Origin of the sequence: Streptomyces sp. NPDC050535, from assembly GCF_044457665.1 — a bacterium.
Classification (GTDB): Bacteria; Actinomycetota; Actinomycetes; order Streptomycetales; family Streptomycetaceae; genus Streptomyces.
In genome coordinates, this window is record NZ_JBITHE010000001.1 from 979,752 (window position 1) to 1,035,316 (window position 55,565).

50 protein-coding genes and 3 pseudogenes are annotated in these 55,565 nt (G+C 70.6%); 27 read left to right on the forward strand and 26 right to left on the reverse strand.

The genetic code is table 11. The features are described from left to right. The first annotated feature begins 228 nt into the window (after positions 1-228). On the forward strand, positions 229-489 hold the full coding sequence (locus ACIBLC_RS04245) for a WhiB family transcriptional regulator (RefSeq protein ID WP_399209091.1): 261 nt from the start codon (positions 229-231) through the stop codon (positions 487-489). 933 nt (positions 490-1,422) lie between these two features. Here ACIBLC_RS04245 and ACIBLC_RS04250 read toward each other — a convergent pair. The 3 genes from ACIBLC_RS04250 to ACIBLC_RS04260 form a co-directional block, all read right to left on the reverse strand. Then, a complete protein-coding gene (locus ACIBLC_RS04250; protein ID WP_399209092.1) occupies positions 1,423-2,400 on the reverse strand; it encodes an acyl-ACP desaturase in 978 nt (325 codons plus the stop codon). A gap of 242 nt (positions 2,401-2,642) precedes the next feature. Continuing rightward, complete coding sequence (gene ddaH / locus ACIBLC_RS04255; protein ID WP_399209093.1) at positions 2,643-3,419, reverse strand: dimethylargininase; 777 nt, start codon at positions 3,417-3,419, stop codon at positions 2,643-2,645. A 152-nt stretch (positions 3,420-3,571) separates the two neighbouring features. After that, complete coding sequence (locus ACIBLC_RS04260; RefSeq protein WP_399209094.1) at positions 3,572-5,206, reverse strand: ABC-F family ATP-binding cassette domain-containing protein; 1,635 nt, start codon at positions 5,204-5,206, stop codon at positions 3,572-3,574. A 374-nt stretch (positions 5,207-5,580) separates the two neighbouring features. Between ACIBLC_RS04260 and ACIBLC_RS04265 the strand changes: the two genes are divergently transcribed. Beyond that, positions 5,581-6,261 carry a GPP34 family phosphoprotein gene (locus ACIBLC_RS04265; protein ID WP_399209095.1) on the forward strand — a complete coding sequence of 227 codons (681 nt, stop codon included), beginning with the start codon at positions 5,581-5,583 and terminating at the stop codon, positions 6,259-6,261. A 95-nt stretch (positions 6,262-6,356) separates the two neighbouring features. Continuing rightward, entirely contained in the window at positions 6,357-7,202 is an 846-nt protein-coding gene (locus ACIBLC_RS04270; RefSeq protein ID WP_399209096.1) for an isocitrate lyase/phosphoenolpyruvate mutase family protein, read from the forward strand. A gap of 18 nt (positions 7,203-7,220) precedes the next feature. Here ACIBLC_RS04270 and ACIBLC_RS04275 read toward each other — a convergent pair whose 3' ends face one another. Beyond that, the gene (locus tag ACIBLC_RS04275) at positions 7,221-7,637 is read right to left on the reverse strand and encodes an SsgA family sporulation/cell division regulator (protein ID WP_399209098.1); all 417 of its coding nucleotides are present in this window, start codon (positions 7,635-7,637) and stop codon (positions 7,221-7,223) included. A 316-nt stretch (positions 7,638-7,953) separates the two neighbouring features. On the opposite strand from ACIBLC_RS04275, the gene ACIBLC_RS04280 reads away from it, so the two are divergent. The 3 genes from ACIBLC_RS04280 (at position 7,954) to ACIBLC_RS04290 (ending at position 10,200) form a co-directional block, all read left to right on the forward strand. Then, positions 7,954-9,015 (forward strand): WD40/YVTN/BNR-like repeat-containing protein, encoded by a 1,062-nt coding sequence (locus ACIBLC_RS04280; RefSeq protein WP_399209099.1) that lies wholly within the window; start codon positions 7,954-7,956, stop codon positions 9,013-9,015. Between the two features lie 90 nt (positions 9,016-9,105). Further along, positions 9,106-9,435 (forward strand): plasmid stabilization protein, encoded by a 330-nt coding sequence (locus ACIBLC_RS04285; RefSeq protein ID WP_399209100.1) that lies wholly within the window; start codon positions 9,106-9,108, stop codon positions 9,433-9,435. 75 nt (positions 9,436-9,510) lie between these two features. Further along, positions 9,511-10,200: an endonuclease V gene (locus ACIBLC_RS04290; protein WP_399209101.1), complete on the forward strand. Its 690-nt coding sequence runs from the start codon at positions 9,511-9,513 to the stop codon at positions 10,198-10,200. Positions 10,201-10,378: 178 nt separating this feature from the next. Here ACIBLC_RS04290 and ACIBLC_RS04295 read toward each other — a convergent pair whose 3' ends face one another. After that, positions 10,379-10,738 (reverse strand): darcynin family protein, encoded by a 360-nt coding sequence (locus ACIBLC_RS04295; protein ID WP_399209102.1) that lies wholly within the window; start codon positions 10,736-10,738, stop codon positions 10,379-10,381. 240 nt (positions 10,739-10,978) lie between these two features. Between ACIBLC_RS04295 and ACIBLC_RS04300 the strand changes: the two genes are divergently transcribed. Next, a complete protein-coding gene (locus ACIBLC_RS04300; protein ID WP_399209103.1) occupies positions 10,979-11,551 on the forward strand; it encodes a TetR/AcrR family transcriptional regulator in 573 nt (190 codons plus the stop codon). A gap of 333 nt (positions 11,552-11,884) precedes the next feature. On the opposite strand, the gene ACIBLC_RS04305 is transcribed toward ACIBLC_RS04300, so the two are convergent. The 7 genes and pseudogenes from ACIBLC_RS04305 to ACIBLC_RS04335 form a co-directional block, all read right to left on the reverse strand. Continuing rightward, entirely contained in the window at positions 11,885-12,574 is a 690-nt protein-coding gene (locus ACIBLC_RS04305; RefSeq protein WP_399209104.1) for a siderophore-interacting protein, read from the reverse strand. Positions 12,575-13,160: 586 nt separating this feature from the next. After that, positions 13,161-13,628, reverse strand: coding sequence for a transposase (locus ACIBLC_RS04310; protein WP_399209105.1), 468 nt, complete (start codon positions 13,626-13,628; stop codon positions 13,161-13,163). Continuing rightward, positions 13,618-13,797, reverse strand: a pseudogene (locus tag ACIBLC_RS04315) (transposase); the annotation flags it as partial. The pseudogene ACIBLC_RS04315 and the gene ACIBLC_RS04310, both read right to left, overlap by 11 nt. Before the next feature lie 18 nt (positions 13,798-13,815). Further along, positions 13,816-13,959, reverse strand: coding sequence for a hypothetical protein (locus ACIBLC_RS04320; RefSeq protein ID WP_399209106.1), 144 nt, complete (start codon positions 13,957-13,959; stop codon positions 13,816-13,818). Between the two features lie 51 nt (positions 13,960-14,010). Next, positions 14,011-14,364 carry an amphi-Trp domain-containing protein gene (locus ACIBLC_RS04325; protein ID WP_399209107.1) on the reverse strand — a complete coding sequence of 118 codons (354 nt, stop codon included), beginning with the start codon at positions 14,362-14,364 and terminating at the stop codon, positions 14,011-14,013. 642 nt (positions 14,365-15,006) lie between these two features. Next, on the reverse strand, positions 15,007-15,906 hold the full coding sequence (locus ACIBLC_RS04330; RefSeq protein WP_399209108.1) for a hypothetical protein: 900 nt from the start codon (positions 15,904-15,906) through the stop codon (positions 15,007-15,009). Next, the gene (locus ACIBLC_RS04335) at positions 15,900-16,265 is read right to left on the reverse strand and encodes a peptidase inhibitor family I36 protein (RefSeq protein WP_399209109.1); all 366 of its coding nucleotides are present in this window, start codon (positions 16,263-16,265) and stop codon (positions 15,900-15,902) included. The genes ACIBLC_RS04330 and ACIBLC_RS04335 overlap by 7 nt, the downstream gene beginning before the upstream one ends. Positions 16,266-16,693: 428 nt before the next feature. On the opposite strand from ACIBLC_RS04335, the gene ACIBLC_RS04340 reads away from it, so the two are divergent. Both ACIBLC_RS04340 and ACIBLC_RS04345 read left to right on the forward strand, forming a co-directional pair. Then, entirely contained in the window at positions 16,694-16,834 is a 141-nt protein-coding gene (locus ACIBLC_RS04340; protein WP_399209110.1) for a hypothetical protein, read from the forward strand. 1,277 nt (positions 16,835-18,111) lie between these two features. Continuing rightward, entirely contained in the window at positions 18,112-18,318 is a 207-nt protein-coding gene (locus ACIBLC_RS04345) for a hypothetical protein (protein ID WP_399209280.1), read from the forward strand. 369 nt (positions 18,319-18,687) lie between these two features. On the opposite strand, the gene ACIBLC_RS04350 is transcribed toward ACIBLC_RS04345, so the two are convergent. From ACIBLC_RS04350 to ACIBLC_RS04360, 3 genes are all read right to left on the reverse strand, one after another. Then, positions 18,688-19,566, reverse strand: a complete 879-nt coding sequence (locus ACIBLC_RS04350) for a S8 family peptidase (RefSeq protein ID WP_399209111.1) — start codon at positions 19,564-19,566, stop codon at positions 18,688-18,690. A 161-nt stretch (positions 19,567-19,727) separates the two neighbouring features. Then, positions 19,728-20,135: a hypothetical protein gene (locus ACIBLC_RS04355; protein ID WP_399209281.1), complete on the reverse strand. Its 408-nt coding sequence runs from the start codon at positions 20,133-20,135 to the stop codon at positions 19,728-19,730. After that, entirely contained in the window at positions 20,036-20,689 is a 654-nt protein-coding gene (locus ACIBLC_RS04360) for a hypothetical protein (protein ID WP_399209112.1), read from the reverse strand. Before ACIBLC_RS04360 ends, ACIBLC_RS04355 begins: the two co-directional genes overlap by 100 nt. Positions 20,690-21,296: 607 nt before the next feature. Between ACIBLC_RS04360 and ACIBLC_RS04365 the strand changes: the two genes are divergently transcribed. Beyond that, positions 21,297-22,349, forward strand: a complete 1,053-nt coding sequence (locus ACIBLC_RS04365; RefSeq protein WP_399209113.1) for an IS110 family transposase — start codon at positions 21,297-21,299, stop codon at positions 22,347-22,349. A 92-nt stretch (positions 22,350-22,441) separates the two neighbouring features. Beyond that, positions 22,442-22,588, forward strand: a complete 147-nt coding sequence (gene mmpA, locus ACIBLC_RS04370) for a morphogenic membrane protein MmpA (protein ID WP_399209114.1) — start codon at positions 22,442-22,444, stop codon at positions 22,586-22,588. 67 nt (positions 22,589-22,655) lie between these two features. Here mmpA and ACIBLC_RS04375 read toward each other — a convergent pair whose 3' ends face one another. Then, the gene (locus ACIBLC_RS04375) at positions 22,656-23,867 is read right to left on the reverse strand and encodes a saccharopine dehydrogenase family protein (protein WP_399209115.1); all 1,212 of its coding nucleotides are present in this window, start codon (positions 23,865-23,867) and stop codon (positions 22,656-22,658) included. Positions 23,868-24,133: 266 nt separating this feature from the next. On the opposite strand from ACIBLC_RS04375, the gene ACIBLC_RS04380 reads away from it, so the two are divergent. The 6 genes from ACIBLC_RS04380 (at position 24,134) to ACIBLC_RS04405 (ending at position 32,412) form a co-directional block, all read left to right on the forward strand. Continuing rightward, the gene (locus ACIBLC_RS04380) at positions 24,134-25,273 is read left to right on the forward strand and encodes a CaiB/BaiF CoA transferase family protein (protein ID WP_399209116.1); all 1,140 of its coding nucleotides are present in this window, start codon (positions 24,134-24,136) and stop codon (positions 25,271-25,273) included. Continuing rightward, a complete protein-coding gene (locus tag ACIBLC_RS04385) occupies positions 25,270-26,412 on the forward strand; it encodes an acyl-CoA dehydrogenase family protein (protein WP_399209117.1) in 1,143 nt (380 codons plus the stop codon). Before ACIBLC_RS04380 ends, ACIBLC_RS04385 begins: the two co-directional genes overlap by 4 nt. 20 nt (positions 26,413-26,432) lie before the next feature. Next, entirely contained in the window at positions 26,433-27,647 is a 1,215-nt protein-coding gene (locus ACIBLC_RS04390) for an acetyl-CoA C-acetyltransferase (RefSeq protein WP_399209118.1), read from the forward strand. Between the two features lie 34 nt (positions 27,648-27,681). Further along, positions 27,682-29,868 (forward strand): 3-hydroxyacyl-CoA dehydrogenase NAD-binding domain-containing protein, encoded by a 2,187-nt coding sequence (locus ACIBLC_RS04395; protein WP_399209119.1) that lies wholly within the window; start codon positions 27,682-27,684, stop codon positions 29,866-29,868. 113 nt (positions 29,869-29,981) lie between these two features. Further along, positions 29,982-31,607 carry a thiamine pyrophosphate-binding protein gene (locus ACIBLC_RS04400; protein ID WP_399209120.1) on the forward strand — a complete coding sequence of 542 codons (1,626 nt, stop codon included), beginning with the start codon at positions 29,982-29,984 and terminating at the stop codon, positions 31,605-31,607. Positions 31,608-31,671: 64 nt separating this feature from the next. Next, positions 31,672-32,412 (forward strand): IclR family transcriptional regulator, encoded by a 741-nt coding sequence (locus ACIBLC_RS04405; protein WP_399209121.1) that lies wholly within the window; start codon positions 31,672-31,674, stop codon positions 32,410-32,412. Positions 32,413-32,518: 106 nt separating this feature from the next. On the opposite strand, the gene ACIBLC_RS04410 is transcribed toward ACIBLC_RS04405, so the two are convergent. The 3 genes from ACIBLC_RS04410 to ACIBLC_RS04420 all read right to left on the reverse strand — a co-directional run bounded on the left by ACIBLC_RS04410 (position 32,519) and on the right by ACIBLC_RS04420 (position 36,190). Beyond that, a complete protein-coding gene (locus tag ACIBLC_RS04410; RefSeq protein ID WP_399209122.1) occupies positions 32,519-34,003 on the reverse strand; it encodes a sugar ABC transporter ATP-binding protein in 1,485 nt (494 codons plus the stop codon). A gap of 1 nt (position 34,004) precedes the next feature. After that, positions 34,005-35,075 carry a sugar ABC transporter substrate-binding protein gene (locus ACIBLC_RS04415; RefSeq protein ID WP_399209123.1) on the reverse strand — a complete coding sequence of 357 codons (1,071 nt, stop codon included), beginning with the start codon at positions 35,073-35,075 and terminating at the stop codon, positions 34,005-34,007. Between the two features lie 71 nt (positions 35,076-35,146). Next, on the reverse strand, positions 35,147-36,190 hold the full coding sequence (locus ACIBLC_RS04420; RefSeq protein ID WP_399209124.1) for an ABC transporter permease: 1,044 nt from the start codon (positions 36,188-36,190) through the stop codon (positions 35,147-35,149). A 141-nt stretch (positions 36,191-36,331) separates the two neighbouring features. On the opposite strand from ACIBLC_RS04420, the gene ACIBLC_RS04425 reads away from it, so the two are divergent. Next, positions 36,332-37,057 carry an SDR family NAD(P)-dependent oxidoreductase gene (locus tag ACIBLC_RS04425; RefSeq protein WP_399209125.1) on the forward strand — a complete coding sequence of 242 codons (726 nt, stop codon included), beginning with the start codon at positions 36,332-36,334 and terminating at the stop codon, positions 37,055-37,057. Between the two features lie 54 nt (positions 37,058-37,111). On the opposite strand, the gene ACIBLC_RS04430 is transcribed toward ACIBLC_RS04425, so the two are convergent. Then, the gene (locus ACIBLC_RS04430; protein ID WP_399209127.1) at positions 37,112-37,810 is read right to left on the reverse strand and encodes a MerR family transcriptional regulator; all 699 of its coding nucleotides are present in this window, start codon (positions 37,808-37,810) and stop codon (positions 37,112-37,114) included. 146 nt (positions 37,811-37,956) lie between these two features. Here ACIBLC_RS04430 and ACIBLC_RS04435 point away from each other — a divergent pair, with 146 nt between their 5' ends. Further along, positions 37,957-38,451 (forward strand): macro domain-containing protein, encoded by a 495-nt coding sequence (locus ACIBLC_RS04435; RefSeq protein WP_399209128.1) that lies wholly within the window; start codon positions 37,957-37,959, stop codon positions 38,449-38,451. 38 nt (positions 38,452-38,489) lie between these two features. Further along, entirely contained in the window at positions 38,490-39,410 is a 921-nt protein-coding gene (locus tag ACIBLC_RS04440; RefSeq protein WP_399209129.1) for an adenosine kinase, read from the forward strand. Between the two features lie 49 nt (positions 39,411-39,459). On the opposite strand, the gene ACIBLC_RS04445 is transcribed toward ACIBLC_RS04440, so the two are convergent. After that, positions 39,460-40,965, reverse strand: a complete 1,506-nt coding sequence (locus tag ACIBLC_RS04445; protein WP_399209130.1) for a M1 family metallopeptidase — start codon at positions 40,963-40,965, stop codon at positions 39,460-39,462. Between the two features lie 182 nt (positions 40,966-41,147). On the opposite strand from ACIBLC_RS04445, the gene ACIBLC_RS04450 reads away from it, so the two are divergent. From ACIBLC_RS04450 to ACIBLC_RS04460, 3 genes are all read left to right on the forward strand, one after another. Then, complete coding sequence (locus ACIBLC_RS04450) at positions 41,148-43,109, forward strand: Xaa-Pro dipeptidyl-peptidase (RefSeq protein WP_399209131.1); 1,962 nt, start codon at positions 41,148-41,150, stop codon at positions 43,107-43,109. Between the two features lie 20 nt (positions 43,110-43,129). Beyond that, entirely contained in the window at positions 43,130-44,389 is a 1,260-nt protein-coding gene (locus tag ACIBLC_RS04455) for a M14 family metallocarboxypeptidase (RefSeq protein WP_399209282.1), read from the forward strand. A 90-nt stretch (positions 44,390-44,479) separates the two neighbouring features. Further along, positions 44,480-46,156, forward strand: a complete 1,677-nt coding sequence (locus tag ACIBLC_RS04460) for a BCCT family transporter (RefSeq protein WP_399209132.1) — start codon at positions 44,480-44,482, stop codon at positions 46,154-46,156. A 75-nt stretch (positions 46,157-46,231) separates the two neighbouring features. Here the strand turns inward: ACIBLC_RS04460 and ACIBLC_RS04465 are convergent, their stop codons facing one another. After that, a complete protein-coding gene (locus tag ACIBLC_RS04465) occupies positions 46,232-47,185 on the reverse strand; it encodes an FAD-dependent oxidoreductase (RefSeq protein WP_399209133.1) in 954 nt (317 codons plus the stop codon). Positions 47,186-47,251: 66 nt separating this feature from the next. Here ACIBLC_RS04465 and ACIBLC_RS04470 point away from each other — a divergent pair, with 66 nt between their 5' ends. Both ACIBLC_RS04470 and ACIBLC_RS04475 read left to right on the forward strand, forming a co-directional pair. Then, complete coding sequence (locus ACIBLC_RS04470; protein WP_399209134.1) at positions 47,252-48,271, forward strand: oxidoreductase; 1,020 nt, start codon at positions 47,252-47,254, stop codon at positions 48,269-48,271. A gap of 60 nt (positions 48,272-48,331) precedes the next feature. After that, positions 48,332-49,972, forward strand: a complete 1,641-nt coding sequence (locus ACIBLC_RS04475; RefSeq protein WP_399209135.1) for an ABC-F family ATP-binding cassette domain-containing protein — start codon at positions 48,332-48,334, stop codon at positions 49,970-49,972. A gap of 163 nt (positions 49,973-50,135) precedes the next feature. Here the strand turns inward: ACIBLC_RS04475 and ACIBLC_RS04480 are convergent, their stop codons facing one another. The 3 genes from ACIBLC_RS04480 to ACIBLC_RS04490 form a co-directional block, all read right to left on the reverse strand. Next, positions 50,136-52,520: a Tex family protein gene (locus ACIBLC_RS04480; RefSeq protein ID WP_399209136.1), complete on the reverse strand. Its 2,385-nt coding sequence runs from the start codon at positions 52,518-52,520 to the stop codon at positions 50,136-50,138. A gap of 124 nt (positions 52,521-52,644) precedes the next feature. Beyond that, positions 52,645-52,776 carry an LPFR motif small protein gene (locus ACIBLC_RS04485; protein WP_399209137.1) on the reverse strand — a complete coding sequence of 44 codons (132 nt, stop codon included), beginning with the start codon at positions 52,774-52,776 and terminating at the stop codon, positions 52,645-52,647. A gap of 52 nt (positions 52,777-52,828) precedes the next feature. Next, complete coding sequence (locus ACIBLC_RS04490) at positions 52,829-53,695, reverse strand: hypothetical protein (protein WP_399209138.1); 867 nt, start codon at positions 53,693-53,695, stop codon at positions 52,829-52,831. A 113-nt stretch (positions 53,696-53,808) separates the two neighbouring features. On the opposite strand from ACIBLC_RS04490, the pseudogene ACIBLC_RS04495 reads away from it, so the two are divergent. Next, positions 53,809-54,526 (forward strand): annotated as a pseudogene (locus ACIBLC_RS04495) (GlxA family transcriptional regulator); the annotation flags it as partial. After that, positions 54,514-54,654, forward strand: a pseudogene (locus ACIBLC_RS04500) (DJ-1/PfpI family protein); the annotation flags it as partial. The pseudogenes ACIBLC_RS04495 and ACIBLC_RS04500, both read left to right, overlap by 13 nt. Here ACIBLC_RS04500 and ACIBLC_RS04505 read toward each other — a convergent pair. Next, a complete protein-coding gene (locus ACIBLC_RS04505) occupies positions 54,632-55,381 on the reverse strand; it encodes an enoyl-CoA hydratase/isomerase family protein (protein ID WP_399209139.1) in 750 nt (249 codons plus the stop codon). The pseudogene ACIBLC_RS04500 and the gene ACIBLC_RS04505 sit on opposite strands and share 23 nt — an antisense overlap. Between the last annotated feature and the right edge of the window lie 184 nt (positions 55,382-55,565).

A 55,565-nucleotide genomic window follows, 5' to 3' on the forward strand; every position in this document is an offset into this window, starting at 1 on the left:
GGGGGGTGCGCGGGGGGGGGCGGGGGGGGGGGGGGGGGGGGGGGGGGGGGGGGGGGGCGGGGCCCGGGGCGGCCGGCCCCCCCCCCCCCCCCCCCCCCGCGCCGCCGTGCGGGGCCGGTGCCGCACGGGCCATCATCACGGAGGTCGCAAGGCCGAACGGCACCGCTGTGACCTGGCGTTGATGAGCCGTTGATCGAACGTTTTTCATCGAACGGCACGATCCTCGCCATGCAGACCGACACAGATACCGAAACCGACGCCTCGCCCGACATCGACTGGCAGGACCAGGCGTTGTGCGCGCAGACCGGGGCCGAGTTCTTCTTTCCCGAGCCGGGCAGCTCGGTCCGGGAGGCGAAGCGCATCTGCGGAATGTGCGCGATGCGCCCCGCCTGCCTCGACTACGCCCTCGACAACGACGAGCGGTTCGGCGTCTGGGGCGGCCTCTCCGAGAAGGAACGGCTCAGCCTCCGGCGCGCGGAACGCAACTGACCGACCACCGCATCAGGGCGTACCCCCGGCCCGATGCCCACCCTCGGATCGGAAATCGGCCCGCGCCGCGCGGCCCCGACAGGCACGATCCCCGGCACGACCCGCAGCCCGCAACAGCACGCCGAGAGTTGGCTGAACGCGCTCGAGCCCCTCGCCCATCCGCGGCGCATGCGCCGAGTGCTTCCTTGGGCAAGAAACTTTGATGTGAACTCGCCGTGTGGGTACGGGAGACGGATCAGCCGCGGCCGGTGCCGGAAACACTCGAGACCCGCGGCCCCTACGCACGCGGGATCGCCGTCGTCGCCGCGTCCGTCGGCCGGACACCGAGTGGATCGCGGACCGAATGGCCGACCCGGACGCGTTCGTACGCGGACACGCGCCGCGCGTCGCCGAGAGCCTTCACGTGCCCGACTCCGCCTTCGAGTCGGCGCTTCACGACGCCCCGGAGGCGTTTACGCCGAGAACTGCCGCGCGCCATCGTCGCGGGGCGGCGAACCACGCTCGCCGACCATCCGGTGGACACCCTGCGCCAGAACTGGGGCGACGCGGAAGCCGCACGGCTGCTGCCCGACTGCACGCCGGGACAGTCGCACGCTCGCTGCCCGAACTCTTCCACGCCGTCACCCGCTGGAAAACACTCGGCAGACGCCATCCGGCCCTTTTCTCCACGCCGCCGAGCGGGAGTTGAGCGCGCTGCCCCAGGCGCTGCTCGATGCGCTGCGCGACACCTGGTGGGACCGGTACACCGAAGCCGCGGTCGCGGCCGAGCCGCCCCCTTGCGCTCGGTGTCCCCAGCGCCCGGTCTGGCGGTGGGAGCCGGGTGGCAGCACCGCGCCGCCACCCGGTGGCCGGCGTGCGGGACGCGGCGTTGGACCGGATGACGGCGACGAGTGAGGTGATCTCGGTGGGTTGCCCCGAAGGGCGGCGCGGGGGTCAGCCGGCGGCGCGGGCCGCCATGCGGGCCTTGCGGGCCGCGAGCTTCGCGTCGAACTTCGAGGCCTCCGAGTCGAGACCGCCCATGTAGAGGCCGAGCTCCTCCTGCGCCTGGAGGCCCAGCGGGTTGAGGCCGTCGATCTCCAGGACCTTGAGGTGGCGCAGCACCGGCTGGAGCACGTCGTCGTGGTGGATGCGCATGTTGTAGACCTCGCCGATGGCCATCTGCGCGGCGGCCCGCTCGAAGCCGGGCATGCCGTGGCCGGGCATCCGGAAGTTGACGACGACGTCACGCACGGCCTGCATCGTCAGGTCGGGGGCGAGCTCGAACGCGGCCTTCAGGAGGTTGCGGTAGAAGACCATGTGCAGGTTCTCGTCGGTCGCGATGCGCGCCAGCATGCGGTCGCAGACCGGGTCGCCCGACTGGTGGCCGGTGTTGCGGTGCGAGACACGGGTCGCCAGCTCCTGGAAGGCGACGTACGCGACGGAGTGCAGCATCGAGTGGCGGTTGTCCGACTCGAAGCCCTCACTCATGTGCATCATCCGGAACGCCTCGAGCTGGTCGGGGTCCACGGCGCGCGAGGCGAGCAGGTAGTCGCGCATCACGATTCCGTGCCGGCCCTCCTCCGCGGTCCAGCGGTGCACCCAGGTACCCCAGGCGCCGTCACGGCCGAAGAGCGAGGCGATCTCGTGGTGGTAGCTGGGCAGGTTGTCCTCGGTGAGGAGGTTGACGACCAGCGCGATACGGCCGAGCTCGGTGACCTTGGACTGCTCCTTGCCCCAGGCCTCGCCGTCCTCGAAGAAGCCGGGGAAGTTGCGGGCGTCGCCCCACGGCACGTACTCGTGCGGCATCCAGTCCTTCGCCACCTTCAGGTGGCGGTTGAGCTCGGTCTCGACCACTTCCTCCAGCGCGTACAACAGCCGAGCGTCTGTCCAGTCGGAGGACGGGCTGGACAGGTGGGGAGAAGTGATCGTCACTGGTGCTCCAGGGGGACGGGGCGGAAACGCGAAGAATACTGAGCGGGGTTTCGCAACCTACGGCATCGTAGGCTACGTATCCGTAGGTTACGAAACCGTAGGTTAAGTAGGGTGTAAAGAGTCCCTGATCAGCAGGGGTGTGCGAGCAAGGTTCAGCCCTTTTCGGTGCCCGCCCGACCTCGTTCGGACTCGCTCAGGAGGCCCAGGTCGCGGGGCTGTACGGGTGTCCCGTTCGCGCTCATTCAGTCGTAGAGCTCCCGAAGCCGGACGGAGAGGCATGTCACACAGCCTTCGAGCTTCTCGAACTCGCTGATGTCCACGAGAACGGGTTCATGGCCGAGGTCCGCGAGCAGTTCCGCGGTCTTCGGAGCGCTGGACGCCATCAGCAGCCTTCCGCCGCCGAGGTGTACGACGTGTGCGCCGGACTCCTCCGGCACCGGCAGGAAGCGCGGGAACAGCGACGGCGTGTCCACCTCGGGGAGGTGGCCGATCACCGTCCCGTCCGGCAGTGCCGTGACCGCGGACTTCAGATGCAGCACCTTGCTCACGGGAACGGCGACGACCCGGGCCCCGAGCGGTTCGAGCACCGCCCGCAACTGCTGGATCCCGGCGGCGTTGGTGCGTCCGCCCCGGCCCGCGTACACGGTGTCGCCGACCTTCAGGATGTCGCCGCCGTCCAGGGTGCCCGGCTCCCAGATCCAGTTCACCGAGCAGCCCAGACGGGCCACGGCCTCCTCGACCCCGGCGGTCTCACCGCGCCGGGACTCGGCGCCGGGGCGGGCGATCAGCGCGACATTGCGGAAGACGACCACCGCGTCCTCGACGAACACGGAGTCCGGGCAGTCGTCCGCCGGATCCACCTCGACGGTCTCCCAGCCGTGCGTACGCAGGGCCTCCGCGTACGCCTCCCACTGCTCGACCGCGAGGTCGGCATCCACCTTCTCGCGGTCGAGGTGCGTCACCAGCCCCTCGGCTAGGCGGGGGCTGGGCCGGCGTATGAGGGCCTTCTGGCTGGGCACGTGCGGGTCTCCGAATCGGCAGGGGGCGTCGGCGCACATCATGCAGCGCCGGTCCGCGCCGGCAACAGCCCCCAAGGCCCGCGCGAGACGATCCCGGGTGCCGCGCGGGGCGGCCCCTGTGACCGAAGCTATGCGGTTCCCCGCACCGGGCGCTATGAGGGATACCCGACAGCTTCCCGCCCGATTTCTTTCAGTTCTCCTCCTTCCATGAGCAGCCAGCGCGTGATTCCCACGGATTCCAGGAACGGCAGGTCGTGGCTGGCGATGATCAGCGCTCCCTCGTACGACTCCAGGGCGGAGGTGAGCTGCCGGACGCTCGCCATGTCGAGGTTGTTCGTCGGCTCGTCGAGCATCAGGAGCTGCGGCGCGGGCTCGGCCAGCATCAGCGCGGCGAGCGCCGCGCGGAAACGTTCACCGCCGGAGAGCGTCGCCGCGAGCTGGTCGGCCTTCGCCCCCTTGAACAGGAAGCGGGCCAGCCGCGCCCGGACCCGGTTGTTGGTGGCGCCGGGAGCGAAGCGGGCCACGTTGCCCGCGACGCTCAGCCCGTCGTCGAGAACGTCCAGCCGCTGCGGGAGGAAGCGCAGCGGTACATGGGCCCGCGCCTCGCCGGACACGGCCTCCAGCTCCCCGGCGATCGTGCGCAGCAGCGTCGTCTTGCCCGCGCCGTTGCGCCCGATCAACGCGATCCGCTCGGGCCCACGCAGGTCGAAAACGCCCTCCACGCGCGCGCCGTACCGCAACTCCAGGCCCTGGAGGGTGAGTACGTCACGGCCCGGCGGCACCGCCGTGTACGGCAGGTCGACGCGGATCTCGTCGTCGTCCCGTACGGCGTCCACCGCCTCGTCGAGCCGGTCCCTGGCGTCGGCGAGCCGCTCCTCGTGCATGATCCGGTGCTTGCCCGCGGACTCCTGGGCGGCGCGTCTGCGGGCGCCCATGACGATCTTCGGCTCGCGCTTCTGCTCGAACATCTTCTGGCCGTACTTCTTGCGGCGGGCCAACTTGACCTGCGCGTCGACCAGTTCGCGCTTCTGCTTCTTCAGGTCGGCCTCGGCGACGCGCACCATGCGTTCGGCCGCGTCCTGTTCGCCGGCGAGCACCTCCTCGTACGCGGAGAAGTTGCCCCCGTACCAGGTGACCTCCCCAGAGCGCAGATCGGCGATCTGGTCGACCAGGTCGAGGAGGTCGCGGTCGTGGCTGACCACGACCATGACGCCGGACCAGGCCTCGACGGCCGCGTACAGCCGTCGGCGCGCGTACAGGTCGAGGTTGTTGGTCGGTTCGTCCAGCAGGAGTACGTCGGGACGGCGCAGCAGGAGAGCGGCCAGGCGCAGCAGCACCGACTCGCCGCCCGAGACCTCGCCGATGGTGCGGTCCAGGCCGATGCGGCCGAGCCCGAGTTCGCCGAGTGTCGCGAGCGCCCGCTCCTCGACGTCCCAGTCGTCGCCCACGACGTCGAAGTGTTCCGCGGCCGCGTCGCCCGCCTCGATGGCGTGCAACGCGACGCGCGTGGCGGCGATGCCGAGCGCTTCGTCGACCCGCAGACCGGTGTCGAGCGTGACGCTCTGCGGCAGGTAGCCGACCTCGCCGGCCACGCGGACGGTGCCGTCGGCCGGGGTGAGTTCGTGGGCGATCAGTTTCAGCAGGGTTGATTTTCCGGATCCGTTGACGCCGACGAGCCCGGTCCTGCCGGGTCCGAAGGCGACCTGGAGGTCGTCGAAGACGGCGGTGCCGTCCGGCCAGGCGAAGGAGACGGCGGTGCAGGTGACAGCGGTGGGGGTGGTTGACAAGGAGGCCTCGCGGTTTGCCGGGTGCGGTCAGGGGCACGTGTGGGAGGCACCGCGAGGTGACGACGACGAAGGTACGAGGCGGATCAAGGCCCGAGGACGGACGCGGTTCCGAGGACGGATGCAGGTCCGAGGACGGGTCCGGTTCCGAGGGCGGCGAAAAGGCCCTGTACCGGAGGACGGCTCGTACGCCGAGGTCGCACGCTGCGCACACGGGAGCCAGGAAGAACTGGCTGTGTGTGACGCGGTGACTCAGACCTCAGACGAGCAACGTCCTTCTCCAATCGGCGGCAACAGGACCACCTCACACGGTAGGAGCGGTCCTGACCTCTGTCAAAGGAATTAGCGTGGCCCTCAGACGACACGAAGGAGACCCCGTGCCCGACGGCTCGCTCTCGTTGCCCGCCAGGCTCTATCTGCTCTCCTGGGACACGGCGAAGCTCAAGGTCACCGGCGCGACCCATCTCCACCACCTGGTGCGCGCCGGAGCCCTCACGGAGCTCGCGCAGCGCGGACTGCTCTCCGACGTCGAGGGCATCGCCACCCCTGTCGACCCGGACGCACACACCGGCGACCTCGTCCTCGACGGCCTTCTGGAACTCATCGAGGAGTCCCGGCCGCGGAAGTGGAAGGCCTGGGTGACCCTGCGGGCCCGCGTCACCCTGGACGCCGTACGCGCGCAGCTCGCGGCCGAGGGATATCTGCGGGCGGAGAAGAAGCGGGTGCTGGGGCTGTTCCCGTCCGTGGAGTACGAGCTGGACCGGGTGTCCGCCGTGGACGCACTGCGCGAGGACGCGCGCCGGGTGCTGGCGGGCCCCGAGCCCGTCGCCGACGTCTCCGAGCGTGCCGCCGCCGTCGTCGCCCTCGCGGCCGCGGCCGAGCTCCGCACCCTCATGTCCGGCAAGGACCGCAAACTCCACAAGGACCGCATCGAACGGCTGACCGAACGCAGCGGTGCGGCGGCCCCGGCCCTGAAGAAGGTCATCCAGGAGGTACGCACGGCGATGATCGTGGTGGTGACCACGGGGGCGGCGACGGGGGCGGCGCCGAGCGGCTGACGGACCGGCCGCGGGAGGCCCGGCCCCTCGGCCGACAGCACGTACATGTCGGATTTCCGCCAGCCCCTGCCCTCACCCGGTGGTTGGCTCGGCCCATGACGAACCCGCAGCTCCACACCCTCCGCGAAACCGCCCAGGCTTTCAGGGCCCTGCATGTACCGGGCAGTCCGCTCGTTCTTCCGAACGTCTGGGACACGGCGAGTGCCCGGATCGTCGAGGAGGCGGGGGCGGCCGCGGTGGCGACGACCAGCGCGGGAGTGGCCTGGGAGCTGGGGACGGCGGACGGGGACCGGCTGGACCGGGGGCAGGCCGTCGGCGCGGTGGAGCGGATCGCCGCGGCGGTCCGGGTCCCGGTCAGCGCTGATGTCGAGAGCGGTTACGGGGAGGACGCCGAGGGCGTCGCGGACACGATCCGGGCGGTGCTGGCGGCGGGCGCGGTGGGTGTGAACATCGAGGACGCGCGGTACGGCGACGGGGGCGGCGAGCCGTTGCGTCCGATCGCCGAGCAGGCCGAGCGCATCGCCGCGGCTCGCGCGGCGGCCGACGAGGCCGGGGTGCCGTTGTTCGTGAACGCCCGCGTCGACACCTATCTGCGGGGCGCGGGGAAGACCGAGGAGACCTTGGAGCGGGCCGGCGCCTTCCTGGCGGCCGGAGCCGACGGCGTCTTCGTACCCGGGGTCGTCGATCCGGTGACCGTCAGGGCTCTCGCCGAGGGCATCGAGGGCCCGCTGAACGTGATGGTGGGACCCGGGGCGCCGTCCGTCGCCGAACTGGCCGCGCTCGGAGTGGCCCGGATCAGCGCGGGCTCGGGCATCGCGCAGGCCGCGCACGCCATGGTCCGTCGCGCCGCGCGGGAGCTGCTGGGCACGGGAACCTACGACTCGCCGGCCGGAGGACTCGACTACGCCGAACTCAACACCCTGATGAGCGGCGGTCGATGAGGGCGGTCGGAAGCCGGTTCAGCAGGGGCCGCGCATGAGCTCCGCGAGGTCGTGGTCCAGGTCGATCTGGAGGTGCTCGAGCCCGGTGGGCACGAGGTCCGTCGTGCGGCCCAGGAACCTCCGCACCTCACCCGAGCGCACGTGTACCACCGCGGTGCCCTCGGGTGCGTGGAACTCGAGAACGGTGCGGTCGTAGCCGTACGGACGCACCCGTACGTCCCCGTAGCCCACCGAGTCCTCCAGACCGGCCACGAGCAGCTCGCGGGCGAACGTCCAGCACACCTCCACGCCTTCCAGCGTCGCCGGGGCGGGGAACGTCATGCGGACGGCGAAGGGATCGCCTCGGTCGTAGTGCAGAGTTGCGGGAATGCTCGGCATCCGCGGCGCGGCGGCGACGAGGCGGGCCTCTACGGGCTGCTCGATGACGATGGACAACGCCTTGCTCCCTTGTGAAGGCTGAACGAACTCCGGGCGGATGAGGCCGGTCAGTAGAAGAGACGACGGAACGAGCCAACGGGTGTACACGAAACCCAAGTGACCTGTGTCACCGCTTTCAGACGTTCTGGTGATCGATCTCCTGTCCTGCCGACCCGGGACATGGGATCCGCGGTCCCCGGACAACCGTGAGGACACTCGGTCGGGGTCCCGGGGTTCCCGGAGCAGGCCATCTGGACGCCATTGGGGGAGTGGGCTAGCTTCGCCCGCCATGAGGCGCTTGGGAAAGACGCGACGGACGGTACGTACGAGTCGGATGGTCGCCGTGGGACTGTGCGCGGGAGCGCTGGCCGCCGCGCTGACAGCGCCCGCACAGGCTCAGGGGGCGGCCCAGGGGACGGGCAGGGCGCCCCACTGGGAACTGAAGGACAGCGGCACCGACGTACGCTTCCGCGGGCTGTCGGCCGTCAGCAGGAACACCGCCTGGCTGGCCGGTTCGGCCGGCACCGTGCTGCGTACCGGCGACGGCGGCGCGACCTGGCGAAACGTCTCGCCGCCCGGCGCCCAGGACCTCCAGTTCCGCGACATCGAGGCCTTCGACGCGCGGCGCGCCGTGGTCCTGGCCATCGGCGAGGGGGAGGCCTCCCGGGTGTTCAGGACCGACGACGGCGGGGCGACCTGGACCGAGTCGTTCCGCAACACCGACGCCAGGGCCTTCTACGACTGCCTCACCTTCTTCGACAGCCGGCACGGCCTGGCGATGAGCGACCCGGTGGACGGCAGGTTCCGCATCCTGTCCACCAGCGACGGCGGGCGCTCCTGGAAGGTGCTGCCGGACGCCGGTATGCCCGAGGCCCAGGCCGGCGAGGCGGGCTTCGCGGCCGGCGGACAGTGTCTCGTGAGCTCCGGGCCGCGTGACGTGTGGCTGGCCACCGGCGGGGCGGCACGCGCGCGCGTGCTGCACTCCGCCGACCGGGGCCTGACCTGGACCGCCACCGACACGCCCATTCCGGCCGGCGACCCGGCGCGCGGCGTCTTCGCCCTCGCCTTCCGCGACCGCACCCACGGCCTGGCGGTCGGCGGCGACTACCGCCCCGAGCAGGCCTCCCCGCGGGGGGCGGCGCGCACCTCCGACGGCGGCCGCACCTGGACGCCCGCCGCGCAGCCGCCGCCGGCCTACCGCTCCGGTGTCACCTGGTTGCCGTACAGCCGTACCTCCGCGCTCGCGGTCGGGCCCACCGGCACCGACCTGACGAGCGACGGCGGCCGCACCTGGCGCACGCTGGACACCGGCTCGTACGACACCGTGGACTGCGCCCCCGACCTCGGCTGCTGGGCATCCGGCGAGCAGGGCCGGGTGGCCCGCCTCGAGCGGTGACGGGTGCTGTGTCCGCCCGGAAGCGGGGTACTCGTGCCGGGTACGGCAGTGCGAGTGACTGACCCGACGCCCGAAAGCGAGTGATCAGCGATGCCACGCGGTTCGAGCCCCAAGCGGGAACGCCAGTACGAACACATCAAGGAGAGCGTCCGCGACCGCGGCGAGAGCGAGAAGCGCGCCGAGGAGATCGCCGCCCGCACGGTCAACAAGGAACGCGCCCGCTCGGGCGAGTCGAAGACCGCGAGCCGGACGTCCACCGAGGACATGTCGTCGGCCAGGCGCGGCGGTCAGCGCTCGCACAAGGGCGCCCAGGGGCCCACGTACGACCAGTTGTACGCGGAGGCCAGGCGGCGCGGCATCCACGGCCGCTCGGACATGAACAAGCAGCAGCTGCGGAACGCTCTCGGCGACAAGGACTGACCACGGGGCGGCAGGGCGGAGCACGCGTCCCCCTGTCCGGTCGGCCCGCTCCCTGGTCGTACGCTCGTGCCCACCATGACGACCGTACGGATCCCCGCGGGCTGGCCCGCCACCGAAGAGCAGGCACGCGCCGTGCAGGACGAGTTGCGGGGCCGGGTGGTCCTGGGCGAACCGGGACCGCTGCCCGGCACCGGCCGGGTGACCGGGGTCGACGTGGCCTACGACGACGAGCGGGACGTCGTCGCGGCCGCGGCCGTGGTGCTCGACGCGGCGACGCTCGACGTCGTCGCGGAGGCCACCGCCGTCGGCCCGGTCTCCTTCCCGTACGTCCCCGGACTGCTCGCCTTCCGCGAGATCCCGACGGTCATGGCCGCGCTCGACGCCCTGCCCTGCGCGCCGGGCCTGGTCGTCTGCGACGGCTACGGCGTGGCCCACCCGCGCCGCTTCGGCCTCGCCAGCCACCTCGGCGTACTCACCGGGCTGCCCACGATCGGGGTCGCCAAGAACCCGTTCACCTTCTCGTACGAGGAGCCGGGCGCCCGGCGCGGCAGCGCGGCCCCGCTCCTCGCGGACCAGGACGAGGTGGGCCGCGCCCTGCGCACCCAGCACGGCGTGAAGCCGGTGTTCGTCTCGGTCGGACACCGCGTGAGCCTCGACAACGCGTGCGCGCACACGCTCGCCCTCACCCCGAAGTTCCGCCTGCCGGAGTCCACCCGGCGCGCCGACTCCCTCTGCCGAAAAGCGCTGCGCGAGGCAACCCCCTGAAGGGTCCCCGCCGTTGACGGCGCACGTGGACTGAGCTTAGCCAGCCGAGGCCGGGAACAGCCAGAGCGGGCTCGTCAGCACTTGCGAGGGCGCCCTATGCCGCCACTGAAGCTAACGACCGGTGCCGAATCGCGGTTCGCCTACCACGCCGCGCCGGTAGGCGACCACCAGGCGATGCTCAGGCGTTGTTGGTCGCCAGAATGTCGGTGTCGTAGTGCTTGGCGTACCCGTTCTCGACGCCCACGAGGATTTCGACGATCTCGAAGTAGTGGTCCCAGAACGGCGTCTCGCGCAACGCCTCGATGACCAACTGGAAAGCCTCGTGATCGCGTGCCTCCCAGACCCAGATGTCCGTAACGCGGGCCGTGTAGAACTCGGTGTCATAGTAGCGCCAACGTACGTCCTCGGCCTTGTCCTTGATGGCGGGCAGAACGCTTTCCTGGAAGGCGGCGACGCGCTCCGGCACGGACAGCTCCAACCAGGCGCGATTGGTCTTGAGGAGGATGAACGCTGTTACGGCGGGCTCGAAGTCGGACATGGAAGATCTCCTCGCATGCTGCTGGATGGTGGTCACGATGCGGTGCCGTAGGCCCCGCTCAGGATGTCCTCGAGCAGGCCGGGCCGGTCCGATTCCAGTCGGGAAGCTCGCGCGTGCGGGTGCCCGTGGCCCCACCAGTTTCGGTTCACCGTGTGTCGAAACCGTAGAATGTTTCGGTGCACGGTGTCTAGTTATTCGGCGGGGCAATAACCAGTCACGCTGTCTCGCTAACATGGCGGGATGATCGAGGCGAAGGGCCGCGGCGGCCGGCCCCGCAGCGAGCAGGCCCGCGAGGCCGTCCTGTACGCCGTCGACGACCTGCTGCTCGAGGTCGGCTACGCGGCCCTGACCATGAAGGGCATCGCCATGCGGGCGGGCGTCGGGCGGCAGACGGTCTACCGCTGGTGGTCGACGAAGGCGGAAATCCTCTTCGAGGCATGCGTGGACGACGCCGAGGAGGAACTCGCCGTCGCGCCGTCGCGTACCCCGCTCGCCGAGATCACGTCCTACCTCGACGCGCTGGTGCGCTTCCTCGCCCACTCACCGGCCGGAGCCGGCTACCGCGCCCTGCTCGCCGCCGCGCAGCACGATCCGGCGGTGAAACAGTTGATCGCGACCAAGGACGTTCTCAGCGCCAGCGCGAGTGCCGTCCTGAATCGCATCGCCCCGGCCCGGCCGGCCGGCGATCAAGCAATCGGCCGGCTGATCGGACCGGCCTTCTTCTGGATCATGAGCGGGCGCGACCCGGCGCAGCTCGACACGCACGAGCTGGCACGAAGCTTCCTCCATGACCTCGGATCTGAGGAATCCTGAAGGTGAGCCCGCCAGGCCGCTCCCGGCCACGCACCGGCGGCTGTCATCGGTGTTTCTGAATTGACGTCGACACACAGTTCCTGCCGTCAACAGGCGGCTACGGCAATGGGCGTGTCCACATGACTCACCACCAGGCACGGAACGGTTGCTGGTTCGGACGATCGACGAAGTCGCTTTTCGCCAAGACTCGGCAGGGCTTCAAGAACGGATTCCGTACCGCGCGGATTCCAGAGCCACCGCACGCCAACTGCCGGACCCTCGGAAGCTGAAGAATCCGCCTCGTACCAGTGGGTGCGGCGGCGACATTCCTGGAAGTGCAGGCGCGATTCTGCCCTACTCCAGCCCGCGCTTGCCCGGTGCCCAGAACGGCTTGGTGAGTACCGCCCGTCGGTCCCAGCCGGCCTCTCGCACGAGCACCTGCCGCACGTGCTGCACGGTCCGCGCCTCCCCGGCGACGTACGCGATCCCGCCTGACTCAGGGGCGAGGCGCCGCACCGCATCCGGGAGCGAAGTGCCACTCCTGATGATCCAATTGAGGCGGTCCGAGTACGGCAGGGGGAGCCGGTCGGCAGCCGTCTCCGTTTCGATGCAGCCGGAGATTCGCGCCCCGTCAGGCAGTGCGCCCAGCATCGCGCCGAAGGTGACCGAGGCCGTCTCCTCCCCGACGAACACGTGGTGCGCGGCGTCGGGCCGCAGCGTGAACGTCCCTTCCGGCTTGCGCATTCGGACCCGGTCGCCGACTGTGGCGCTGCTCCCCCACCGTGCTCCGGGACCACCCCCAGGGTGATCCAGTACGCACAATTCGACGGCGCCCTCCGGGTCGTAGCGCCAGATCGAGTACGTGCGCAGAGTCAGCCCGTCGCCGACCAGGACCTTCACCTGCTGTCCGGGGCGGACGGTCAGTCCGGACAGGGCCTCGCCCTCGATGCGCAGGCGACGGAGTCGGGCGGCGACAGGTTCGGTCTCGGTGACCGTGCCCTGAAGCGTCAGCAGGTCCAGGAGGGGGGAGAGCAGGGCAGCCATAGGACTCCTCGGAAACTCGTCGGTGCGGTGGGGCGCTGAAGGCCAACATCCAACCGAACGCGACACTATCGCGTTCCGTTCAGAACGCGATAGTGCTTGTCTTTGCGTGTGCCCGCGTTCGGCTACGCCGGGCTCCTTCGGCGCCGAGATCAGTAGGCCGACTTCGCGAAGGTCGGGGCCCTGGCGCATGCGGAGCCGCGACGGGCAGTCGGGGCCCTGCCGGTGACGGCGACAACGGGGGTTGCGCCGCCCCCCCGCCCGATGCGCTTGGACCAGATCCAGCTCCGCCTGGTGCGCGGGGAGGGCACTGACCCGGCCGGACCGGCATGGACAGGCGAGCGCCGACCAATCTCGGCAACAGCCCAACTCGCTGCCCCCGGGCCCGATTACTGCGCTGTAGCCAGCCCGGGTTGGCGTTGGCGACTCTGCCGCTGATCAGAATTTCCCAGGACCAGGAACAGGCCGTTCGGCGTCGCCGGGACGGCGCCGAGTTGCGGCGGATGGTCTGCCGCCGCGGGAAGCCGCGCTTCTTGCGATGGGATGCCTGGTCGGCTTTGTCCGGGACAGTGCAGCGGATTCCGCGTCGTCACAGGTAGGCGCGGTTTTTGCGGGAGGCATAAGCCGGGTCGGCGTGGACTCGGGTGGGTCGGGTCCGCAGCCGTCCTGCATCCGGGCGGGCGACGCGGATCTTCTTCAGGACCGGCTCGAACTGCTGAGAATCGCCCCGCTGCCCGGCCGTGATCACGATGGACATCGGCTTCTGGCCCTGCTCGACGGCCAGGTGCAGCTTGGTCGTCAGACCGCCGCGCGAGCGGCCGAGGCCGTGGTCGTCCGGTTCGACGCCGATCCCGCCAAACGGCTCCTTCTGCAGATCCCCCTTTTCCGCGCCCCGGCGGCGTGCTGGTGGGCCCGGCCGACTGTGCAGTCGATTTGAGGTCCCAGGTGATGAGGTTCTTGGCGTCGGCCTGCGCCTGCAGTGCTGCGAAGATCCGCTGCCAGGTGCCGTCCCGCTGGCAGCGCCGGAACAGGTCATAGACCCGGCCCCACGGCCCATAGCGTTCGGGCACGTCCCGCCACGGGACGCCCGTGTGGGTACGGAACCGTATGCCGTCGATCAACTGCCGCCGCGTCCACACCGGTGGACGCCCCGGCTTCTTGCCCTGGGGTAACAGCGGTTCCAGGCGGGCCCACTGCACATGCGTCAGATCTCCAGCTCCAGCCACAGACCTGACCGCGGCAGGTCACGGGATCCGGCCCGCCTTGGTCAGGACGTCTCGGGCCGTGCTGCCGTCCCGGCCGGGTCCGCCGCATACACCGGCGCCTCGGCCGGGGCGGGCAGGGCGTGAGCTGGCGGTGATCACGGCCGCGTCGAGGGTCAGTGGCATGGCTGGAGCCTTGAACGCGAGCCGGCTCGCCTGCTTCCTGCTGGGTCTGTCTCAGGTCTTCTTCGTCGCTGTCCGTTTCTTACCGGGGGACGTGCGGCTGCGCGCTGGGGTAGCGGGCTTGGCTTTTCGAGGTGTGGTGTCCTGCGTCGCGGTGCCCGCTCGCGACGATCGTGCTCGGGGTGACGTCGTCCATTTGAGCTCGATTTCCAGTTCGATCTCTCCATCGCCGACCTCGACCTCTATCTCGCTGCGAAGGTCGTCGGGTATCCGAAGGTTCAGCCGTCCGGAGCCGAGCTCCAGTTCGGCCTCTTCTCCATCCCGCAGAGCGGTGGCGAGTGCCGTGAGCTGGTCAGCGGCCTCCTGGCGGGACAGGGAGCGCTTCTGCTCGAACTTGAGGTCTCTCATCGTGTCTCCGATCCGTGTACGGCTTGGCTGCCGGTCTGCCCCGCACAGCCACAGGGGAGGCCAGTCGGAATACCTCCCATCTTGCTCATCCGGGCTCGCCGCGCACGTCGGGCCGGCCGCGGCGCCTGTGGGCCGCCGCACGGTCACCCACAGAGCACGGCACCGGGACCTGCTCGCAGGCCGGACGCAGGGCGATCCCCACACCCCGCCAGGGGTGAAGAGCCCCGCGGCGGGGCGGATCCACGGTGCGGCGGAGCGCCTCGCCCGCAGACGTCGAAGGAGGTCACGTGATCACGCCCTCTCGCGCCCCGGACGGGGCCGCACGCAACGTGTCCGACGATCTCGCCGCATGGGGGCGGTCCGTCCGCAGTCGCCTTCCCCTGCCTGTCCTGGGCGAGTGGAATCCGTGGGGTGTGGAATGTCGATGCAGCCGAGGCCGTGGCTGAAGGTGCCTGAGCTGACCGCGCAGGTGGCGCGGGCGGTGGCGGCACGTGACCCGTACCCGTTGGCGATGCGGGTCCGTGACGAACTGGGCGCGTTGTTCGCGGACGCCGAGCTCGCCGAGGCGTTCGGAACCCGAGGGAGGCCGGGCTGGTCACCTGGCCAGCTGGCGCGGGCCAGATGTGGGCCGAGCGAGTTCCCTCACTCGGCCGTGTCGTTGAGCGCCCGTTCCTTGGCCTGCCGATAGCGCGCGATGGTCTCCCGGTTCACCGCGGTGAGCAGCTTTCGCTCGACCTCCCGCTGGACGTCCGCGACGGCCTTGGCCAGCGCGGTGTCCATCTGGCACCGGGCGTCGGCGTTCGCGGCCTCGATCTCGTCACGGCCCAGCGCCCGCAATTCCTCTTCGTCTTTTGCCGCCGCGGGCAGGCGGGCGTTGAGCGGCGCGCGGGCGGCCTGAAGGTCCGCTGCCGGGTGACCGGATTTCGTCATGCAGGCGGACCAGCGCCGGAGCGCCTTACGGTAGGCCGGCTCCTCCTCCACCGTGGCGAGCACCATATTCGCCAGTTTCATGGTGAGCGGCTCCAGCGTGTTCCACTTCGGCCCGTACACTTCCGCGTTCGCTCGGGCGATGCAGCCGTCTGTGGAGTACTGAACGTTGGTCCCGCCCGGAAGCTGCAGCGTCACCCGGTGCTCCGCGGTTCCGGTCAGGGCTTGCTGCCAGGCCTTCGTACGCGGCTTGTCGGCAGGTGGCGGCGTGGACCGCAGGAGGAGGTATTCGCCGACGATGCCGTAACCGTCCGCCGCCGCTCGCTGCGGGGTGAGCAGTCCGTACGGGTTCGTCTCTGCGCCGCGCGCGGAGGCGATCGCGGGCTGTGCCGTGTATTCCTGACCACGGGCGGTCATGCAGGCGGTGACGGCACGCTCCTCGCGGTCGTGCAGGCGTACGGAGTCGACATGGCTGAACGCGGTGGCTCCCGAAAGCGGGCGGACATCGAGGGCTGCGGGCTCGCGGCCGGGCTCCCCGGAGGAGGAGCAACCGGCCGTGGCCAGCGCGGTGATCAGCGCCAGGTAAGGGAGCCGCCCGCGGTATCGGCTCAGCACCAGATGTTGGAGGCGACGTTGTCCTTCCAGGGGCTGTACAGGGGGGAGTACGTCCAGCCCCGCTGGGCCGTGGCGACCGAACCCGTGTAGTTCAGACCGGAGTAGACGCGCACGTCGCAGTTGTTGCCGTTGTTGTACAGGGACTCAGCGTTGTTGAACTTGTTGTACTGCAGCAGATTGGCGTTGTTGCCGTAGACCGTCCCAGGATCACCCGCGCCGCCGGTGCCCAGGTACGCGCACAGCGCCCCGGACGGACAGTCGGACCAGGCCGCGTTGGCGGGGCTGGCGGTCACCAGCGCGGTGGCGGCCAGCGCCACAGCACCAAGGACAACACCGGCCTTGGGAAGTATCCGTTTCATACTCTGTCCTTCGGTTGGTGGCCGTTCTGAGCGGCCACGATGGGAAGGCAGCGTCAAGGTGGTCTCAACCTGCCCCGCAGGGTGTGGCAGTCGGGCTTCCCTCCGCGCATGTGCCGCCGGCCACGGTTCCCGCCCGCTCAGCGCGAGCACCGTGAGAGACATCCACGGCACCTGGAGGACCGCCCGGCCAAGGTTCCCAGCAAACAGCGACCCCATGTACGCAAAAAACCAGTCATAGTTTGATGAAATCCGGACGGAATGGCCGACTTCGGTACATCACGTGGTGAACCTGGCGAACCCGATCAACATCGCACTGGAGACTCACTCACACGGGTGATGCACTCGACAACATCACTGCCGTTTGTGGCTGGTGACGATCCTGCTGGCTTGTTCGGTCACGCGGCGAGGAAGAGATCGAGTCGGGCAAGGTGGCTGACGCGGGTGCGGTCGAGCGGGTGGCCGTTCCACCAGGCATCGAGGCGAATGAGTCGGACGAAACCCCGCCCGGCAGCGGTACCTGGATCGTCCGGTCCGGCACCGCGACCATCCGCGACCTCGTCGAATGGTGAGACGTAATGGAAGCCGGCGGCACCCGGGGCAGGAAGTTCACGAATGGGCTGAGCCCCTTGGCATGGCCGTCGTTCCAGGCCGGGTATCCCGTTCACCAAGACGTCGTCACGACGCTCGAACGGTACCGCTGGCGCACTCCCAGGCTGATCGCTCTGACCTGCACAAAGAGGATGTGGCACAGCTTCTGACGGGCGCGGTCCTGCTGGACCCCGCCTTCACGCTCCCCTCTCGTTCACTGGCGTTCAGGCCGGGTCCGCCGCGCGCGCCGGCGGCTCGCCGTCGCGCAGTGCGCGGGCGGTCCGCTCGCAGGCCTGGGCGATGTGCTCGCGGAAGGGAGCGATCCTCGGGTTGGCCATTTCCCTGCGCAGAGCCGCGAGAGCTTCGATCCACTCGACCGCGTACTCGGGCAGGGTGTACGGCTGGCGCTCAGCCGCTGCGCAAGACGGGGCGCCGCACTCACGGCCGCGGCGTGGCGGACCACGGTCCGCTCCACCACCTCCCGCACCGGCTCCGCAGTCCGCCCGCCCTAACTCACCGGACGCCCCGCACGCGACTGCGCGGTGCGCAGTTCCGAGGCTCGGCGGCGGTGTGAGGGCCGGCAGTAGCGCGGCGGTCGGCCCCTGCGGGTGTACGCGACCGGCGCCCCGCACCATGCGCAGGTGCGCTCAACCGTCGTCCCCGCCGCCCTGCTCTGTGCCGTCGGGACCGACGTCCGCAGACTTCTGTTTCGTCACACACGAAATGCGGGTGCCCCGGCGCCGGGGCGCGGTGCTCTGCGCACCGGCATAGGGGTGACGACGCACGGAAGCAGCCGGCGCGGTGGGTGGTCCTGCGCCTGCTGCGCCCGCCGCGTGCGGTACGACCATTGCCCCCTCCCGGATGGCAGAGGGGGGAAGTCCGGGCGGGTCGTGGCCGCACGCCGCTAGTTAGAGCCTCATGCTCTCGAAGATCGCGGTTGCTGCCGCCCTCCTCCTCGCCTTCCCGCTACCACCGAACCCGCCGTCGCCCGCGAGGCGCGAGCGGAACCCCTGTCGCTGGCCCAGGCCGTGCAACTGCTGCCCTCGGCAGCCGAGTCGCGGGAGGGCTACCAGCGCACCAGTTTCAGGCACTGGGTCGACGCCGACCGGGACGGCTGCCCACCCGCGCCGAGGTCCTGATCGCCGAGTCCCGGGTGGAGCCGGCCATCGAGGCGGGCTGCAAGATCGTGGCGGGCGAGTGGTACTCCTTCTACGACGGCGTGACCCTCACCGCCCCGGGCGGCCTGGACATCGACCACATGGTCCCGCTCGCCGAATCCTGGGACTCCGGCGCCAACGCCTGGACGGCGCAGCGGCGCGAGGCCTACGCCAACGACCTGGGCGCCGAGCCGAGTCTGGTCGCCGTCACCGCCCGCAGCAACCGCTCCAAGTCCGACCAGGACCCCGCCGACTGGCAGCCGCCACTCGCCGACGCCCGCGGTCGGGGTTGTCGCGCAGCCGCTTGACCGCGCCGTTCACGAACTCCTGCCGGGTGATCCGCTGGCACCTACGCCGCGCACTGGGTCGCCACCAAGCTGCGCTGGCAACTGGCCGTCGACGACCGCGAACGGGCAGCCCTCGCCGAACTCGCCGCAGGCTGCGGACAGGAGACGGTCGACTACGAAACAGCGCCGTAGCAACTCCCCCGGCCAGCACACCGGCAGCCCGCCCCCGCCAGGGACGTGAGGTGAGCGCAGGCGGCTGCCGGCTTCGTCAGATGAACCTCGGCCGGGTGAAGACACCCAGGCGGCCGGGGCCGGGGCCGGGGCCGGGGCCGTAGACGCTGCCGCGAAGGGCGGCGTCAGCCCGGCCGGGTCAGGCTTGCTGAGGCAGGGTCAGGAGGGGCTGACGTTGTTGAACGCCAGCAGGTTGCTCGTGCCGTCAGGGATGTCCGCCAGGGCATCCCTGACGGCCAGGACGGTGATCGCGTCCCTGACGGTGGCGGGAGTCACCTCCGCCGACGTCGACAGCAGGTACGCGGCCAGGCCGGCGACATGCGCCGCAGCCTGTGCCGTGCCGGACAGAGTGGCCGTACTTTGGGCGTTACCGATGTATGCGGACAGGACGTTCTCGCCGGGAGCGAAGACATTGACGGCGGGCCCGTGACCGGAGCCGTACCAGCGTTCGTCGGTGAGGGTGGAGGCTCCGACGGTGAAAGCACCGGAGGCACCGGAGGGCGAGCGGATGAGCGCGTCATCGTTGTTGTCTCCGGCCGGAACGACGACGAACAGTCCTCCGTTCGCGGCGGCGTCGACCGCCTCGTCGACATCCGCGTCCTTTCCTCCCATCCAGGCACCGCCGATCAGGGCGACAGACGGCCGCCCGGACGCCTTCGCCTGATCCACCGTCCACTCCAGTCCCTTGATCAGAGCCTTCGGGTCCACCTCACCGTTGGTGTAGGCCACCTTCACGGCGATGATCCTCGCCCGCTTCGCGACACCGTGCTTACGGCCCGCCACGATCCCGGCGAGGTGGGTACCCAGACCGTTGCCGTCGATGTTCTCGTCGTCGCCGGTCGCGTTGGTACCCCAGCTGGCCCGGCCCTCGAAATCCTGGTGGCTCTCGGAAACCCCGCTGTCCAGAACGTACACATCGACGCCCTCCCCGGCCTTCTCCTCGTAGTCGTAGCGGTTGAAGGTGGCGAACGTCAGCTTCGAGCGGTGGGAGATACGGGCAAGGCCCCAGGGGGCGTTCTTCTGGTTGACAGCGGTCATGGGTCCACTCCTCATCAGAACGACAAAGCCGGCAGACGAGACAATCCCCAGACTGCCTCCCGACGCTGCCCATCAGATCCGGTACTGAAGGCTCTGAGCGGCCCCGCCACCACCAAATCACTCGCGGGAGTGAACTCAACGCAGTTCAGACACGGCACCTCCTACGAAACGCGCAGGAGCGTGGCGGCCGGGACAACCGCGGCAGGCCCAAACTTGCGGCGGATGCGGTCGCTGACCGCTTCCGCGATCAGCCGGTCCTCGCGGGCGCCGTCGAGGCTGATCTGCTGCGCGACCTGATCAGCGTCGATCAGGTCCTCACCCCTCAGCGTGAGCCCGGTGAGCCGGCCGCGCTGAAGGCCCGCGGCATCGATCAGCCGATACGCCATCGTCCGCAGGTCATCCTCATGCGCGGAAGCCTCCGGCAGACGGCGCGACTTCTCCCACGACGGACCGCCGGCGAACCGCAGCGTCAGCGCCAGGGCGCGGGCAGCCTGCTCGCGCCAGCGCAGCCGGAGTCCGAGCTGGACGACCAGTTCGAGTAGGGCGGCGCGGACCTCGGCCCCGTCCAGGGTCTGCCGGGGGAAGGCGTGGTGGAGGTGGGGAGGGTGCGGGGGGTGACGGGGCGGGGGTCGATGCCGCGGGCCCGGTCGGCGGCCAGGCGCCCGGCGCGGCCTCCGAGGATGCGCTGCACCGTGGCCGGCGGCAGCGCGGCGAGCAGGCCGACACTGTCGACGCCGTAACCCCGCAGAGCCGTTGCCTGCCGGGGGCCGATGCCATGGAGTGCTTCCACCGGCAGTGGTGCCAGCCAGGCATCGACCTGGTCGTGGTCGACGCCGAGGATGCCACCGGGAGAGCCGATCTGCCGGGACGCGGTGGCCGCGACGGTGATCGTCGGCCCGATCCCGATCCGCACATCGACACCCAGCCGGGCCACCGTCCGTAGGCGCACAATCTCCGCCAGCCTCCGCGGGCCGACACCGTGGTAGCGCAGCGCGCCCTTCGAGGCCGGCCTCCTTGAGGCGGGCCAGTGCGAGGTCGAGGAGGCGGTCACGCCCCCCTCGGCGAGACGGTCGCGGAAGTCGGCCAGCACGCTGTGGTGGAAGCCGGGATCGTCCAGCTCCATGGCCTTGGCGTACTTGAAGTCGATGCGGCAGCGGACCGCCTCGGCGGCTGCCGGTCCGAGAGGCCGAGCAGGAGCTGCAGCACACAGACGGTGGCCAGTTGAGCAGGCGAGAGACCCGGCCGCCCGTCTCGCGGGTACCAGTCGGCGAAGTCCTCGTCGCACCACAGCCCGTCCAGCCGGTCGCGCACCCATATCGCCGTCGTACCAACCGGGTTGCTCGCCCGCGCGACCTGTGCGGTCACAGGCGGAACCTGTTCACCGGAACGCGGGCGGAGGGACAACGGGCACCTCGACAACTACTGCATCGGTCAGCGGAACTACCCGAGCATGCCCGTTGGCCATGCTGCCGCACCGCGAAACTCCAAGATCCCCGACTGTGAGGATGCGGGAGGCACCGCTCGTGGGTCTGACCCGATCCCCGATTGACGCTCCGGCTGTCCTCACTCTGAATCGTCGACCTGCCGAGCGGTGCCATTGCGCGTACCGGCTCGGCGATCGTGACCTCATAGGAGCTTGACCGAGGCGGTCCCATCACAGTCGTGTCCTTCCGCTTCGCCGGTACGCGCGAGCCCACACCACCGCGCACGGAAGGACCCACCCGGCCGCCATGCCACAGCCCATCGAAGTGATCGGCGGGATCGACACCCACACCGACGTCCACCAGGCCGCCGTCATCGACACTATCGGCCGGCACCTGGCCACCGAGGCATTCCCCACTACGCCTGAAGGCTATTGGCGCCTACTGGCGTGGCTGCGCTCGCACGGCCAAGTACTGATGGTGGGCATGGAGGGCACCGGATCCTACGGCGCCGAACTGGCCCGGTACCTGCGTGCCAACGAGATGACCCTGGTCGAAGTGGACCGACCCGATCGTCGAGCTCGCCGCGCCGCGGGCAAATCCGACCCTGTCGACGCCTACGCCGCCGCTACCTCGGTGCTCTCCGGCCGTGCCAAAGGCACCCCGAAGGGCCGCGACGGCACGGTCGAGGCAATTCGCGCACTGCGCGTGGTACGTGCCAGCGCCATCAAGGCCCGCACCCAGACCATCAACCAGCTCAAATCACTGATCATCACCGCGCCCGCTGCGACGCGCGAAGCACTGCGCTCGCTGACCACCACCGAGCTGATACGCCGTCTGGTCGCCAGCCGACCCGGCTCCGATCTGACCACCCCAGCCGCCGCCGTCAAACTCGCGCTCAAACGCCTGGCCAAGCGATACCAACACCTGAGCGTAGAGATCGCGGACGCGGACGCCGAGTTGCGCGCCCTGATCACCCACACCGCGCCCGGACTGCTCGCGCTACCGGGCGTCGGGACTGAAACCGCCGGGCAGTTGCTGGTCACCGCTGGTGCCAACCCCGACAGGCTCGCCTCGGAGGCATCCTTCGCCCACCTGTGCGCAGCCGCACCCGTGCCGGCCTCCTCGGGCCGCACGGATCGCCATCGACTCAACCGCGGCGGCGACCGCCAGGCCAACCGCGCGCTGCACACCATCGTCCTGGTCCGCATGCGTCACGACCCACGCACCCGCGACTACGTCGCACGACGCACCCTCGAAGGGCTCAAGACGAAAGACATCTTCAGATGCCTCAAGCGCTTCGTCGCGCGAGAGGTCTACCGCCACCTCACCAGCGCACCATCGACATCTCCAGCCACTTGACGATCTATAGGAGCTTCAGAGTCAAGCTGAGTACGTGTTCTGAGTACGAGTACGGATGCGGGCGCACCCTCATGATCGGCAGGCTGTGCCGTATGACGACGCACCGCGCACCCAAGCCCGCAGTTCACCCCACCCAGACCGTCGAGCGCGCCGTGATGGCCGCGCTGTTCGTCGCCGTGATCGCCGGTGTCGCCTGGATAGGCGGGATGATCTACACGGTCACCGAGTGGTCGTTCTGACCCTCTACGGCTCCGAGCATCGACAGGTCTGAGCCCTACGGGCTTGCGGCCCGCAGAGGCTGAGCCCCTACAGGATCGCCGCCACCCGGAAGGTGATCCCCGCGCCGCGGAGCCGCTCCGTCAGCGCGTCCCCCATCGCCACCACCGTCGTGACCTGCCCGGCCGTCTTCGGCAGGTCGTCGAAGGCCAGCGAGAGCGCGGACTCCGCGAGCATCTTGGCGGTCTCGCCGTAACCGGGGTCGCCGCCCGCGACCTCCGTGAAGACCCGGCGCCCGCCGCCCTCGCCGACGAACCGCACCGAGAACCAGCTCTTCGCACGCCGCGCCGCGCCCGGTCCCTCACCGGGCTTGAACCGGTCGGACAACCAGCGCCGCGCCGAGGGCAGTTGGGCGGCCGTGAAGAGCGCACCCGCCGCGGCGACGCCACCCATCGCGACGGGCAGCCGTTCGACGGCCGCGTAGTGGCGGTAGCGGAAGTCTGGCCCGTACCGCTCCAGTGCCTGCGCCGACCGCCGCACCACCTGGGCGTCGATCGTGGGGAGCGGCAGTGCCCAGGCCCCGATCTCCCTGGCGAACCGCGGAGCGCTCGGCGGTGCCGTCGCACGCCGTCCCATCAGCCGCGGCTCGTGCCGACGGCGGTCGCGTGCCGCGGCCAGCATCTGCGGGCCGCGGGCGAACTGGCCGAGCGCCGAGGCGAACGTGCCGCCGGAGAACATCGCCTGGGTGCGCACGAACCCGTCGACCCGCAGCGGAACGCCCTCGGGCAGCTGCCGCACGGTGAAGTACGCGCCCAGGTCGTGCGGAACGGAGTCGAAACCGCAGGCGTGCACGAGCCGCGCGCCGGTCTCCCGCGCGCGTGCGTCGTGCCGGACGTATGTCACGTCGACGAACTCGGGCTCACCGGTGAGGTCGACGTAGTCGGTACCGGCGTCGGCGCAGGCGGCCACCAGTTCCTCGCCGTGCAGGACGTACGGCCCGACCGTCGTGGCCACCACGCACGCGTGCCCGGCGAGTTCGCGCAGCGACTCAGGATCGGAACTGTCGGCGCGCAGGACAGCGGGCGCGTCGGGGGCGCCCTCACGGGCTCGGGGGATGCCGGCCAGCCGCTCCCGCAGCCGTTCCAGTTTCTCCAGGCTCCGCCCCGCGATCGCCCAGCGCAGCCCTTCGGGCGCGTGCGCGGCGAGGTACTCCGCGGTGAGTACCCCGACGAACCCCGTGGCTCCGAAGAGCACGATGTCGTACGCGCGGTCCGCGCGATCCGTTCCGTTCGGCCTGCTCATGACACTCCTGCTCGTGAACCGCCCCAGCCGTGCGCGAAGCGCCGTTGTCGGTGGCTGAGGCTAGCGTGAGGTACGAGTCATCGGACAGCGAGGTCGGAGCTGGACGCCCGCTGAGGAGATCCGCTCGGCCGCCGATCGCCCTGGACCGATCCGGGATCGCTCCGGGAATTTAACTAAGCGCTTGCTCTTCAAGGGCTTGCCCGATGTCGAACACGTTCTTAACATCACTGATGTCACATCAGTAGTGTCACAGTGCTGGGGGCTTGATGGCAGTGACAGGTACGGCAGGGCACGGACCGCTCGCCGGAGTGCGCGTCGTCGAACTGGCGGGGATCGGCCCCGGCCCGTTCGCGGCGATGCTCCTTGCCGACCTCGGCGCCGACGTGGTCCGCGTGGACCGGCCCGGTGGAGCCGGGCTCGCGATCGATCCCGAGTACGACGTCACCAACCGCAACAAACGGTCGGTCGTGATCGACCTCAAGGCCGAGGACGGACCGGCCCGCGTCCTCGACCTGGCCGAGCGCGCCGACATCCTCGTCGAGGGCTACCGCCCCGGCGTCGCCGAGCGCCTCGGAGTGGGCCCCGAGACCTGCCACGCCCGCAACCCCCGGCTGGTCTACGGGCGGATGACCGGCTGGGGCCAGGAAGGCCCCCTCGCCCGGCGAGCCGGGCACGACATCACGTACATCGCCCTCACCGGCACGCTCGGGATGACCGGCAGCCCGGACGAGCCGCCCGTGGCCCCCGCGAACCTCCTCGGCGACTACGCGGGCGGCTCGCTCTACCTCGTCGTCGGCGTCCTCGCGGCCCTTCACCACGCACGCGCGACCGGCGCCGGGCAGGTGGTGGACGCGGCGATCGTCGACGGCACCGCGCACCTCTCCACGATGATCCACGGCATGCTCGCCGCCGGAGGCTGGCAGGACCGGCGGGGCGCCAACCTGCTCGACGGCGGCTGTCCGTACTACGGGACGTACGAGACGGCCGACGGGCAGTACATGGCGGTGGGCGCGCTGGAGCCGCAGTTCTACGCCGAGTTCGTGGACCTGCTCGGGATCGGGGACCAGGCACCGGCCCGCAAGGACCTGTCGCGCTGGGGCGAACTGCGCGAGACGGTCACGGCCCGCTTCAAGACCCGTACGAGGGACGAGTGGACGGCCGTCTTCGAGGGCTCCGACGCGTGCGTGGCGCCGGTCCTGTCGCTGCGCGAGGCCCCGGCCCACCCGCACCTCGCGGCCCGCGGCACCTTCACCGACCACAGCGGCATCACCCAGCCCGCACCCGCACCCCGCTTCTCCGTCACCCGCACCTCCGTCCGCGGCGGCCCCGCCCGGCCGGGCGCCGACACGGCGGACGTGGCCCGCGACTGGGGCGTACCGGATCTCCTGAAGGGCAACCCCGAATGAAGCGCCAGATCTTCACGGCCGAACACGACGCGTTCCGCGAGACGGTGCGCACCTTCCTCGCCAAGGAGGTGCTGCCGTACTACGAGCAGTGGGAGAAGGACGGCATCGTCTCGCGCGAGGCCTGGCGGGCGGCCGGGAGGCAGGGGCTGCTCGGCATCGCGGTGCCCGAGGAGTACGGGGGCGGCGGCAACGCCGACTTCCGCTACAGCGCCGTGCTGGCCGAGGAGTTCACCCGCGCGGGAGCCGCCGGGATCGCGCTCGGGCTGCACAACGACATCATCGGGCCCTATCTCACGGACCTGGCCACCGAGGAGCAGAGGCGTCGCTGGCTGCCGGGGTTCTGCGACGGCTCGCTGATCACGGCGATCGCCATGACCGAACCCGGCGCCGGATCCGACCTCCAGGGCATCACGACACACGCCGAGGACCGGGGCGACCACTGGCTGCTCAACGGCTCCAAGACCTTCATCTCCAACGGCATCCTCGCCGACCTGGTGATCGTGGTGGCGAGGACCACGCCCGAAGGCGGTGCCAAGGGACTGTCCCTGCTCGTCGTCGAGCGCGGGACGGACGGCTTCGAGCGCGGGCGCAACCTCGACAAGATCGGCCAGAAGGCGCAGGACACGGCCGAGTTGTTCTTCAACGACGTACGGGTGCCGAAGGAGAACCTGCTCGGCGAGCTGAACGGCGCCTTCATCCATCTGATGACCAACCTCGCGCAGGAGCGCATGGGCATCGCCGTCGCCGGGATCGCCGCCGCCGAGTACCTGGTCGAGATCACCACGGAGTACGTCAGGGAGCGCGAGGCCTTCGGACGGCCGCTGTCCAAGCTCCAGCACATCCGTTTCGAGATCGCGGAGATGGCCACCGAGTGCGCCGTCACCCGGGCCTTCCTCGACCGCTGCATAGTCGACCACTCGAACGGCGAACTCGACGCCGTGCACGCCTCGATGGCCAAGTGGTGGGCCACCGAGCTGCAGAAGCGCGTAGCCGACCGCTGTCTCCAACTGCACGGCGGATACGGCTACATGACCGAGTACCGCGTCGCCAAGGCCTTCACCGACGGCCGCATCCAGACCATCTACGGCGGGACCACCGAGATCATGAAGGAGATCATCGGCCGTTCCCTGCTCGGCTAACCCTCCCGAAAGGCTTACCAGTGAGCACCGAAGCGTACGTGTACGACGCGATCCGCACCCCGCGCGGCCGCGGCAAGGCGAACGGCGCCCTGCACGGCACCAAGCCCATCGACCTGGTCGTCGGCCTCATCCACGAGGTCCAGCGCCGCTTCCCGGACCTCGACCCGGCCGCGATCGACGACATCGTGCTCGGAGTCGTAGGCCCGGTCGGCGACCAGGGATCCGACATCGCCCGGATCGCCGCCATCGCCGCCGGACTCCCCGACACGGTCGCCGGAGTCCAGGAGAACCGCTTCTGTGCCTCGGGTCTGGAAGCCGTCAACCTGGCCGCGATGAAGGTCCGTTCGGGCTGGGAGGACCTGGTGCTCGCGGGCGGCGTCGAGTCGATGTCGCGGGTGCCGATGGGCTCGGACGGCGGTGCCTGGTTCGCCGACCCGATGACCAACCTCGAGACGAACTTCGTACCGCAGGGCATCGGCGCGGACCTCATCGCCACCATCGAGGGCTTCACGCGCCGAGATGTGGACGAGTACGCCGCGCTGTCCCAGGAGCGGGCGGCCGCCGCCTGGAAGGACGGGCGCTTCGAGAGGTCCGTGGTCCCCGTGAAGGACCGCAGCGGGCTCGTCGTCCTCGACCACGACGAGCACCTGCGCCCCGGCACCACCGCCGACTCGCTCGCCAGGCTGAAGCCGTCCTTCGCCGACATCGGCGACCTGGGCGGCTTCGACGCGGTGGCGCTGCAGAAGTACCACTGGGTGGAGGCGATCGACCACGTCCACCACGCGGGCAACTCGTCGGGCATCGTGGACGGCGCCTCGCTCGTCGCCGTCGGCACGAAGGAGGTCGGCGAGCGCTACGGCCTCACCCCGCGCGCGCGGATCGTCTCCGCGGCCGTCTCCGGCTCCGAACCCACCATCATGCTCACCGGGCCCGCTCCCGCGACCCGCAAGGCGCTCGCCAAGGCCGGTCTGACCATCGACGACATCGACCTCGTCGAGATCAACGAAGCCTTTGCGGCGGTCGTCCTGCGCTTCGTCAAGGACATGGGCCTGTCCCTGGACAAGGTCAACGTCAACGGCGGCGCGATCGCGCTCGGCCACCCGCTCGGCGCCACCGGCGCGATGATCCTCGGCACCCTCGTCGACGAACTGGAGCGCCAGGACAAGCGCTACGGCCTCGCCACGCTGTGCGTCGGCGGCGGCATGGGTGTCGCCACGATCGTCGAGCGCGTCTGACCTTCCCCAACGGATCCTTACGGAGCACCCCCTGATGAGCACTGAGCCCACCACCATCCGCTGGGAACAGGACGAGACCGGTGTCGTCACCCTCGTCCTCGACGACCCCAACCAGTCCGCCAACACCATGAACCAGGCGTTCAAGGCCTCGATCGCGGCGATCGCCGAACGCGCCGAGGCCGAGAAGGACTCCATTCGCGGGATCATCTACACCTCCGCCAAGAAGACCTTCTTCGCGGGCGGCGACCTCAAGGACATGATGCGGGTCGGCCCGGAGAACGCCCGGCAGGCGTTCGAGACCGGCACGGCCATCAAGTCCGCCCTGCGCCGCATCGAGACCCTCGGCAAGCCGGTCGTCGCCGCCATCAACGGCGCTGCCCTCGGCGGCGGTTACGAGATCGCCCTCGCCTCCCACCACCGCGTCGCGCTCGACGCCCCCGGCTCCAAGATCGGCCTGCCCGAGGTCACCCTCGGCCTCCTCCCGGCCGGCGGCGGCGTCACCCGCACCGTCCGCCTGATGGGCATCGCGGACGCCCTGCTGAAGGTGCTGCTCCAGGGCACCCAGTACTCCCCGCAGCGGGCGCTGGAGAACGGCCTGGTCCATGAAGTGGCCGCCACCCCGGAGGAGTTGCTCGCCAAGGCGCGCGCCTTCATCGACGCCAACCCCGAGTCGGCCCAGCCGTGGGACAAGCCGGGCTACCGGATCCCGGGCGGTACGCCCTCGAACCCGAAGTTCGCCGCCAACCTCCCGGCGTTCCCCGCCAACCTGAAGAAGCAGCTGAACGGCGCCCCCTACCCGGCGCCCCGCAACATCCTCGCGGCCGCCGTCGAGGGCTCGCAGGTCGACTTCGAGACCGCGCTCGTCATCGAGGCGCGTTACTTCACCGAGCTGGTCACCGGGCAGACCGCCAAGAACATGATCCAGGCGTTCTTCTTCGACCTCCAGGCCGTCAACTCCGGTGCCAACCGCCCCAAGGGCATCGAGCCGCGCCCGGTCCGCAGGGTCGCCGTCCTCGGTGCCGGGATGATGGGCGCGGGCATCGCGTACTCGTGCGCCCGCGCGGGAATCGAGGTCGTGCTCAAGGACGTGTCCGCGGAGGCGGCGGCCAAGGGCAAGGCGTACTCCGAGAAGCTCTGCGCGAAGGCCGTCTCCCGGGGACGTACGACACAGGAGAAGGCCGACGCGCTCCTGGCCCGCATCACGCCCACCGCGGACCCTCAGAAACTGGTCGGCTGCGACGCCGTGATCGAGGCCGTCTTCGAGGACACCTCGCTCAAGCACAAGGTGTTCCAGGAGATCCAGCACCTCGTCGAGCCCGACGCGCTGCTGTGCTCCAACACCTCGACCCTGCCGATCACCGTGCTCGCCGAGGGCGTGGAACGGCAGAGCGACTTCATCGGGCTGCACTTCTTCTCGCCGGTCGACAGGATGCCGCTCGTCGAGATCATCAAGGGCGAGCGGAGCGGCGACGAGGCACTGGCCCGCGCCTTCGACCTCGTACGCCAGATCAACAAGACCCCGATCGTCGTCAACGACTCGCGCGGCTTCTTCACCTCCCGCGTCATCGGGCACTTCCTCAACGAGGGTGTCGCGATGGTCGGTGAGGGCATCGAGCCCGCGTCCGTCGAGCAGGCGGCCGCCCAGGCGGGCTACCCGGCCAAGGTCCTCTCGCTGATGGACGAGCTCACGCTCACCCTGCCGCGCAAGATCCGCGAGGAGACGAAGCAGGCGGTCGAGGAGGCGGGCGGCACCTGGGAGACGCACCCCGCCGAAGCGGTCATCGACCGCATGGTCGACGAGTTCGGCCGCACCGGCCGCAGCGCCGGCGCCGGCTTCTACGAGTACGGCGACGACGGCAGGCGCGGCAAGCTGTGGCCGGGCCTGCGCGAGCACTTCACCAAGCCGGGCAGCGAGATCCCCTTCGGGGACATGCAGGAGCGCATGCTCTTCTCCGAGGCGCTGGACACCGTCCGGCTCCTGGAGGAGGGCGTGCTGACGTCCGTCGCGGACGCCAACATCGGATCCATCTTCGGGATCGGCTTCCCGGGCTGGACCGGCGGTGTCCTCCAGTACATCAACGGGTACGACGGAGGGGCGGGCCTGCCCGCGTTCGTGGCCCGCGCGCGTGAACTCGCCGAGCGCTACGGGGAGCGGTTCGCGCCCCCGGCGCTGCTGGTCGAGAAGGCGGCGAAGGGGGAGCGGTTCAGCGACGCACGATGAGGCGCCCGGGCACGTGTCGCTGAGCGACACGCTGCCCTTGCTCCCGGTGGTTCGGGGACCCGAGGCTGACCGCGCACCGGTCCTGTCGTCCCCGTTCCCACCGAGGAGCCCTCATGGGTCGCCGCCCCGCCCTCGCCCTGCTGGACATCCTGCGCGGCGAGGGCGTGGACCGCGTCTTCGGCAACCCCGGCACCACCGAACTGCCCTTTCTCGCCGCCCTCATGGACGCCGACGAAGCACCCGAGTACGTCCTCGGTATCCACGAGGGCGCCGTCGTCTCCATGGCGGACGGGTACGCCCGCGCCACCGGCCGTCCCGCCTTCGTCAGCCTGCACATAGCGGCCGGGCTCGCCAACGGCCTCATCGGTCTGCTCAACGCCCGCCGCTCGCGTACCCCGTTGGTGGTGATGGCGTGCCAGCAGGACCGCCGCCACCTCCAGCAGGACCCCATGCTGTCGGGCGACCTGACCGGCCTCGCCGCGGCCGCCGTGAAGGCCACGTCCGACGTCCAGCACGCCCGCGACCTGCCACTCGCCGTGCGCCGCGCCTTCGCCCTCGCCGTACGGCCGCCCGCGGGGCCGGTGTTCCTCTCCGTACCCATGGACCTGCTCGCCGAGGACACCGAGATCGAGGTCCCGGCCCGCACCCCGACTCCGCTCGCGGGAGCGGCCGTCGGGCTGGAGCGCGCCGCCGTCCTGCTCGGCGGCGCGGCCCGCCCGGCGATCGTCGCCGGGGACGGCGTGGGCCGCGAGAACGCCCTCCCGGCGCTCGTACGCGTCGCCGAGGCCTGCGGCGCGCCCGTCCACCACCAGCCGATGGCCGACTGCCTGGACTTCCCGACCACCCACTCCCTGTATGCGGGCATGCTGCCCCCGCGCCACGACGCGATCCGCGACGCCCTGGAGCCGTACGACACCGTCCTCATCGCCGGTGCGCACGCGTTCACCCCCCACCACTACAGCCCCGGGCCCCCGCTGCCGCCCGGCATCACGGTCGTGCAGCTCGACTCCGACCCGGACGAGATAGGCCGCAACTTCGGCGTCGACACCGGATTGGTCGGCGCCCTCGCCCCGTCGCTCGACCGGTTGGCCGAACTGCTGCACCAGCGGGTGCCCGCGCACAGCGCGAAGGCCCGGATACTGCGGGCCGGCGAGCGGCACACGGCCGAGCGGAACCGCACGGAGGCCGCCGCCCGCGCCGCCTACTCCCCGGCGCCGCTCGCGCCCTGGGCCGCGGCGCACGCCGTGGCGCGCGGGCTGCCGCCGGGCGCGGTGGTCGTCGAAGAGGCCATCACCGTGGGCCTGTTGCTGCGCCGACTCGTCCGTCTTGACCGTCCCGGCAGCTACACGCACACCGTCGGCGGGGGCCTCGGCTGGGGGATCGGCGCGGCCGTCGGGCGCGCGCTCGCCGAGCCGGGGCGCCCGGTGGTCGCGGTACTCGGCGACGGCTGTGCGCTGTTCGGGCTCCAGGGGCTCTGGAGCGCGGCGCGCAGCGCGGTCCCGGTGCTGTTCGTGGTGCTGGGCAACGGCGCGTACCGCACCCTTCAGGACACCTACGAGGCGATGGGCGGCCAGGGCCCCTGTCCCGGAACCGAGTTGGGCGCGCTCGACTTCACCCAGGCGGCACGGTTCTTCGGGATCGACGCGGTGCGCGCCGAGAGCGCGGACCACCTGCGTGAACTCGTCTCCGGGGCAGGTGAGTTGGCGCGCCCGCTGCTCGTCGACGTACCACTTCGGTGAGCCTGGCCCACTCAACACTGACGGGCACCTTGTCAACCGCTCCCGGGCACCCGACCATCGGTCCATGACGGACGGTCAGGCGCCCAAGTCGGTTCTCGCGCGCGGGGCGGCGCTGCTGCGTGCCTGCGGGGACTCCGAGGGCGCGCTGAGCCTCGCCGAGCTGGCGCTCCGCACCGGGCTGCCCAAGCCGACCGCACACCGCCTGCTCGGCGAGCTGGTCCGGCTCGAGCTGGTCGAGCGCACGCCCGACGGCCGCTACCGGATCGGCCTCGCCCTCTTTGTGATCGGCCAGTCGGCGCCGTCCGCACGGGAGTTGAGGGACGCCGCGCTGCCCTACCTCGGTGACCTCCACGGGGAGACGCACGAGAACGTGCACCTCGCCGTCCCCGACGGCCCCGACACCCTCTTCCTGGAGAAGATCACCGGCCGCCGTGCCACGCCGATCGTCTCCCGCGCCGGGGGCCGCCTCCCGGCCCACTGCACCGCCACCGGCAAGGTCTTCCTCGCGCACGACCCCCGCGCGCCACATCTCGCCCTGCCTCGCCTCACGCCACGCACCCTCGTCCTGCCGGGCCAGCTCGCCCGCGACCTCGCCGCGACCCGCGTCCGCGGCTACGGGGTCAACCTGGAGGAGGCCGAGGTCGGCATCTCCGCCGTGGCGGCCCCGGTCTACGAGAGCGGCCGCGGCGCCGGACCGGTCGCCGCGATCTCCGTGACCGCCGGCACCCGCCGCCTGGACGTCGACCGCGTGGGCGCGAGGGTGTGCGCGGCGGCACGGGCACTGACGCGAGCGCTGTCGGCGTGACCTCTCAGCCCGTCCGGCGTTCGAGGACGAGCGCGAAGCGCGAAAGGGGGGTCCGGGGGCGCAGCCCCCGGATACGGGACGGGAAGGGGCGGAGGGGGCGAAAACCCTAGTCCCCGGCCGACCGAGCGACCCCCGACTGCACCGCCACGGCCAACGCGTGCTCCGTCAGCCGCTCCCCGTACACCTCACCCACCACCCGCCCCCGCACGAACACCAGCACCCGATCGCACACCTCGGTCAGCTCCGCCAGATCGGTCGAGGTGATCAGCACCGCCGCCCCACCGCCCGCCAACTCGCCGACGATGGAGTGCATTTCGGCCCGCACCCCGACGTCCACACCCCGCGTCGGATCGTCCAGGACGACCACACGCGGTTCGGTGGCGAGCCACTTGGCGAAGACGACCTTCTGCTGATTGCCGCCGGACAACCGCCCGACGATGTCGTACGGACCACCACGCAGCCGCAACCGTTCGGTCAAGTCCGCCGTACGGCGCACCAGTTCACCTCGCGAGGGGAGTACTCCGCCGCGCCCCAGAGCCAGCCAGCTCACCGTGGTCGTGTTCTCCCAGACCGTACGCTCGGCCATCAGCCCGAACCGCTTGCGGTCACTGGGCACGAAGGCGACCCCCGCACGCACCGCACCCCGTAACGACCGCGGCATCCCCCGGCCACCCACGTCGACCCGCCCGGACGAGATCGTCGAACGGCCGCAGACGACCTCCAACGCGTCCAGATGGCCTGCCCCTTGGAGCCCGGCCAGCCCGACCACCTCACCCGCGCGCACGGTGAAGGTGACGTCGAAGAGCCGTCCGGGCACGCTCACCTCGGACAGCACCACCGGCGGCGGACCGTCGGTGAGGGCGCGCGTGCGGCGTACCGGCTGGGGAGGCCGGCCGCCCAGCATCGCCGACACGAGCTCCGGCACGTCGACCTCCTCGCGCCCTGCGCCGGCCAGCGCCACCCGCCCGTCCCGCAGCACGGTCACACGCTGCGCGAGGCGCATCACCTCCTCGAGGAAGTGGGTGACGTACAGGACCGCGATGCCCTGCCCGGTGAGGGTCCGCAGTACCTGTTCGAGGCGGTCCACCGCTGCGGCGGGCAGCGCGGAGGTCGGCTCGTCCAGGACCAGCACCTTGGGGCGCCGCAGCAGCGCCCGCGCGATCTCCGTCAACTGCTGGTCGGCGAGAGGGAGCTCGCCGAGCAGCCCACCGGGGTCGACGTCGAGTCCGAGTTCGCCGAGGACCGGCTCGGCGGCGCGGTCCATGGCGCGCCGGTCGAGCAGGCCGAAGCGCCGGGGCGGCCGGTAGGGGTAGAGGTTCTCGCGGACGGTGAGGTCGGGGAAGAGGCTCAACTCCTGCGAGACGACGGCGATTCCGCCCGTCCGCGTCTCCTCCGCCAGGTCCACGGTTCCCGCGTCCGCCGTCACCGCGCCCGACAGGATCCGCACCAGCGTCGACTTCCCGGCCCCGTTCTCGCCGACCAGCGCGTGCACTTCGCCGCCGCGCAGCCGGATACCCGCTCCGTCCAGCGCCCTGACCCCGCCGTACGACTTGACCAGATCCCGCGCCACGAGCATGTCGCCCTCATCCATCTCAGCGCGCGTCCTTGAGAGGCTTGAGCTGGGCTTTCTGGTCGCCGAGCAGCTTGTCGATCGTCGGCTTGTACCAGTCGTACGCCGCCTCGGCGGTCTTCTGCCGCGTGATGACGTCGTCGATGTTGGTCTTGTCGACGACCCCGCCGGGGGAGAGGAACCAGCCGTCGAGGAGCTTGCCGTCGTTGTCGCGGACCGCCTCGATCAGCATCGCGGTCGACAGATAGCCCTTGAGAAAGTGCTGCGGGTCGATGGTGACGAAGTTCGAGCCGTCCCTGACCGCGTCGAGGGTCTTCGGGTCGACGTCGAAGCCGGCCGTCAGCCAGGTGCCCCGCTCGGACTTCTTGATCTTCGCGAGGTTGTAGCTGTCGGCGTCACCGACGCCCAGGAAGGCGAGCGCGTCGGGATGCGCGTTCACCTGCGCCGACCAGGAGCTGTAGTTCTGCCCGGGATCGCTGTACGTCTGGAAGGGGCCCAGGACCTTCACGTTCGGGGCCTCCTTCCTGAAGGTGTCGGAGATGCCCTTGGCCCGGTTGTCGAGCACCGGGGTTCCGGGGTTGGGCACCCCGATGACTATCTCCCCGTCCGGTTCGTCGCCCAGCCGCTTCAACGCCTCCTTCGCCATCAGCTCGCCGAGCGCGTAATTGTCGTTGCCCACATAGAAGTTGACCTTGCTGCCGTCGGTCGGCGAGGTGTCCAGGGCGACGATCGGGATGCCCTGGTCGACGGCGCGCGCGGCGGGCCGGGTGAAGATCGGCGGGTCGAGGTTCTCCAGGACGATGCCGTCCTTGGCTCGGGCGGTGAGGTTCTGGAAGAGCTGCACCTCGGCGGGCCCGTCCGTGTTCGGCGGACCGACCGCCTTGAAGTCGATGTTCCCCGCGTGGTCAGCCGCGCTCTCGGCGCCGAGGACCATCTCGTGGGCGAAGTTCAGGCTGATGTTGGCGACCGCGATGCCCATGCTCAGTTCTCCGCCTTTGCCGGAGCCCGAGCCGTTCCCGTCGCCGCAGCCGGCGGCGGTGAAGAGGGCCAGCACGGCGGGTACGGCGAGCAACGTACGCAATCGGGGGTGCATCACGGCCTCCAAGCGGCTCCGGACAAACGGCGGACGATCTCTGCGCGAGGGCTGTCGGTCTCTGGGGGACTTCAATGTCGTCGCCGTCCGCCGCGGCGCAGCGCGCTGTCCGCCGCCACCGCGACGAGGATCACCGCGCCGGTCGCGAACGACGTCCAGTTGATGGGTACTTCGAAGAACACGAGGCCCGAGGCGACGACGGCCAGGATCATCGCTCCGGCCACCGCACCGACCACGGATCCGCGCCCGCCCGCGAGCGGAGTGCCGCCGATGATGCACGCGGCGATGGCCTGCAACTCGTAGCCCTGGCCCAGAGTCGGGTCACCGGCGCCGTAGAAGGCGAGCGCGAGTGCCGCCGCGCAGGCCGTGGTCAGGCCGGACAGGGCGAGCGCCTGGATGCGGGTGCGGACGACCGGGATACCGCTGAACTCGGCGGCATCGGGGTTGGATCCGATCGCCCGCACCCGCGCCCCGAAGCGCGTCCGGGTCAGCACGACCGTCAGCACCACGACCACCGTCACCAGTACCCACAGAGCGAACGGCACGCCGCCCGCGTCGCCGCCCGCGAGCGTGAAGAACGAGTCGTCGAGCGGCAGATCGGTGATCTGCTTGCCGTCGGCGAGCGCGAGCCCGACGCCCCGGAACAGCATCAGCGTGCCCAGCGTCACGATGAACGAGGGCAGCGCGAGCAGCGTCGTGACCAGGGCGTTGAAGACACCGAGCAGGATCCCGGTGAGCAGGACGGCCGGCACCGCCAGCCACGGTGCCATGCCGTCCCGCACCAGCAGTGCCCCGACGACCAGGCACATCGCGTACGTCCCGCCCACCGACAGGTCGACCTCGCGCATGGCGAGCGCGAACACCATTCCGCACGCCATCAGGGAGATGTAGACGGAGTTGTGGGCGGTGGTGAGCAGGTTGTCGCTGTCGAGGAAGTCCGGGTACGGGATGCCGATCCCGGCGATCAGCAGTCCGAGGACGACCAGCACGCCCAGTTCGTCGGGGATCAGCCTCCGGGATCGCGGCCAGTGCGACGCCGGCCCCAACCTCCGCTTCCCAGCGCCCCGTTCACGGGCGTGCTCGGCATCGTCCACGGCACGCTCGGTCTCGGTCATCGGGCACGGCTCCCGTACGGCTGACGCTGGCTGGGCGGTCGCCCCGCAGCGTGGGCCTCCCGAACGCGCGCGGCAACAGGGCCGTTCCGGCGAGTGGAATGCGCCCTTGCCGAGCGGCTGACGGTTCATCACACTCGCCCCATGGAGACACGTACCGCCCTGGTGACCGGAGCGGCACAGGGCCTCGGGCAGGAGTTCGCCGTCGCGCTCGCCGGGCGCGGATACCGGGTCGCCGGGATCGATCTCGTACCGCAGCCGGAAACCGGCAAACGGGTGCTGGACTACCTGGAGTTGATCGCCGACGTCACCGACGAGGAGCAGATCGGGTACGCGCTGGACCGGGTCATCGACCGGTTCGGGACCCTGCACGTCCTCGTCAACAACGCCGGTGTGTATCCGGAGTCGGCCTTCGAGGACACCACGCCCGAGGAATGGCGGCGCGTCATGCGCGTCAACCTGGAGGCGCCGTTCCTGCTGACCCGCGCGGTGCTGCCGCATCTCCGGACGGCGGGCTGGGGGCGGATCGTGAACATCGTGTCGGCGGCCGTCCTCACCGCGCCCCCGACGATGGTCGCGTACGTCTCCTCGAAGGCGGGCCTGATCGGCTTCACGCGCTCGCTGGCCTCCGCGCTGGGCCCGTCCGGGATCACCGTCAACGCGATCGCGCCGAGCATGGTCCGCACCGCCACCGCCGAGCGGACCGTCGGAGCGGACGGCGGCTTCGAACACGTCCGCGCCCAACAGGCCGTCCCCAGAACCCAGGAGCCGTCGGACCTCGTCTCGACCCTGCTGTACGTCGTCGACGAGGGCAGCGGTTTCCTGACCGGCCAGACCCTCAACGTGGCGGGCGGGTCGGCCTACTTGTAGGGCGAGGCCGAGGGCGGAGCCGGGTGCCTGGCGAGGATGGAGCCAGGTGCTGCCTCAGGACTCCTTGAGCCATTCCCGGAGTTCTTCCTTCAACGAGCGCTGGAAGCTGGTCAGCAGCGCCTGCACGACCAGCGGCTGCATGTGCGCCGACAGCGACTTCACCGCCGCCACGGACTCGTCCTCGCCCACCGCGGCACGCAGCAGCGCGGACAACTCGTGGGCCGCCGCGCGCGAGTGCTCCAGCAGCACGGTCCGCGCAGCGAGGATCGCCTCGTGCGCGATGGGTACGTCGAGAAGCTGTACGCCGAGCCGCAGCAGCCCCGGGTCCACGCGGAGGGAGTCCGCGGTCCGCGTGATGACGCCCATCGCGGCGAGCTGGTCCAGCTCCTCCTCGTCGAGCGAACGACCCGCCCGCCGTTCCAGCTCCTCGCGCGTCACGTCCTGAGCCGCTTCGGGCGCCCAGGAGGCCACCACGGCACGGTGGATGGCGAGATCGTGCGCACTCAGCCCCGGCGGCAGCTGCTGGAGATGCCTCTCGATCGCGGACAGCGTCATGCCCTGGTGCTGCAACTCCTCGATGAGAGCGAGCCGGGCCAGATGTTCCTGGCTGTACTGGCCCACGCGCCTTGGCCCGATCACCGGCGGCGGCAGCAGCCCCTTGGTGCTGTAGAAGCGGACCGTACGGACCGTGACCCCCGCACGCGCGGCCAACTCATCAACCGTGAGCGCCGACTCCTCGGTCTCAGTGGCCATAATTGGTTCCGCCTCTCCGCGCCATACGCCGATCAGGTGCAACAGTATTGCTGTCTCACCAGTGTTGTGACAGCACCCGCCCAATACCCCACCGGCCACTCGCCCGACAGGCGGCCACTGTCAGTGGCGCCGCCTACGGTGGCCTCATGTCAGAGATCGCGTACGTCAGGGGCGACGCCACCGTTCCGCTGGGGAGGGGCGTCAAAATGATCGCCCATGTCTGCAATGACGTCGGGGGATGGGGGAAGGGCTTCGTCCTCGCCGTGTCACGGCGCTGGCCGGAGCCGGAGGCGGCGTATCGCGCCTGGCACCGGGATCGCGCGCACAACGACTTCGGGCTCGGCTCGGCCCAGTTCGTGCAGGTCGAGCGGTATGTGTGGGTGGCGAATCTGGTCGGCCAGCGGGGCATACGCACGGGCAGCAAAGGGGTGCCCGTGCGCTACGAGGCCGTCGACACCGCCCTTGGACTGCTTGCCGGCAAAGCCGCCGAGCTCGGTGCCTCCGTTCACATGCCCCGTATCGGGTGCGGTCTCGCCGGTGGCAAGTGGTCCCGTGTGGAGCCGCTTGTCAGCGGGCGGTTGGTGGACCAGGGGATAGCGGTCACGGTGTACGACCATGGGGACCGAGAGTGGATGGCCTGAGTGACGCGCCTGATGCCCCGAAGTCGAGAGGAACACCCATGAGTGCAGAGATCGACGTCCTCGTGCTGGGAGGGGCGGGGGTGGACACCATTGTGTACGTGCCTGGGCTGCCGCTTCCGTACGCCGACAGCTACATGGTCCGGCCCGGGATCGAGACACGGGCAGGCCAGAGCGGGGACTTCGTCGCTCTCGGCGTGCACGCGCTGGGCCTGCGCACGCACCACCTCGACCTGATCGGCGACGACCACGAGGGCGAGCTGGTACGGGCGCTGCACCGCGACCGGGGCATTCCGCTCACCGGTTTCCGCCAGCCCGGTGGCACCAAGCGCGCGGTCAACCTGGTGGATCCGGAGGGACGGAGACTGTCGCTGTACGACGACAGCCGCTCGCGGGAGGCCGACCGGCTGCCGGAGGAGACGGTACGGGCGCTGGCCCGGACGAGCCGCCACGCACACGTCGTCATCACCCACCCCTGCGCCCACACGCTCCCCACCCTGCGCGAAGCCGGGGTGACCCTCTCGACCGACCTGCACAACTGGGACGGCGAGAATCCTTACCACGAGCGGTTCGCGTACGCCGCCGACCTCGTGTTCCTCTCCACCACCGCGCTGCCCGACCCGGAGCGGACGATGCGGCGGATCGTCGAGCGGGGGCGGGCCGAGGTGGTCGTCGCCACGGCCGGAGCCGACGGGGCGTACCTGCTGGCGGACGGCGAGATGACCCACATCCCCGCGGTCACGCCCCCGGCTCCGGTGGTGGACTCCAACGGCGCCGGCGACGCCTTCGCCTCCGGCTTCCTCCTCGGCCGGCTCGCCGGTGAGCCGCCCCGGCGTTGCGCCCTGTACGGCGCGGTGGCCGGCGCCCACGCCTGCACGGTGCCGGCGACGCGGGCCGACGCCATCAGCCGCGAGGAACTTCTGGCCCGCGCGGGGGAGTTGACGCCGACGGCCCGCCCTTGAGGAGGGCGGGCCACCACACAGCGGTCCTCAACCGCGTTCGTCACCCACCTCAGTGCTCGTGAACCGAATCAGTCGCAGCGATCTTCTTCCACGACTTCGGCCGAGCCTGGGCAGGAGCCCCGTCCGTTCCCGCCGCCCGAGCGATCGACGCGCCCCGCGCCGAGGGCGCCCCGGGCTTCGACGGCTGGTACAGCCACGTGTCGAAGAGCGAGCCGAGCGCCTTGCCGGACACCTCCTCCGCGTACTTCTGGAAGTCGCCGACCGAGGCGTTCCCGTACGCGTGCTCACTCGGCCACCCCTTGAGGACGGCGAAGAACGCGTCGTCCCCGACCTCGTTGCGCAGCGCCTGAATGGCCAGCGCCCCGCGGTCGTACACCGCGATGTCGAACTGGTTCTCCGGACCGGGATCCCCGGGCGCGACGGTCCAGAAGGCGTCGTCGGCCGGGTGCGACGCGTACACGTAGTCCGCGAGCTCCTGCGTCGTCCCCTCGCCCTCGTGCTCCGACCACAGCCACTGCGCGTACCGGGCGAAGCCCTCGTTGATCCAGATGTCCTTCCACCCGGCGACGGACACGGCGTCCCCGTACCACTGGTGGGCCAGCTCGTGGACGACGACCGACACGTTCGAACCGTTCGCGAACTGGCGCGGGCTGTAGAACGGCCGTGTCTGCGTCTCCAGCGCGTACCCGGTGTTGGTGTTCGGGACGTATCCGCCGAGCGCGTTGAAGGGGTACGGACCGAAGTACCCGGTGAGGAAGTCGGCGACCTCGCCGGTGCGCTCGATGCTCGCCCGCGCCGCCCCGTCGTTGTCGCCGAGATCCTTGCTGTAGGCGTTGATGACCGGGATGCCGCTCTCGGTCGTCCCGGTGGTGACGTCGAACCTGCCGACCGCGAGCGTGGCGAGGTAGGTGGCCTGCGGCTTGTTGGACCGCCAGTTGTAGCGCGTCCAGCCGAGCCGTGAACTGGTCGACTGGAGCGTGCCGTTGGAGATCGCCTGGGTACCGTCGGGGACGTTCACCGACACGTCGTACGTCGCCTTGTCGAGCGGGTGGTCGTTGCTGGGGAACCACCACCACGCGGCCTCGGGCTCGTTCGCGCCCACACCGCCGTCCGGAGTGCGGTGCCAACTGGTGAACCCGTAGGCGGTCTTCGACGACGGCACACCGCTGTAGCGCACCACGATCGTCACGGTCTTGCCCTTGGCCAGCGGGGTCTTCGGGGTGATCTCCAGTTCGTGCTCGCCGGACGTGGCGAACGACGCCTTCACGCCATTGACCCGCACCTCGCTCACATCGAGGAGAAAGTCCAGATTGAAGCGTGAGAGATCCTGCTTGGCGGTCGCCAGGAGGGTCGCCGTGCCCTCCAGCTCATCGGTCCGCGGCTGGTACTGGAGCCGCAGATCGTAGTGCGAGACGTCGTAGCCGCCGTTGCCGTAGGCGGGGTAGTAGGGGTCGCCGATGCCCGGCGCCCCGGGGGTGTAACCGGCCGCCGATGCCGGGATCGCCAGCAGGAGGGAGGCCGCGAGCGCGCCCGGTGCGATGAGTCTGCGGTGCACGTCAAGCTCCAAGTCGTGGGGGCGTGAAGTCTGTTCGGAGCCTATTCAGTCCCTGTGGCCGCGGTCATGTCCACGGCCACCCCTGTCACACGATCGCCATTCGGCCGTCATGAGCAATCCCGCCCCACAGGCCTTTCACAGACCCCCTTTTGCGCAGGAGTTGACCGGGGTACCTTCCGCGCATGCCGATACGTGCGCGCCGTATGCGCTTCACGACCTGGAGATCGCTCGCGACGGCGGCCACCGCCGCCCTGATGGCAACCCTGCTCACCCCGGTCGCCGCACACAGCGCCCCGCGGGAGAGCACTCCGATCTACTCGTACGACAACGCGATCCGCGAATCCGTGTGGGTGGACACCGGCCTCGACGGCGACAGCGACGGGAAGGCCGACCGCGTCGCCGTCGACATCGTCCGGCCCCGCGAACTCGCCGCGTCGGGCCGCAAAGTCCCCGTGATCATGGATGCCAGCCCGTACTACTCCTGCTGCGGACGCGGCAACGAGAGCCAGAAGAAGACGTACGACGCGAACGGCGACGTCGTCCAGATGCCGCTGTTCTACGACAACTACTTCGTGCCCCGCGGCTACGCCTTCGTCGGCGTCGACCTGGCCGGCACCAACCGCTCCGACGGCTGTGTCGACGTGGGAGGCCGCAGCGACATCCAGTCCGCGAAGGCGGTCGTCGACTGGCTCAACGGCCGGGCCAGGGCGTACACCTCGCGCACCGGGACCGTCACGTCCAAGGCGACCTGGACCAATGGCAGAACGGGCATGATCGGCAAGAGCTGGGACGGCACCATCGCCAACGGCGTGGCCGCCACCGGCGTCAGGGGCCTGGAGACCATCGTGCCGATCAGTGCGATCTCCTCCTGGTACGACTACTACTTCAGCGAGGGCGCCCCGCTGTACGACTCCGGCCCGGACTGGCTGTCCGACTACGTCGACAGCCCCGACGCCCGTGCCAAGTGCGCCGCCGTCCAGCAGAAGATCGTCGACGGGGCACCGCGCACCGGCGACTGGACCTCGTTCTGGACCGAGCGCGACTACGTGAAGGACGCGGACAAGGTCAGGGCCAGTGTCTTCCTGATCCACGGCGCCCAGGACCTCAACGTCCGCACCCAGCACGTCGGCCCCTGGTGGGACGCGCTCGCCGAGAACGGTGTCGACCGCAAGATCTGGATCTCGCAGACCGGCCACGTCGACCCCTTCGACTTCCGCCGCGCCGAATGGGTCGACACCCTGCACCGCTGGTTCGACCACGAACTCCTCGGCTACGACAACGGCATCGACGACGAGCCCATGGCCGACATCGAGCGTCACCCCGACCAGTGGGTGACCTCCGGCGTCTGGCCGCCCCGCGCCACCGACACCACGACCCTGCGCCCGGCCACGGGCTCCGCGCCGGGCGTCGGCACCCTCGGGCTGAACAGGCGCTCGGGAACCGAGACCTTCACCGACTACCCTCGGCTGAGCGAGACCGACTGGGCCGCGTACATCGACCGGTCAACCCCTGACAAGACGGGCTTCGTCACCAAGCCGCTGGCCAAGGACCTCCGCCTGTCCGGCTCGTCGAAGGTGACGATCACCGCCACCCCGACGACGTCAACAGCGCATCTTTCGGCGGTACTTGTCGATCTGGGCCCGGACACCATCCGCGACTACGCCGCCGCGGGCGAGGGCATCACCACGCTCACGGACCGTACCTGCTGGGGCCCGAGCACGACCGGAGACAGCTCCTGCTTCAGGGAGACCCGGTCGAAGAACGCGGACGTCGACTACACCGTCTTCAGCCGCGGCTGGGCCGACCTCGGCAACCACGCCTCCCTGAGGAAGGGCGTCCCGCTCACCCCGGGCAAGGCGTACACGATCACGCTCGACCTCGCCGCCACCGACCATGTCGTCCCCGAGGGCCACCGGCTCGCCCTCATCATCGCGGGCACCGACAAGGACCTGGTCGACCCGCCGTCCACCACACCGACACTGACGCTCGACCTGGCCCGCACCTCGGCCCGGGTCCCGCTGGTCGGCGGCGCCAAGGCCTTCGCCAGGGCCACCGCGGGCTCCGGTGCCCATCCGGACGCCTCCGTCCTCGACGGCGTACGTGACCCGCGTGCCGCCCTTCGCATCCCGGGAGAGACCAGTTGACCGGCTTAGTGATCCGCGCCATGGCCGTGGCGGTTACCGCCACGGCCATGGCCGTACCCCTGCTGACCGCACCGGCGCACGCGGCGGAAGCCCGGCCGCGCACCGGCTTCGAGCAGACCGACGGCGCCCGCTGGACCAGTCAGCCCGAGGAGCAGGAGTTCCTGGCAGCCGTCGACCGGGCGAGCGACCGTGTCTCGGTCGCCCGGATCGGCACGACCAAGCAGGACCGCCCGCTCCAGCTCGTCCGTGTCGGCGCGCCCCGTGCCGCCACCACCGTGCTCCTCGTGTGCAGCCAGCACGGTGACGAGCCGTCCGGACGCGACGCCTGCCTCAGCACGATCCGCGACCTGGCGTACGCGAAGGACCAGCGCACCCGGCGCTTCCTGAAGACCACCACCCTGCTCGTCGTGCCCACCGCCAACCCGGACGGCCGCGCCGCCGACACCCGCGGCAACAGCGACGGCGTCGACATCAACCGCGACCATCTCGCCCTCCGGACCGCCGAGGCCCGCGCGATGGCCGCGGTGCTTCGCGACCGCACCCCCGACGTCGTCTACGACCTGCACGAGTACGGCGCCACGCCCCCGTACTACGACAAGGACCTCTTCGACCTCTGGCCGCGCAACCTCAACACCGACACGGCCGTCCACGACGAGGCGAGGACCCTTTCGCTGGACTACGTACGGCCCGCCGCCGGCGACGAGGGGTACTCGACGGGCACGTACGGCATCTGGACCGACCCCGTGACTGGCGACCCGATCCAGCAGGTGGCCGGGGACGGCCAGGAACGCATCCTGCGCAACATGTCGGGCGTCAAACATTCCGCCGGACTCCTCATCGAGAGCCGGGTCGATCCCCTCACGGACGCCGAACAGGCCGACCCGGCCCTGAACAACCGCCGCCGAGTCGACTCCCAACTCGCTGCGCTCGGCGGCCTGTTCACCTTCACCGGGGAACACCGTGAACGGGTCGAGAGGGCCACATCGGCTGCCCGGCTCAAGGGCTACCTGGACACCGATCCCGTCTACCTCGGCGGAGCCGACAACGACCCGGCCGAGCCGTCCGAGGTGATCCAGGAACCGCCCTGCGGCTACCGGCTCACCGCCGGCCAGTACACGGACCTGCGCGACGAGCTGAGCCTGCACGGCGTCCGCGTACGGCACGAGGGCGGCGGCGTGCTCGTACCCCTCCGTCAGTCCCTGCGTGCTCTCGTCCCACTGCTCCTCGACGAGCGCGCGCCCTACCGGCTCACGGCGGGGGAGCCCGACACCGACTGCTGAGACGCTGAGCACGGCCGCACCTGTGATAGGGCGTATGGGGCAATAACTTGCATAACTCCCCATACGCCCCTATCGCGAAAGGTGCCGCCCATGACGGGGCAAGCAGAAGAGACGGCTCACGGCGGGCGGACCGACCGTGTGGTGTTCGGCGTCACCGCCGTGCTCACCCTCGGGTTCGTGATCTGGGGTTCGGTCGCGACCGATTCGCTGGAGAGCGTCTCCACCAAGATGCTCAACGGTCTGATCCACAACGGCGGTTGGGCCTTCATGCTGGCCGCCTCCTGCTTTGTGGTCTTCGCGCTCTGGCTCGCGATCAGCCGCTACGGCAGGATCCACCTCGGCGCCGAGGGCGAGGAGCCCGAGTTCCGCACCGTGTCGTGGGTCGCGATGATGTTCAGTGCCGGCATGGGAATCGGCCTGATGTTCTACGGCGTGAGCGAGCCGCTGGCGCACTACGACACGCCCCCGCCTGGCACCACCCCCGCCGACTCCGGCGAACGGATGGAGACGGCGATGGCCACGACCCTCTTCCACTGGACGCTGCACCCCTGGGCGATCTACGCGGTGGTCGGGCTCGGCATCGCCTACAGCACCTTCCGCAAGCGCCGTCGCCAGACGATCAGCGCGGTCTTCACGCCGCTCATCGGCGAGCGGCACGCGAACGGCGGCTGGGGCCGGGTGATCGACATCCTCGCGATCGTCGCCACCGTCTTCGGCTCCGCCGCCTCACTGGGCCTGGGCGCGCTCCAGATCGGCTCCGGATTCAAGGAGCTGGACTGGATGGACAAGGTGAGCAACGGCCTGCTCGTCGGGATCATCGCCGTACTGACGGTGGCGTTCGTGGCCTCGGCCGTCTCCGGCGTCGAGAAGGGCATCCAGTGGCTGTCCAACACCAACATGGTGCTGGCGCTGATCCTGGCCGTCTTCGTGTTCATCGCGGGGCCGACCATCATCGTCCTGGATCTGCTGCCCACCTCGGTCTTCGCCTACCTCGGTGACCTGCCGCAGCTCGCCGGACGTACCGAGGCCAGCGGCGGCGAGGGTGTCGCCGACTGGCTGGGCAGCTGGACCGTCTTCTACTGGGCGTGGTGGATCTCCTGGACGCCGTTCGTCGGCATGTTCATCGCCCGGATCAGCCGCGGCCGTACCATCCGGCAGTTCGTCGGCGGCGTGATCCTCGTCCCCAGCAGCGTCAGCCTGGTCTGGTTCGCGATCTTCGGCGGTACGGCGATGAAGCTGAAGGAGACCGGTCGGCTCGGAGGGGAGTCGACGCCCGAGGGCCAACTTTTCGGTGTGCTGGCCGAGTTCCCCATCGCGACCGCCACCAGTCTGCTCGTGATGATCCTGGTCGGCATCTTCTTCGTCTCGGGAGCCGACGCGGCGTCCATCGTGATGGGCACGCTCTCCCAGAAGGGGGCGCTCGAACCGAGCCGGTTCGTGGTGGTGTTCTGGGGCGTCCTGACCGGGGCGGTCGCCGCCATCATGCTGCTCGTCGGCAGCGGCCAGGGCGACGCGCTGACCGGGCTCCAGAACCTCACGATCCTCGCCGCGGCGCCCTTCGTCCTCGTCATGATCGGCATGTGCGTCGCGCTGATGCGCGACCTGCGCGCCGACCCCGTCATCGTGCGGGGCGAGATGGGCCTCGAAGTGGTCGAACTCGCCGTGATCGAGGGGCACAAGCGGTTCGACGGCGACTTCGAGATCCGGATCGGCCCGGGAGCCGGTACGGAGAAGGAGGGGGACCCGATCGGAGACGACCACGGGTGAGCCGGCCCGAGGGGCCGCTACCGGGCCCGGCCCGTGACCGGAGCCGCGTCGACGGCCCGTGGCCGAGGCCGGTCGTCAGCGGGAGGCGAGCGCCGCCGCCTCCCGCGCACACCCCCACGCCACCGTGACCCCCGCACCGCCGTGACCGTAGTTGTGCACCAACACCCGTCCGTCGGGCAGCCGTTCACGCTCCAGCCGCACGCGATCACGTACCGGCCGCAACCCCACCCGGTGACCCATCACCCGCGCCCCCGCGACCTCGGGGCGCAACACGGCGCAGCGCCTGACGATCTCCGCGGCCACCGCCGGCTCGGGCGTCAGCGACCAGTCGTCCTCGTCGGTGGTGCCGCCCAGGATCAGCCGGTCCGGCTGCGGGAACAGATAGGTGCTCACCCCGGTCGTGGAGTCCGTCGAGACCAGCCAGGTGCGGATCCCGGGGTTCTCCACGATCACGAGCTGCCCGCGCACGGGACGCAGACCCGCGTCCGGTACGAGCCCGTGAGCGCCGAGCCCCGTGCAGTTGACGATCACCGGCGCCTCCGCCTCCGCGAGATCCGCCACCGCGCGGACGTCGACACTCCCGCCCGCCCGGAGAAGACGCTCGTACAGCCACCGCAGATGCGCCGGCATGTCCAGCAGCGGAAGCCGGGCCCACAGGCCCGTCCCCGCGTACTCCTCGGACGTCGAGGCCCGCAGCCCCGGCAACCGCGCGGCCGCCCAGTGGCCCTCTTCGTCCAGCCGTGACTCGCCCATTACGCCCTCGACCATACGTACGCCCGTGCTCCCGGGCGTCGCCGCCAACTCCTCGTACACGGAGAGTGATTGAAGGGCCCAGTCGCGGGCGAGTGCCTTCGGCTCGATGCGGTACGGCCACCACAGCGCGCCCGCAACCGCCGAGGTGGTCCGCCCGGCGGGCTCCCGCGCCCACACCCGTACGCGCCTCCCGCTCTCGGCCAGGACAACGGCCGTCGTCAGCCCGATGACCCCGCTGCCCACCACGATCACATCGCCGCGTCCGTCTGTCTCCACCCGCGGACCGTAGCGGAATATGTCATGCCGTGCTCAGATCGCTCCCGCTCTGGGGATACTCACAGCATGTCTGCCGAGTACGCGACCTTCGGCCTGGCACCGGCGATGCGTGCCGGTGGAGTCCTCGCCAACGGTGACTACCAAGTGCACCGGGATTTCGTCGACTTCATCGTCGACGGCCGCCCGCTGCTTTTCCAGCTCTCCGACCTCGACGCCGTCTCCCCACTCGCCTCCGACGTGCCACCCGCGATCTTCACCGCTCAGGTCCGCAGCCTCCTGCTGGAAGCGGACGCTCCGCTCGACGGCGGCCGCTACGTCATCTACGGCTGCCCCGAGTGCGAGGGCCTGGACTGCGGCGCCGTCACCGCGGTCATCGAGAAGGCCGACGACGACTACGTATGGCGCGACTTCGCCTGGCAGACCGACGAAAGGCCCGACCTGGAGCGCAACGGCTATCACGGGATAGGGCCGTTCCGCTTCCACGGCGCCGAGTACCGCAGCGCCCTGAGCTCCCTGCTGAGCGGCGACTCCGGACCCCGCCGCCGCGTCCTCCTCATCGGCGCCCGCGTCGCCGTCCTCGCCAAGCTCGCCGCCGCCCTGCGCACCATCGGCATCGGCGCCGACATCACCCGGGACGCCACGGCGGTCCCGCCCGACGAACTCCGTACGTACGGCGCGGTGGCCTTCGGCCGGGCCGTCGGCGAGGAGGAACGTGCCGCCGTACGGGGGACCTTCGACCGTGCGAGCCTCGAGGTGGCCTACGTCGAGGGCCTCGCCCCGATCATTCCGCTCCTCGTCGCCCAGATAGAACACGCCCTGGACCGCAGCCCGCTCGAACTGCGCCGTCTCACACGCATGGTCGCCGCCGACGGGGAGGCGGGCATCGAGGTTACCTCGACCTGCCGCGTCCAGCTCACGGCGTACCGCCTCGACCGCCTGTACCGCAGCCACGCGCAGGAGGTCTTCGACGGAGTCCTGGAGGCCGGCCGGCACCGGCTCGCGCTGGACGCCAGGGCCGTACGGGGGGAGTCCTTCATCGTGGCGCGCACGGCGGGGAGTGTGCTGGTGGAGCCGATGGTCCACTGACCGGGGCCACGGATATCAGTGCGAGGGGACGTCGCCCCGGCCGTTAGGATCGGCCATCTGATGACTGCCACCCTCGTCGCCAAGAATCTCGCCGCCGGACACGGCGACCGCTCCCTCTTCTCCGGGCTCGACCTCGTCGTCGCGCCCGGAGACGTGATCGGGCTGGTCGGTGCCAACGGCGCGGGAAAGTCCACGCTGCTCCGACTGCTCGCCGGACTCCTCGTACCGGAACAGGGCGAGCTGCGGCTGTCCCCGCCGTCCGCGACGGTCGGACATCTGCCGCAGGAACCGGAGCGCCGGGAGGGCGAGACCGTACGGGACTTCCTCGCCCGCCGCACCGGCGTGGCCGAGGCCCAGCGGGTGATGGACGAGGCCACCCAGGCGCTGGTCGACGGCGCGCCCGGTGCGGACGACGCGTACTCCACCAGCCTGGAGCGCTGGCTCGACCTCGGCGGCGCCGACCTCGACGAGCGCGCCGAGGAGATCGCCGGCTCCCTCGGGCTCGCCGTCGGTCTCGACCACCTGATGACCTCCTTGTCCGGCGGCCAGGCGGCCCGCGCCGGACTCGCCTCCCTGCTGCTCTCCCGCTACGACGTGTTCCTCCTCGACGAGCCCACGAACGACCTGGACCTGGACGGCCTGGAGCGGCTCGAGCGCTTCGTGGGCGGCCTGCGCGCGGGCACGGTCGTCGTCAGCCACGACCGGGAGTTCCTGACCCGCACGGTCACCAAGGTGCTCGAACTCGACCTGGCGCAACAGCAGATCACGCTGTACGGCGGCGGCTACGAGGCGTATCTGGAGGAGCGGGACACCGCGCGCCGGCACGCCCGCGAGGACTTCGACGAGTACGCCGACAAGCGGTCCGCGCTCGAGGGGCGTGCCCAGACGCAGCGCTCCTGGATGGACAAGGGCGTGAAGAACGCCCGGCGCAAGGCGGGCAACGACAACGACAAGATCGGCCGCAAGTTCCGCAGCGAGGCCAGCGAGAAGCAGGCCTCGAAGGCCCGGCAGACCCAGCGCATGATCGAGCGGCTCGACGTCGTCGACGAGCCGCGCAAGGAGTGGGAACTGCGCATGGAGATCTCGGCGGCGCCGCGGTCCGGCGCGGTCGTCGCCACACTGCGTGACGCGGAGGTGCGCCGAGGTGACTTCACCTTCGGCCCGGCGACGCTGCAGATCGACTGGGCCGACCGCGTCGCGGTCACCGGCGCGAACGGCGCGGGCAAGTCGACGCTCCTGGGCGCCCTGCTCGGCCGTGTCCCGCTGGACGTCGGTCACGCCGCCCTCGGCCCCGGAGTCGTCGTCGGCGAGGTCGACCAGGCCCGCAAGCTCTTCCACGGCACCGAGTCGCTGCTCGACGCGTTCTGCGCGGCCGTCCCCGACACCGAGCCGGCCGAAGTCCGCACGCTCCTCGCCAAGTTCGGCCTCAAGTCCCACCACGTCCTACGCCCCGCGAGCTCCCTCTCCCCGGGCGAGCGCACCCGCTCCGCCCTCGCCCTCCTCCAGGGCAGAGGCGTCAACCTCCTCGTCCTCGACGAGCCGACCAACCACCTCGACCTCGTCGCCATCGAGCAACTGGAGTCCGCCCTCGGCACCTACGAGGGCACCCTCCTCCTGGTCACCCACGACCGCCGCATGCTCGACGCGGTCCACACGACACGCCGCCTGGAGGTCACGGAGGGCAAGGTGACGGAGCGCTAGCTCCCTTCAGCCCGTCCGGCGTTTGAGGACGAGCGCGAAGCGCGAAAGGGGGGTCTGGGGGCGCAGCCCGCAGGAACGGGACGGGAAGGGGCGGAGGGGGCGAAAACGCCCAGGTCCATCCCGATGCCGGGTTCCCGCGAAAGGGAACCCGGCACGAGGAACGTCAGCCCTTCCCCCGCTTGGGATCCGTCAGCCCCGCCCGCCGCAACGCGTCAGCCATCGCACTGTTGGCAGGCGCCGCAGCCTGGCGAGAGCCCCCACCGGAACGGCTCTGCTGCTGCCGAGGCTGCTGCCGCTGCTGAGGCGGCCGCCCCCCACGCTGGGCACGCCCACCCCCCGAGGTGTCCGCGTCCGTGGCCACCGCCTCGTCGTCCAACCGCAGCGACAGCGAAATCCGCTTCCGCGGAATGTCGATCTCCAGCACCTTCACCTTGACGATGTCACCCGGCTTCACCACGTCCCGGGGGTCCTTGACGAAGGTCCTGGACATCGCGGACACGTGCACGAGCCCGTCCTGGTGGACACCCACGTCCACGAACGCCCCGAAGGCGGCGACATTCGTCACGACCCCCTCCAGCACCATCCCGGACTCGAGGTCGGAGAGCTTCTCCACCCCGTCCTTGAAGGTCGCCGTCTTGAACGCGGGCCGCGGGTCACGCCCCGGCTTCTCCAGCTCCCGCAGGATGTCCGTCACGGTCGGCAGACCGAACTTCTCGTCCACGAAGTCGACCGGCTTCAGCGAACGCAGCACCCCGGAGTTGCCGATCAGCGAGGCGACCTCGTTCCCCGCGGTCTTCACCATGCGACGCACCACGGGGTACGCCTCGGGGTGCACGCTGGACGAGTCCAGCGGATCGTCCCCGCCGCGGATCCGCAGGAAGCCCGCGCACTGCTCGTACGCCTTCGGGCCGAGCCGGGCCACGTTCTTGAGGGAGGTACGGGACCGGAAGGGCCCGTTCGCGTCGCGGTAGGACACGATGTTCTCGGCGAGTCCGGAGGTGATGCCGGAGACCCGGGAGAGCAGCGGCGCCGAGGCGGTGTTCACGTCCACGCCCACGCCGTTCACACAGTCCTCGACCACCGCGTCCAGTGACCGGGACAGCTTCATCTCGGACAGGTCGTGCTGGTACTGCCCGACCCCGATGGACTTCGGGTCGATCTTCACCAGCTCGGCCAGCGGGTCCTGGAGCCGGCGCGCGATGGACACCGCGCCGCGCAACGACACGTCCATGTCGGGCAGCTCCTGCGAGGCGAACGCGGACGCGGAGTACACCGACGCGCCGGCCTCGGAGACCATCACCTTGGTGAGGTTCAACTCCGGGTGCTTGGTGATGAGTTCACCGGCGAGCTTGTCCGTCTCGCGGGACGCCGTGCCGTTGCCGATCGCGATCAGCTCGACCGTGTGGTCCTTGGCGAGCCGGGCGAGCTTGGCGATGGCCTCGTCCCACTTGTTGGCGGGGACGTGCGGGTAGATGACGTCCGTGGCGAGGACCTTGCCGGTCGCGTCGACCACGGCGACCTTCACGCCCGTCCGGAATCCGGGGTCCAGACCCAGCGTCGCGCGTGTGCCCGCGGGGGCGGCGAGCAGCAGGTCCCGCAGGTTCGACGCGAACACGTTGACCGCCTCGTCCTCGGCGGCCGTCCGCAGCCGCAGCCGCAGGTCGATGCCGAGGTGCACGAGAAGGCGGGTCCGCCACGCCCAGCGGACCGTGTCCGTGAGCCACTTGTCGCCGGGGCGGCCGCGGTCGGCGATGTGGAAACGGCGGGCGACGATCCCCTCGTACGAGGAAGGGCCGGGCTGCTCGGAAGGCTCCTCGGGCTCCAGAACGAGGTCGAGGACGTCCTCCTTCTCGCCGCGCAGCATGGCGAGGACGCGGTGCGAGGGCAGCGCCTTGAAGGGCTCGGCGAAGTCGAAGTAGTCGGCGAACTTCGCGCCCGCCTCCTCCTTGCCGTCCCGCACCTTGGCGACCAGCCGCCCGCGCACCCACATGCGCTCGCGCAGTTCGCCGATCAGGTCGGCGTCCTCGGAGAACCGCTCGGTGAGGATCGAGCGGGCGCCGTCGAGCGCGGCCTGCGGATCGGCGACGCCCTTGTCGGCGTCGACGAAGGCCGCCGCCGCGGCGAGCGGGTCGACCGAAGCGTCGGCGAGCAGTCCCTCGGCCAGCGGCTCGAGACCCGCCTCGCGCGCGATCTGCGCCTTCGTGCGCCGCTTCGGCTTGAACGGCAGATAGATGTCCTCGAGACGCGCCTTCGTCTCGGCGGCCCGGATCTGCGCCTCGATCTCCGGAGTGAGCTTGTCCTGCTCGCGCACCGATTCCAGGATCGCGGCGCGCCGCTCCTCCAGCTCCCGCAGATAACGCAGCCGCTCCTCGAGGGTGCGCAGCTGCGCATCGTCGAGCATCTCGGTCGCTTCCTTGCGGTACCGGGCGATGAAGGGCACCGTCGATCCGCCGTCGAGCAAGTCGACGGCGGCCTTGACCTGCCGCTCCCGTACGCCGAGCTCCTCGGCGATCCTGCCTTCGATGGACCCTACGAGGGGTGTCGTCACGATCCCGTACCGCCTTCTCCACTGGGGTTGCGCGGCAATTGTGGCAGGTGACACCGACAACGGTGGATCAGGGCGGCAGCGGAAGCGTGACCGGGGCCCGAAACCGGCACGGCGACGGGAACTCTCAGGTCCTGCGGCTCCGCCCGGAGTGCGACGCGCCCCCGAACAGCCGTGCCAGCGCCCGGAACGGGAGCGTCACGACCGTGGCGATGGCCGAGCCGATCTGCCTCAGGACGTCTGCGATCGCGTGGAACATAGGTCTCCCCTTTCGTCCCCCGACCTGTGAGGCCGGCAGACGTACGGGTACCTCATTCCTTGCCGATCATGCCTTCCGGGAACGCTCCGGCGCTGAACGCCGTCAGCAGCAGCGCCTTGCCCAGTTCCATGAGCCGTTCCACGCCCGGGGCGCCCAGGTGTTCGTACGGCGCCCGGTCCAGCCGGTCCGTCCGCACCTCGATGTCCTTGCGGAATGCCACCCCCGCCTCGGTCAACGCGCCGTCCGCGTCGAGCAGCCCGCGCTCCCGCAGCCGCAGGACCGCCGCCTCCCAGTCCGTACGCGACCAGCCGCGCGTGCCCAGCGCCCACCTCGGGGTCATGCCCTTGCCGGTCGCGGTGTGGCTCACCAGGGCCTCGACAGGGTCGAGTTCCGAGTCGAGCAGCACCGCCAGGTGACCGTCGCCGCGGTGCTCACGCAGCAGGGTGGCCGCGTGGTAGAGCGCGAGATGCGGCGCCTCGGGGACGGGCAGGTCCGCGTAGGCGGCGTACAGCGGGCGCGCGGTCCTGGTGCAGGCCTCGGCCGCCCGCAGCGCGAGCTCCGCCGCCTCGGCCACCTCCTTGGAGGCGCTGACGTCCTCGCCGAGCAGCCGCCGCAGCGTGGCGTCGACGGCACGCGAGCGGGCCGCGAGCACGGTCTCGGGGGAGGCGGTCCGCCACACTCCGGGCACGTGCCTCGCCACCAGCTCGTGGTGGAAGTTGTAGAACGTGGCCGTCACCGTGCCCGGGCCCACCGCGCCCATGGCCGCCGCCCGCGTGGCGAAGTACGCGCCTCTGCTGTCCTCGATCCCGACGCCGGCCAGTTCCCGGTCCAGGTCGGGCGAGAAGTACAGCGCCGCGGCGATCGAGTTCAGGACGTTGTGGCAGCGGCGCCCGGCGCGCTCCGGCAGTGGAGTGGTCATGCCCGGCACATTACCGACTGGTTGGTACGGCGGGAACCGCAGGATCCGGCATGGCAGGAAAGATGGGCAATTTGTCACTGCGGACATCGCCGCGCACGCCAACGATCGAGGACATGCGAACCGTCCTGGTCGTCCTCTTCGACAACGTGCAGAGTCTCGACGTCACCGGCCCCGTGGAGGTCTTCGCGGGGGCCGGGCCTAGACCCGCCGGCCCGGTTCGTACCGCATCCGCACCGCCTCCCCCCTCCCCCCGCCGGCTGACCGACTGGCTGCGCGAGCACGGCCCGCGCGCCGAGCGCCTGGTGTCGGTCTGCACCGGCGCCGTCCTGCTCGCCAGGTCGGGCCCTGCTGGACGGCCGCCGCGCGACGACCCACTGGGCGTACTGCGACACGCCGGCCCGTGACCATCCGGCGGTCGAGGTCGACCCGGACCCCATCTACGTGCGGGACGGCAATGTCGCCACCTCGGCGGGGGTCACCTCGGGCATCGACCTGGCCCTCGCGCTCGTGGAGGAGGACCTCGGGCGCGAGACCGCGCTCACCGTCGCCCGCCACCTGGTCGTCTTCCTCCGGCGTCCGGGCATCCAGGCCCGGTTCAGCGCTCAGTCGGCCGCCCAGAGTGCCCAGCGCGAACCCCAGCGCGAACCCCTACGCGAGGTCCAGCTGGGGGCACCTCCCACGCCCTTGAGGCAGTGGGGGAGGATCACCGAGCACCCGGGCGCCGATCTGTGCGTCGAGACCCTCGCCGAACGCGCCCGGCTCTCGCCCCGTCACTTCGCCCGCGCCTTCCAGACCGAAACCGGCATGACACCCGGCCGGACCGCACCGCGCAGTCCGTCCAGCTGCTCACCGAGTACGACCCGCGTCCGCCCTACGACGCGGGGTCCCCGGAGAGGGCCCCGGCCGACCTGGTCGCCCAGGCGCTCCGGCGGCGCCTCAGCCTGACGCCCTCCACGTGAAGCGCGGCTCTCGGCGATCGAGGAAAGCGGCGACCCCCTCCGCGGTGTCGCCGCTGCCCCGCGCCTGCTCCGTCCAGTAGGCGTCCCGGTCCACGTGCCCGTTCGCGAACTCCTTGGCCGCCGCCTGCGTCAGCAGGGACCGCGTGGCCAGCAGGCGCGTGAACTCACCGACGCGCTTGCCGAGTTCCCCCGCGGGCAGTACCTCGTCAACGAGACCCGTGCGCAGGGCCCGCTCGGCGTCGATCAACTCACCCGAGAACAGCAGGTACTTGGCGGCGGCCGGACCCACCAGCGACACCAACCGCCGGGTGGAGGACGACGGATAGACGATCCCCAGCTTCGCCGGTGTCACCCCGAACCGTGCCCCCTCCTCCGCGAACCGCAGATCGCAGGCCGCCGCGAGCTGGGACCCGCCGCCCACGCAGTACCCGCGGACCGCCGCGAGCGTCGGCTTCGGGAACGCCGCGAGCGCCTCCTCGGCGAGCACGAGCAGGCCCGTCGCCTCGTCCGGGGAGCTCCGCAGCGTCGAGATGTCGAACCCGGCGCAGAACGTGTCACCCGCACCGGTGAGCACCAGCGCGTGTACGTCGGCGTCGTCCGTCAACTCGTCGAGCAGGGACGGCAGCGCCCGCCACATGCCGGCCGTCATGGCGTTGCGCTTGGCCGGGTGGTGGATGACGACGGTGGCGACCCCGTCGATGACGCTGTGCGACAGCTGCGGCTCCATGCGCCGGATGCTATCCGCCCCCGCGAGCGTGTGATCAAGAACGAACCGGACGAGCCCGGCGTCAAACCCGTACAACCCGAATAGATCCCGAAGTCGGCACAACAAGGACAGGAACAGTCCCCCGGCTGGCTGGGTCATGCGCTGACGGTCAGAAGCTGTCGATAGTCGCTGACTTCTGTTCAGT

Excerpts from the sequence above, each read along its gene's own strand:
- ACIBLC_RS04345 (WP_399209280.1), top strand. The coding sequence starts at position 18,112 with ATGGTCCCGCTCGCCGAATCCTGGGACTCCGGCGCCAACGCCTGGACG.
- ACIBLC_RS04295 (WP_399209102.1), bottom strand. The coding sequence starts at position 10,738 with ATGTCCGACTTCGAGCCCGCCGTAACAGCGTTCATCCTCCTCAAGACC.
- ACIBLC_RS04310 (WP_399209105.1), bottom strand. The coding sequence starts at position 13,628 with ATGGGCCGTGGGGCCGGGTCTATGACCTGTTCCGGCGCTGCCAGCGGG.
- ACIBLC_RS04490 (WP_399209138.1), bottom strand. The coding sequence starts at position 53,695 with ATGACCACTCCACTGCCGGAGCGCGCCGGGCGCCGCTGCCACAACGTC.
- ACIBLC_RS04290 (WP_399209101.1), top strand. The coding sequence starts at position 9,511 with ATGACGACCGTACGGATCCCCGCGGGCTGGCCCGCCACCGAAGAGCAG.
- ACIBLC_RS04420 (WP_399209124.1), bottom strand. The coding sequence starts at position 36,190 with ATGACCGAGACCGAGCGTGCCGTGGACGATGCCGAGCACGCCCGTGAA.
- ACIBLC_RS04415 (WP_399209123.1), bottom strand. The coding sequence starts at position 35,075 with ATGCACCCCCGATTGCGTACGTTGCTCGCCGTACCCGCCGTGCTGGCC.
- ACIBLC_RS04320 (WP_399209106.1), bottom strand. The coding sequence starts at position 13,959 with ATGCCACTGACCCTCGACGCGGCCGTGATCACCGCCAGCTCACGCCCT.
- ACIBLC_RS04245 (WP_399209091.1), top strand. The coding sequence starts at position 229 with ATGCAGACCGACACAGATACCGAAACCGACGCCTCGCCCGACATCGAC.
- ACIBLC_RS04385 (WP_399209117.1), top strand. The coding sequence starts at position 25,270 with ATGAAGCGCCAGATCTTCACGGCCGAACACGACGCGTTCCGCGAGACG.
- ACIBLC_RS04410 (WP_399209122.1), bottom strand. The coding sequence starts at position 34,003 with ATGGATGAGGGCGACATGCTCGTGGCGCGGGATCTGGTCAAGTCGTAC.
- ACIBLC_RS04285 (WP_399209100.1), top strand. The coding sequence starts at position 9,106 with ATGCCACGCGGTTCGAGCCCCAAGCGGGAACGCCAGTACGAACACATC.
- ACIBLC_RS04335 (WP_399209109.1), bottom strand. The coding sequence starts at position 16,265 with ATGAAACGGATACTTCCCAAGGCCGGTGTTGTCCTTGGTGCTGTGGCG.
- ACIBLC_RS04350 (WP_399209111.1), bottom strand. The coding sequence starts at position 19,566 with ATGACCGCTGTCAACCAGAAGAACGCCCCCTGGGGCCTTGCCCGTATC.
- ACIBLC_RS04395 (WP_399209119.1), top strand. The coding sequence starts at position 27,682 with ATGAGCACTGAGCCCACCACCATCCGCTGGGAACAGGACGAGACCGGT.
- ACIBLC_RS04430 (WP_399209127.1), bottom strand. The coding sequence starts at position 37,810 with ATGGCCACTGAGACCGAGGAGTCGGCGCTCACGGTTGATGAGTTGGCC.
- mmpA (WP_399209114.1), top strand. The coding sequence starts at position 22,442 with ATGACGACGCACCGCGCACCCAAGCCCGCAGTTCACCCCACCCAGACC.
- ACIBLC_RS04360 (WP_399209112.1), bottom strand. The coding sequence starts at position 20,689 with ATGGAGCTGGACGATCCCGGCTTCCACCACAGCGTGCTGGCCGACTTC.
- ACIBLC_RS04425 (WP_399209125.1), top strand. The coding sequence starts at position 36,332 with ATGGAGACACGTACCGCCCTGGTGACCGGAGCGGCACAGGGCCTCGGG.
- ACIBLC_RS04450 (WP_399209131.1), top strand. The coding sequence starts at position 41,148 with ATGCCGATACGTGCGCGCCGTATGCGCTTCACGACCTGGAGATCGCTC.
- ACIBLC_RS04270 (WP_399209096.1), top strand. The coding sequence starts at position 6,357 with ATGACGAACCCGCAGCTCCACACCCTCCGCGAAACCGCCCAGGCTTTC.
- ACIBLC_RS04440 (WP_399209129.1), top strand. The coding sequence starts at position 38,490 with ATGAGTGCAGAGATCGACGTCCTCGTGCTGGGAGGGGCGGGGGTGGAC.
- ACIBLC_RS04305 (WP_399209104.1), bottom strand. The coding sequence starts at position 12,574 with ATGGCTGCCCTGCTCTCCCCCCTCCTGGACCTGCTGACGCTTCAGGGC.
- ACIBLC_RS04405 (WP_399209121.1), top strand. The coding sequence starts at position 31,672 with ATGACGGACGGTCAGGCGCCCAAGTCGGTTCTCGCGCGCGGGGCGGCG.
- ACIBLC_RS04470 (WP_399209134.1), top strand. The coding sequence starts at position 47,252 with ATGTCTGCCGAGTACGCGACCTTCGGCCTGGCACCGGCGATGCGTGCC.
- ACIBLC_RS04375 (WP_399209115.1), bottom strand. The coding sequence starts at position 23,867 with ATGAGCAGGCCGAACGGAACGGATCGCGCGGACCGCGCGTACGACATC.
- ACIBLC_RS04435 (WP_399209128.1), top strand. The coding sequence starts at position 37,957 with ATGTCAGAGATCGCGTACGTCAGGGGCGACGCCACCGTTCCGCTGGGG.
- ACIBLC_RS04365 (WP_399209113.1), top strand. The coding sequence starts at position 21,297 with ATGCCACAGCCCATCGAAGTGATCGGCGGGATCGACACCCACACCGAC.
- ACIBLC_RS04280 (WP_399209099.1), top strand. The coding sequence starts at position 7,954 with ATGGTCGCCGTGGGACTGTGCGCGGGAGCGCTGGCCGCCGCGCTGACA.
- ACIBLC_RS04300 (WP_399209103.1), top strand. The coding sequence starts at position 10,979 with ATGATCGAGGCGAAGGGCCGCGGCGGCCGGCCCCGCAGCGAGCAGGCC.
- ACIBLC_RS04505 (WP_399209139.1), bottom strand. The coding sequence starts at position 55,381 with ATGGAGCCGCAGCTGTCGCACAGCGTCATCGACGGGGTCGCCACCGTC.
- ACIBLC_RS04485 (WP_399209137.1), bottom strand. The coding sequence starts at position 52,776 with ATGTTCCACGCGATCGCAGACGTCCTGAGGCAGATCGGCTCGGCCATC.
- ACIBLC_RS04380 (WP_399209116.1), top strand. The coding sequence starts at position 24,134 with ATGGCAGTGACAGGTACGGCAGGGCACGGACCGCTCGCCGGAGTGCGC.
- ACIBLC_RS04325 (WP_399209107.1), bottom strand. The coding sequence starts at position 14,364 with ATGAGAGACCTCAAGTTCGAGCAGAAGCGCTCCCTGTCCCGCCAGGAG.
- ACIBLC_RS04455 (WP_399209282.1), top strand. The coding sequence starts at position 43,130 with ATGGCCGTGGCGGTTACCGCCACGGCCATGGCCGTACCCCTGCTGACC.
- ACIBLC_RS04475 (WP_399209135.1), top strand. The coding sequence starts at position 48,332 with ATGACTGCCACCCTCGTCGCCAAGAATCTCGCCGCCGGACACGGCGAC.
- ACIBLC_RS04400 (WP_399209120.1), top strand. The coding sequence starts at position 29,982 with ATGGGTCGCCGCCCCGCCCTCGCCCTGCTGGACATCCTGCGCGGCGAG.
- ACIBLC_RS04460 (WP_399209132.1), top strand. The coding sequence starts at position 44,480 with ATGACGGGGCAAGCAGAAGAGACGGCTCACGGCGGGCGGACCGACCGT.